The sequence below is a fragment of the Halorubrum sp. Ea1 genome, assembly GCF_002252965.1.
Taxonomy (GTDB): domain Archaea; phylum Halobacteriota; class Halobacteria; order Halobacteriales; family Haloferacaceae; genus Halorubrum.
Genome location: NZ_NHPG01000056.1, coordinates 1 through 55200, shown reverse-complemented (window position 1 = coordinate 55200; position 55200 = coordinate 1). Strand labels below are relative to the sequence as shown.

Here is a 55200-nt window from a genome sequence, read left to right as displayed (position 1 = left end):
CCCGAGCGGTGCCCTCCCCCTCGAACGGCGGCGTCGCGAGCGGGAGCCCCTCGTCGGTCATCGCTCGACGACGGGGTACGGGACGACGTCGACCGCCTCGCCGGCCGACAGCGCCGACTCGGTGAGCACGAACCCGTCGGCGCGCGTCGCCCGCGTGCTCGACGAGAGCACGCTCGGGTCGAACGTCTCGTCGTAGACGGCGAGCGGCGAGTCGACGTGGCCGAGCGGCGTCGCCTCGCCCCCGTCGAGCGTCACCGGGACGGCGTAGGTGAACCCCGGGACGGAGATGCCGACGTCGCTCGTCACCGCGGCGTCGACGGTCGGGAGCGCGGTGTTCCCGGTGAAGAAGGGGCGCGCGACCAGCGAGGTCACGGCGTGCGCGCCGACCGGCTTGCCGGGGATCGCGAAGACGACGGCGTCGCGGTCGTCGAGCGTCGCGACCGCGATCGGCTTGCCCGGTCGCAGCGCGACCCGGTGGAAGCGCACGGTGCCGAGTTCGCGGAGCGCCCGGACGACGTAATCCTTGTCGCCGACGCTCGTGCCCCCGGTCGTCATCACGACGTCGTGGCCGGCGGCGAGCCCGGCGATCCGGTCCCTGACGCGCTCGTACTCGTCGGGGACGGTGCCCTCGTACGTCGCCTCCGCGCCCCACCCGCGGACGAGCCCCGCGAGCATCGGCGAGTCGAGGTCCGCGTGGCGCCCCTCGTGGATCTCCGTGCCTGTCGCCAGCAGGCCGACCGAGAGCCGCTCGACGACCGGGACCTCGTCGATCCCGAGGTCGCCGAGCAGGATCGCGTCCTTCGCGCCGAGCCGCTCGCCGGCCGCGAACAGCCGCTCGCCGGCCGCGACGTTGCTGCCGCGCTCGTAGACGTACGTGCCGGGCTCGGTCGGCGAGCCGTCGAGCCGGCCGTCCTCCACGGTCGCCTGCTCCTGCTTGAGGACGGCGTCGGCCCCGGCGGGAAGCGGCGCGCCCGTGAAGATACGGACGGCCTCGCCGTCGCCGAGCGCGGACGGGTCGGACTCCGGGAACACCTCCCGGTCGACCAGCTCGTACGGGTACCCCTCGGTCGCGTCGAAGGCGTAGCCGTCCATCGTGGCGTGGCTCCGGGCCGGCACGTCGTCGGGGGCGTCGACGGGCTCCGCGAGGGTGCGACCGGAGACCCGATCGAGCGAGACCGACTCGACGTCCCACCGGTCGAGCCACTCCTCGCGGAGGTCGCGGACGCGCTCCGCGGCGGCTCTCAGCGGGGTGATCTCGCCGTGACCGTGGCCGTCGTCCCCGTCGCCCCCGTCGTCGACACGCCCGTCTCCGTCGCCCTCGTCGTCGACACGCCCGTCGCCGTCAGGTTCGTCGTCGGTACCGTTCATCCGCTTCCTCCGCGTCGTTCGCGGTCGATATCGGCGCATCCGGGCGATCCTTCATGGTCAATAAGGTTTATTATGATGGTACAGAGTATCATTGCCGTGGTAATAGTATGCTCATAGTAGGGGGGTATAAAAGATGACGGTGACGGACGGTCGAACGACGGCGGAAGCGGCGACCGGGGGGTGTCGCTGATGGAGTTCGACGGCGAGTTCGAGCTCGACGGCGTCCCGCCGGAGAAGGCGTGGGTCGTCCTCTCGGACCCGGTCGCGGTGCGCGACTCGCTGAAGGGGTGTAAGTACATCACCCCGATGGACGACTCGTTCGAGTGGGACTCCTACGAGGCGGAGGCGGACGTCCCGACGCTGCCGGAGGCGGAGGCCGACGACGTCGCCGCCCGGGCGTTCCGGGCCGGGCAGGACTACGCGGCGCTGATGCAGGTCGGCGTCGGCAGCGTGAAGCCGAAGTTCGAGACGACGGTGACGATCGAGGACCGCGACGAGGAGACCTTCGAGATGACGGCCACCGGCTCCGGCTCCGCGAGCGGGAGCAGCTTCAGCATGAACTCCGGGATGCACATCCATCCGCAAGAGGACGGCGACGGCTCCCAAATCGAGTGGTGGACCGAGGCCGACATCTCCGGTCGGATCGCGCAGCTCGGCGGCCGCGTCATCAACCCGGTCGCCAACAAGATCGTGAACAACTTCTTCACCTCGATCGAGTCGCAGATGACCGACGTCGAGGAGACGGACTCGGGGGTCACGGACAAGATCCGGGGGATGTTCGGATGAAGTCCGCACCGTTCGAGCACCACGAACCCGAGACGGTCGACGAGGCGGTCAGCCTGTTGGAGAGCCTCGACGACCCGACGATCCTCGCCGGCGGACAGAGCCTCGTACCGATGCTGCGGTTCCGGCTCGCGAACCCCGACGTGGTCGTCGACATCAACGGCATCGACTCGCTCGACTACCTCCGCGAGGAGGACGGCTCCCTCCGGCTCGGCGCGCTCGCGCGCCACGCCGACGTCGAGGACTCGGACCTGATCGACGAGAAGTACGGCAGCTTCGCCGACGCCGCGCCGCTGGTCGCCGACCCGCAGATCCGGAACCGCGGCACGGTCGTCGGCTCCGTCGCGCAGGCCGACCCGAAGGGCGACTGGGGGAGCATCCTCCTCGCCCACGAGGGCGAGGTGATCGCCACCGGTCCGGACGGAGACCGGGCGATCCCGGCGGACGAGTTCTTCCTGCTCCCGTACGACACGACGCTCGGCGAGCAGGAGCTGATCACCGAGATCCGCGTCCCCGAGCCCGGGCCGAACGAGGGGAGCGCGTACCACAAGCTGAAGCGAAAGACCGGCGACTACGCGATGGCGGGCGTCGGCGTCCGGCTCGTCTTCGACGACGACGGCGTCATCGAGTCGGCCGGGATCGGAATGACCGCCGTCGACATCACGAACGCGCGGGCGACGGACGCCGAGGAGCACCTCGAAGGCGAGCGGCCCAGCCCCGACCTGTTCGCGACGGCGGGAGAACTGGCCGCCGAGCAGTCGAATCCGGAGTCTGACGAACACGGCGGCGCCGACTACAAGGAGCGGATGGTCGACGTCCTCACCCAGCGCGCGCTGGGCGACGCCGCCGAGCGCGCTGGCACGGTGACGGTCGAACGGAGGGTCACACAGTGACTGACGAACGCGAGATCACGCTGACGGTCAACGGCACCGAGCACACGGTCGAGGTCGAGCCGCGGCGCCTGCTCGTCCACGCGATCCGAGAGGACCTGGACATGACGGGCACGCACATCGGCTGTGACACGGGCAACTGCGGCGCCTGCACCGTGCTGAAGGACGGCGAGCCGATCAAGTCCTGTCTGATGTTCGCCGCGCAGGCCGACGGGGCGGAGATCCTCACCGTCGAGGGGATGGAGGACCTCCCCGAGGCCGACGACATCCACCCGCTCCAGGAGGGGTTCCGGGAGGAGCACGGCCTGCAGTGCGGCTACTGCACCCCGGGGATGCTGATGGCGGGCAAGGCGCTGCTCGACGAGCATCCGGACCCGGACGAGGAGACGATCCGCGACGCGATCAGCGGCAACCTCTGTCGCTGTACCGGCTACCAGAACATCGTCCGCTCGATAGAGTACGCGGCCGCGGAGCTGGAGAACCGGGCCGCCGCCGACGGCGGCGCGGTCGCGGTCGACGGCGCGACGGACGGGGGGCCCGCGGCGTCGCCCGAGGGCGGCCACGCGGCCCCCGAGTTCGGCGGCGACGCGGACACGTTCTGCGGCCGCGAGGACTGCTGCGGCGGCCCCGACGAGGCGGACCCGTTCGACCGCGACGCGCTCCTCGATGACGCGGACGACGCGGACGGCACTGGCGACGCGGACGTCACGGGCGACGCCGACGCGGGCGCCGATGCGACCGACCGAGGTGACACCAAATGAGTAGCGAACCAGACACGCCGGACGCGGAAACGGAGTATCAGCACGACGAGGACGGCGGACCCGACCCGGAGAAACACTGCGGCCACGGCCGCGGCGGCATGGGCGAGGAGGTGACGCGCAAGGAGGACAAGCGCTTCATCACCGGCCGCGGCAACTACGTCGACGACATCAAGAAGCCGGGCATGCTCCACTGCGAGATCGTCCGGAGCCCACACGCCCACGCCCGGATCGAGGAGATCGACGGCTCCCGCGCCGAGGCGATGGACGACGTCGTCGCCGTGCTGACGGCCGAGGACTTACTGGAGCACGACCTCGCGACGATGCCGACGCTGATGGACGACACGCAGGACGTGCTCGTCAACGACAAGGTGAAGTTCCAGTCGCAGGAGGTCGCGGCCGTCATCGCGAAGGACCGCTACGCGGCGAAGGACGGGGCCGAGAAGGTCGAGGTCGACTACGACGTGCTCGACCCCGTCGTCGACGCCGAGGAGGCGCTCGAAGCGGACGCGCCGCTGGTCCGCGACGAGCTCGACGACCAGGAGGACAACCACATCTTCGACTGGGACACGGGCGACGAGGAGGCCACCGACGAGGTGTTCGACCAGGCCGACGTCACCGTCGAGGAGGACATGCTGTACCAGCGGCTTCACCCCGCGCCGATCGAGACGTGCGGCGCGGTCGCCGACTGGGACCCCGGGATGGACAAGATGACCGTCCACATGACGTCGCAGGCGCCCCACGCCCACCGCACCCTGTTCTCGCAGGTGTCGGGGATCCCGGAGCATAAGGTCCGGATCGTGAGCCCCGACGTCGGCGGCGGGTTCGGCAACAAGGTACCGATCTACCCGGGGTACGTCGTCGCCGCGGCGGCGTCGTACGTCCTCGAACAGCCGGTGAAGTGGATCGAAGAGCGCTCCGAGAACATCCAGACGACCGGGTTCGCCCGCGACTACGACATGACCGGCGAGCTCGCCGCCACCGAGGACGGCGTCATCGAGGGCGTCAAGGTCGACGTGCTCGCCAACCACGGCGCGTACAACGCGGCGGCCCAGCCGTCGAAGTTCCCGGCCGGCTTCTTCAACATCTTCACCGGCTCGTACGATATCGAGGCCGCGTACGGGTCGCTGACGGCCGCGTTCACCAACACCGCGCCCGGCGGCGTCGCCTACCGGTGCTCGTTCCGCGTCACGGAGGCGGTGTACCTCATCGAGCGCATGGTGAAGGTGCTCGCCGACGAGCTCGACCTGGACCCGGCGGAGATACGCCGGCGGAACTTCATCCCCTCGGACGCGTTCCCGTACGAGTCGGCGACGGGCTGGAACTACGACTCCGGGAACTACGAGAAGGCGCTCGACAAGGCCCTGGAGATGGCCGACTACGAGCACTACCGCGAGGAGCAGCAGCGACGGATCGACGAGGACGCGGACAAGCTCATCGGCATCGGCATCTCCTCGTTCACGGAGGTCGTCGGCGCCGGGCCCGGCAAGCAGTGCGACATCGCCGGCATCGAGATGTTCGACTCCGCGGACCTGCGCGTGAACCCGACCGGCAACGCCGTGTTGCGGGTCGGCGTCCAAACGCAGGGTCAGGGCCACGAGACCACCTTCGCGCAGATCGTCGCCGAGGAGCTCGGGATGGACGTGGACTCGATTACGGTCGAGCACGGCGACACCGACACCGAGCCGTACGGGCTCGGGACGTACGGCTCGCGGTCGACGCCCGTCGCGGGCGCGGCCGCCGCCGTCGCCGCGCGCAAGGTGCGCGACAAGGCGAAGTCGATCGCCGCCAACGAGCTGGAGGCCGCCGAGGAGGACATCGAGTGGGACCGCGAGTCCGGCGAGTTCCACGTCGCCGGCGCGCCCGACCGCTCGATCACCATCACGGAGATCGCGGCCGGCGCCTACATGAACCACCCCGGCGACGAGGAGCCCGGGCTGGAGGCCGTGAACTACTACGACCCGCCGGAGATGACGTACCCGTTCGGCTCGTACATCGTCGTCGTCGAGGTCGACCGCGAGACCGGCGAGGTCGACTTCGAGAAGTTCGTCGCGGTCGACGACTGCGGGAACCGCATCAACCCGATGATCATCGAGGGGCAGATCCACGGCGGACTCGCGCAGGGGATCGGCACCGCGATGTTAGAGAAGGTCACCTACGACGACAACGGCAACGTCACCGGCGGCGACTTCATGAACTACCTGCTGCCGACGGCCAACGAGATCCCGAACTTCGAGACGGGACACACCGTCACGCCGTCGCCGCACCACCCGATCGGCGCGAAGGGCGTCGGCGAGTCGCCCACGGTCGGGTCGCCGCCGGCGATCGTCAACGCCGTCGTCGACGCGATGAGCCACGCCGGCGTCTCCCACGTGGAGATGCCGATGACGCCGGACGTCGTCTGGGAGACGCTCGACGGGGCGGGACTGGCCCACCAGCCCGCCCACAACGTCGAGTTCGACCTCGGCGACGGCGCCGAACCGGCCGACGACTGAGCCGCACGCAGCCAGCCGCGCGTCGCCCTCGGTCGCGCCGGCCCACCGACCGGCCGCGACGGCCGCCCGTTCGGCCGACTCGCCCGGGGGCGGCGGGACCGCTTCCACCAACTGATGACACACGACGAGACCGAACACGACGAGACCGAGCACGGCGAGGCCGACGAGCCCGCGATCGACGGGGGCGAGCGGCCCGAACGCGACGAACCGAGCGGGACCGCGACGGGGACCGACGACGGCGACGTCTCCGACCTGGAGGCGGCGCTCGCCGAGCGCGGCGAGCCGTACGCGCGGGCGACGATCGTCCGGCGCGAGCCGCCGGTGTCGGCCAACGTCGGCGACCGCGCGGTCGTCACCGCCGACGGCGAGATCCACGGGTGGGTCGGCGGCGCGGCCTGCGCGCAGTCGATCGTGGCGACGCAGGGCGCGGCGGCGATCGAGGAGGGGAGCCCCCGGCTCGTCGGGATCGCGCCCGACCCCGACACCGTCGACCGACCCGGGCTCGACGCCTTCCCGATGACGTGTCACAGCGAGGGCGTGCTGGAGCTGTTCATCGAGCCCGTGACGCCGACGACCGAACTCGTCGCAGTCGGCGACTCGCCGGTGACCCGGTCGCTCGCGCGGCTGGCCGACGAGCTCGCCGTCGACGTGACGCTCGTCGTCGCCGACGCCGACGCCGACCGCGACGTGCCGGCGTCGACGCGGGTGCTCGACACGGTCGACCACGAGGCGATCGCCGACGCCGTCGGCCCCGGGCCGCTCGTCGTCGTCGCCTCGATGGGCGAGTACGACGCGCGCGGCGTCGCCGCCGGGATCCTCGCGGACGCGCCCTACGTCGGTCTCGTCGCCAGCGACGAGCGGGCGGCCGAGGTGACCGAGCGCGCCGCGGGGCTGCTCGACAGCGACGTGGGCGACGTCGTCGCGGCGGTGACGAACCCCGCCGGCGTCGACGTGGCGGCCTACACCCCGGCGGCGATCGCGGCGAGCCTGCTCGCCGAGGTCGTCGGCGAGCGGTCGAAGGCGAGCTCGGTGCGGGCAGGCGGGGCGCGCGGCACGGGCGGCGCTGTCGGCACGGGCGATACCGCTGCAGTCGATTCGGCTGACGACGACGGAAGTGACGACGCGACCGCCGAGGCGGATGACGGAAGCGACGACAGGACCGCCGCGGCCGACGACGCGACCGCGATCGACCCGGTCTGCGGCATGACCGTCGACCCGGCGACGGCGGACGCCTCGGTCGAGCACGACGGCGAGACGTACCACTTCTGCTGTCACGGCTGCGCCGACTCGTTCGCGAACGACCCGGCGTCGTACCTCGAGGGGGCAGAGGCGTGAGCGGGGAGCTCGACGCGGGCCCCTTCGACTCGCTCACCGAGGAGGAACTGCGCGAGCGCTTCGAGGCGACCGACTACGTCGCCGACGACCGCACTGTGACGACGGTCGATCTGGCGCTCCGCTTGGGGCGCCCGCTCCTCGTCGAGGGGCCGCCCGGAAGCGGGAAGACGGAGCTCGGCAAGACGCTCGCGGAGGGGTTCGACACGGAGCTGATCCGCCTCCAGTGTTACGAGGGGCTCACCGCCGAGAACGCCCTCTACGAGTGGAACTACACCAAACAGCTGCTCGCCGTGCAGGCCGACGAGGGCACGGTCGCCGGCGGCGCCGCGACGAACGGCGACGCCGGAGCGGTGTCCGCCCCCGACCGGGAGTCCGATTCCGGCTCGGTGTTCGGCGAGGAGTACCTCCTCGAACGCCCCCTGTTGCGCGCGCTCCGCAGTTCGGAGGGGCGCCCGCCGGTGCTGCTGATCGACGAGATCGACCGCGCGGACGAGGAGTTCGAGGCGTTCCTCCTGGAGCTGCTCTCGGACTTCCAGGTGTCGATCCCGGAGTACGGAACCGTGAGCGCGTCGACGCCGCCGATCGTGATCCTCACGTCGAACCGGACGCGGGGGCTGAGCGACGCGCTGAAGCGGCGGTGCCTCTACCTGCACGTCGAGCCGCCGTCGTTCGAGACGGAGTACGAGATCGTCCGCCGGAAGGTGCCCGCGCTCGACGCCGCGGTCGCCGCCGAGGTGTGCTCGGTGGTCGAGCGCCTGCGCGAGGAGTCGTTCCTCAAGCGCCCGGGCGTCGCCGAGACGCTGGACTGGGCGCGCGCGGTCGCCGCGCTGCGCCACGACGACGCCGACGAGCCGCTCGCGCCGGACGAGATCGAGCGGACGATCGGCTGCCTGCTGAAGGAGGCGGAGGACGTCGGTCGCGTCGACGCGGAACTGCTCGAACGGCTCCACGACGCCGCGAGCGCGGCGGCCGAGCGGACCGAGTGACCATGGCGCGCTCCGACGGCACCGCGACGGAGACGCCCGACTTCCCGGCGGCGAGGGAGCACCTGCTCACGGAGCTGATCCGGTTCGTCGCCGTGCTTCGGCGCGACGGCGTCGCCGTGCCGGCCTCCGGCGCCCTCGACGCCGCCCGCGCGATCGCGGCGGTCGGCCTGACAGACGAGCGTCGGGTCGAGGCGGCGCTGCGAGCGAGCCTGCTCTCCGAGACCGCCGACGGCGACCCCTTCGCCGAGGCGTTCCCGACGTTCTGGCACCGCCTCCGGAGCGGCCTCGACCGGATCGCCACCGCCCACGACGGCCCGTCGCCGGAGTCCGAGGAGGGGGACGACGGCGAGGACCGAACGGGGGACGAGGCGGGGCCGACCGCCGGCTCCGACGCCGACGACGCGGAGGAGCCCGGCCTGCTCGACGGCGCGGAGCCGCCGGAGATGGACGCCGACGGCGACGGCGACCCCACCGTCCGGATCCCGACCGACCGCCGCCACGCCGCCGGCGATCGGCCGACCGGGGAGCCGCGCGAGGAGACGGACGGGCGCCGGTACAGCGCGGTCGGCGAGAGCGCGCTCGTCGAGGCGGACGTGCCGGCGCCGTCGAGCGCGGACCGCGCGGCCGCGGAGCGGTTCGTCGACGCGCTCTCGTCGCTGCCCGGGCGGCGCCGCCGGCGCTCCCCGACCGGACCGAACGTCGACGCGCGCGGCGCGCTGCGGGCGAGCCTGCAGACCGGCGGCGCGCCGATCGACCTCCCGCGCGACGCGCCGACGCCGAGCGAACTGCGGTGCTGTCTGCTGGTCGACGTCAGCGGGTCGGTGCTCGACACGATCGACCGGAGCGCGCTGCTCGGGCTCGGTGAGCGGGTCGCGGCGAGCGCCCGCGACGCCCGCGTCTTCCTCTTCGACACCGACCTCGCGGAGGCGACGGCGGCGTTCGCGGACCCGGGCGGCGAGCCGGCCGAGGCGCTCCGCGCCGCGCAGATCGAGTGGGGCGGCGGCACCAAGATCGGGGGCGCGTTCGACGCGCTGCGGCGGACCGCGCCGCACGCCGTCGACCGGCGGACGGTCGTCGTCGTCGTGAGCGACGGGCTCGACGTCGGCGACCCCGACCTGCTCACGGACGGGATCACGTGGCTCGCGGACCGCGCCGAGGGCGTCGTCTGGCTCAACCCGCTCGCCGTCTCCCCGTCGTTCGAGCCGGCGTCCCGCGGGATGAGCGACGCGGCCCCGTACGTCGACGGACTGTTCGGCTTCGCCGAGGGCGCGGACCTCGCGGAGGCCGCCCGCCAGATCGAGCGGCGCGGGCTCGGCGGCCCGGTCGGCTACGAGCACGACCCGCGTCGGACCGGCGGCGCGCCCGGAGGCGGACGCGGTCGCACCGACGACGAGGCCCGGACCGGCGACGCCGGCGAGGAGGGCGTCGTATGACGCGCCGAAGCCAGGGAGCCGACGGGACCGCCGGCGTCGGCGCCGACGGCACCGACGCCGACGAGGAGTGGCCCGGTCCGGTCCTCCGGGCGACGCGCGACGCGCTCCGCGACCGCGGCGCGCTCTCGGGGGGTCGCCTCGACCGCGTCACGGTCGGCGACTCGGCCGTGCTGGTGGAGCTCACGGAGCGAGACGGGGGATACCGGCGGCCCCCGGCCGGACTCGCGCACCTCCCAGAGGGATCCGCGCCGACGGTCCCGGACGACGTCGAGGGACTGCTGGCGCCGGTCCGAGCGGGGGAGACGGCGACCGGCGCCGCGACCGTGGCCCTCGGCGACCGCGCGCTCGCGGTGGCGACGCTGAACGCCTGCGCGGCGCCGCTGCTCGACTGGCGGGACGGCGACCCGATGGCGCTGCTTGACCCCTCGGTCGAGACGGTCGTCACGGTCGGTCTGTTCCGGCCGGCGTTCCGGAAGTTCGACGGCGTGGAGGTCCGCGCGATCGAGCGCGAGCCCGTCGACTCGGATGCGGTGTCGACCCCCGCGGGCGTGTCGCTGCGGTCGTTCGCCCCGGCGGAGACGGCGGGCGCGATGGAGGGGGCGGACGTGGTGTTCGTCACCGGCTCGACGCTCGTGTACGGCGGGACCGAGCGGTACCTGGAGGCGGCCCCGGGCTCGGCGACCGTCGTCGTGGTCGGCGCGACCGCCTCGTCGCTTCCGAGTCCGCTGTTCGAGCGCGGCGTCGACGTCGTCGCCGGCGCGGCGGTGGACGACCCCGCTCGGACGCGGGGCGCGGTGGCGGGCGGCGCCTGCGGCACGGACCTGCACGACCGCGGCGTTCGGAAGGTGTACGCGGCGCGCGACGCGCCGGCGACCATCGACCTGTGACCTGACATGACAGCAAGCAACTGGAGCGTACCGGAGACCGAAGTGGTACAGCGCGTTCGCGACCGACTCGACGCCGACGGCACCGACGTGCTCGCGACGATCGTCGACGTCGAGGGGAACGCCTACCGTCGCCCGGGGGCGAAGATGCTCCTCGACGACGACGGCTCGGGCGTCGGCTCGATCACGGCGGGCTGTATCGAGGACGACCTGCTCGCCGCCGCCGAGGCGGTCCGAGAGACCGGTCGCCCCGACCGGGTCACGTACGACCTGATGGAGGACGAGGACGACGTCTGGGGGCTCGGCGTCGGCTGTAACGGCGTGATCGACGTCCTCTTGGAACCGTTGACGGAGACGTACCGGCCGGCCGTCGAGGCGTTCGGCGCCGGCCGCGACGTCGCGGTGCTCACGGTGCTCTCCGCCGGCGGCGAGGGGGGCGAGGGGGGCGACGGCGGCGCGGGAGCCGGCGGCGACGGTGCGCACGCCGACCGAGACCGCCTCGGCGAGCGCGCCTACTACCGGCCCGACGAGGACCGGCTGACGCTCCCCGACGGGTCGCCCGCCGACGGGTGGCCGGTCGAGGCGCTCGCGGGGCCGGCGGCGGACCTCGCCGCGCGCGGCGCCGCCGACGTCGTCGCGGTCGAGGACGAGACGGGCGCGACGGTGGAGGTGTTCGTCGACGGGCTCGCGGCCCCGGACGACCTCGTGGTCTTCGGGACCGGCCACGACGTGGGGCCGGTGGTCGAACTCGGCGAGCGGAACGACTTCCGCGTCACCGTCGTCGGCTTCCGCGGCGGGGTCGACCTCGACGCGCGGTTCCCCGACGCCCACCGGACCGTGACGACGTCGCCGGCGGGGCTCGGCGACGCGCTCGACCTCGACGACCGGACGCACGCGGTCGTGATGACGCACAACTTCGTCGACGACCGGATCGCGGTGGAGGAGCTGCTCCGGTCGCAGGCGCCGTACGTCGGCCTGATGGGCCCGCGGGAGCGGTTCGAGGAGATGCTGGAGGCGTACGACGACGAGGGGACGACGTTCGGCGAGTCGGAGCTCGCGTCGCTGTACACGCCCGTCGGGCTCGACCTCGGCGGCGGAACGCCGTACCAGATCGCCCACAGCATCGTCGGAGAGGTCCTCGCGGTCAGCAACGACCGGACCCCGCGGCACCTGCGCGAGCGCGAGGGGCACATCCACGACCGCGTCGACGTCGAGACGCGCTCGGAGCCGGAGCCGCCGAGTCGGTAGATTCGCCCGGCGAGAGACCGACTCTCAGAGCGAGAGGTGCGAGGTCGACCCGGGATCGTCGTCGTCGGTCCCGCCCTCGTGCCGGAACGAGTAGTCGCCGTCGGTCAGGTAGACGGCGCCGTCCTCGACGGCGACCTCGACGCCGCGGAGCGCCGTGCCGGCCGCCGGGCCGTTGTCGCACTCGCCGGAGCAGGCGTCGAACAGCGAGCCGTGGCGCGGGCAGATCACCTCGCCGTCTCGAATCGGCACGCCGTCGCCCGTGTCGAACCGCTGGCTCTCGTGCGGGCAGGTGTTGATCCACGCCCGGACGCCGGGATCCTCGTCGCACGGGACGAGCACGATCTCCCGGTCGTTCGTGAACGGATCCGCAGCCGTGAATCGGTATGACCCCCGCTCGGTGACGGCCTCGACGTCGGTGAGCTTCGTCCCGTCCGGCATCGGCCGAGTCCACGATTTCCCGGGTGAAAAGCGTCGCGGCGAACTCGCGGTCGCGCTCCACCAAGACTTAGCCCCCGGTCGTCACACGTTCGGCCATGCACGCCGACGAGATCGACCCGCAAGCGAAGGCGGCCGTCGAGCGTCAGGAGCGGTTGCCGCTGCCGCACAGCAGGTGGGGGCTGAAGCTCGCCCGGCTCCTCACCCGGCCGGTGATGCGGATCCGGAACCGGAACCCCCCGCCGGTCGGGCGGACGGTCGACGGGACGGTCCCCGGCCCCGACGGCGCGCTCGACGCGCGGCTCTACCTCCCGGACGCCGAGGGGCCGTTCCCGACGGTCGTCTTCTTCCACGGCGGCGGGTTCGTGCTCGGGAGCGTCGCCACCCACGACTGGCTCTGTCGGGGGCTCACGCGGGAGAGCCGCTGCGCCGTCCTCTCGGTCGGCTACCGGCTCGCTCCCGAACACCCGTTCCCCGCGGCGGTCGCGGACGCGTACGCCGCCGTCGAGTGGGCCGCGGACAACCCGGACTCGCTCGCCGGGACCGGGGAGGTGGCGGTCGCCGGCGACTCGGCCGGTGGGGCGCTCGCCGCGGTCGCCGCGCTCATGGCGGCCGAGCGCGACGGCCCCGAGATCACGTACCAGGCGCCGTTGTACCCGAGCGTCGGCGTCCGGCCCGGACAGCCGTCGCTCCGGGAGCACGCCGGGACCGTCCTCGACGAGGCCGACATCGAGTGGTTTTCCGACTGCTACTACGACGACGAGATTCACCGGCGGAACCCGTACGCCGACCCGACGAACGCCGGTGACCTCGGCGACGTCGCGCCCGCGACGGTGGTCACGGCGGGGTTCGACCCCCTCCGCGACGGCGGCCGGGCGTACGCCGAGCAACTGGTCCGGGACGGCGTCCCGACGCGGTACGAGAACTACGAGGCGATGGTCCACGGCTTCATGACGCTCCGCGAGGTCGACCGCGCCGAGGAGGCGATCGCGACCGTCGCCGACGACCTCGCCGGCGCGTTCGAGCGCGGCGCCAATCGATAGCGACCCGCGGGCGTCCGGCCGGTCGTCCGAGCGACGCTCGCCCGTCGAGAAGACGAAACGCGGCTGACCGATCGGGACGGCTCCGGACCGTTCAGGGTCGGTCGCGCTTTGTCGGCGAACGGTCGGCGGGCGCGTCGAAGCGCACGACGATCCGCTCGACGGTGGGCGCGTAGACGGTCATCTCTTTTCCCTTCTCGGAGTACCACGTGTTGACCGGCGCGATCAGGTCGGCGTCGCAGAGCCGATTGAGGTGGTAGGTGACGTTCTGGAGCGACGCGTCGACGTCGGCGGCGACGTCGGAGGCCGTGCCGGGACCGTCCGCGAGCGCGGCGAGGATCCGCTGAGCGGTGTCACACGAGAGGACGCGCAGCGCGTCGGTCGGCTCGTCGCGCCCGAGCACGACGTCCGTCTGTTCTCGGGGGGCGTGGTCGACTGTCGGTCGGTGTGGTAACGCGCTTGCCATGAGGTCTGGAGGGCGAACAACGGTTCTGTTTGTTCGGTTCGAGTCGAACAAGCGAATCAAACAGTTTAATACTTACGGAATGCCTACCTCTGGTATGGCTGTTCGACACGTTCATGCGTCGGAGCGACGAGGTCGCCCGTATGAGTGAGAACGCCGAGGCCGCCCGCGAGCGCGTCATCGAATCGCTCGAGCAGTCGGCCGAGGTGTACGGGCTGAGCCGCAGCGCCGGCCGGATATACGGCGTTCTCTACTTCGCGGACGCCCCGCTGTCGATCCCCGAGCTCGTCGACCGGACCGGGTACGCGAAGTCGACCGTCAGCAACGTCACTCGGACGCTCACGCGCGTGGGCCTGATCCACCGTCGGTCGTCCGACGGCGGCGGGCGGCGGGTTCGGTTCGCCGCCGAGCGCGAGATCTGGTACATCCTGCAGGACGTGTTCCAACAGTACGTGCAACGAGAGCTCCAGACCACCCACCGGACGATCAGACGCGCGGAACGCGGGCTGGACGACGGAGAGGGCGTCGAGGCCGAGCGGATCCGCGAGCTCCGAGAGACGTACGAGGACCTCCAAGAGATCGTCGAACTCGCGTCGGAGCTCTCTGCCGCGGAGCTGCGCGACGCCCTGGACTCGTACGAGGGGTAGCGCTCACCGAGCCGTCGGGGGCGCGAGCGAGCCCGTCCGCCGATCGAAGCCTCTTCTCCTCCCTACCGATCGAAGCCTCTTCCCCTCCTGCTTACCGACCGAAGCCTCCTACCAGTACACCGTGTACGTACACGCGTCGCCGCCCTCGCGTCGGCAGTCCGGCCCGGTCTCCTCGATGAACACGAACGCGTCGACCGGCGCGTGTTCCTTCGCCACGCCGCGGATCAGCCCGCGGTCGAACGGGCACGGATACGGCGTGTGACACGTCACTTCGCCGGCCCGGTCGTCCGTCCGCTCGAAGCGGTACTCGCCTATCTCTCCGCCGCGATGGTTCCGCCGGTACGCCTCGTCGATACCGCGAAGCCCGCCCGCGACGGTCGCGGACTCGCTCGGCCAGTCCGCGACGTCGGGAAGCTGCTCGCCGAGGCGGTCGAGGACGTGCGGCTGGAGGTCCGTCGCGATGGTCTCGAAGGCGTCTAGCCACGCCTGCTGCGGGTACCACTCGTCGGGAGAGGGGTCCCGGATCCCCTCCTCCGCGAGCGCCGCGAGCGCCCGTTCGCGGTACGCGTCGGAGAACCGTCCCATCCCCTCCTCGACGATAGAAAGGACAGTTCGACCGTTCACTTCCACGTCGCGGTCGAACGGCTCGTACGGTGTCATGATAACTGTCTAACGAATTCGGAGTGATAAACCCAGCACATCGGACGACCGGGCGGCCGACGCCGGGCCGCGGCACGGCGTTCGAGGTGACCCTCGCCCGCGGACATGTTTCAGATTATATGACAAAAACATAATACGGGTGGGGGCGCCTCGTGGACGCATGGTGAAGAGCACGGTCCGGTTTCCCGAGTCGGTGGTCGGCGAGATCGAGTCGCTGGTCGAGAGCGGCCAGTTCGAGAGCAAGTCCGAGTTCTACCGTTTTTCGACCGACAACGTGCTGAATCAGGTGCTCGACGACTACGAACCAGAGACCATCGACTACGAGCAGATCAGGGAGGAGGTGATGCCGCAGGCGGAGCGCGAGCTGGGCGCCGACGCCGACGCGGATCACCCGCCGTTCTTCGAGTCGGTCGCGTTCGTCAGGAAGTTGGCCCTCCGCGGGAACGTCAGCGACGCCGAGGACTTCATCGACCACCAGTACGTCCCGGGCGACCGGCACGCGGTCCTCCTCGAGGAACTGCTCCGGCTGTACCGAGACGAGACGGCCCCCGCTCCGCGACAGGCCCCCCCGGACCGCGAGCCGCGCGCCGCGCCGGAGGAGCGACAGCACTGACCGGGAATCGCCGCCGCCTCACCGGTTCAACCGCCATCGGATCGCCGCGGCCGCGACCAGCACCGTCGCGAACGTGACGCCCCCGGATATCAGCGCCCCGCGGGCCCCCGTCGTTCCCGTGGTGATGACGCTCACCGACGCCCCGCCGCCCGCGACGGCGGCGCCGCCGGCCACCCCGCCGAATCCGATACAACAGAGGCTCAACAGCCCAACGAGCGACAGCGACCCCAAGAGGCCGTCGTCGCTCACGGCTCGCTCACCCGCCGTCCGACCGCGTCGAACGCGGCCGAGGGCGACGCGTCGGTCGCAGTCGATGCGAACGCGATCACGGTCGCTCTCGTCGGCCCGCGTGTGAATAGCTGACGGGATCGGGCGCGGGGCGCGCCGGACCGCTACCTCGACGCGGGGACGGAGACGACCGTCGTCGACGCGTCGCGGAGGACGCGCTCGGTAGTGCTGCCGAGCAGGTCCCCCGCGGCGTCGCGGGCGCCGCGGGTCCCCATGACGATCGCGTCGGCGCCGATCTCGTCCGCGTACGCGACGATCTCCCGCGACGGGACGCCCTCCCCGATCGCGGTCTCGCAGTCCATCCCCGCCGCCGTCGCCTCGGACTCGATCCGCTCGACGGCCGCCTCGAGACGGACCCGCTGCTCCGGGTCGTCGTCGTCGAACGCGCCCGGCTTCCCGGACCGCTCGTAGGTCGGGAGGTCCTCCAGCACGCCGAGGACGTGGACCGTCCCGTCGGGCGCCGTGATCTCGACCGCGTCCTCTACGGCCGCGAACGCGGCGTCGCTACCACCGGTCGGGATCAGGGTCGTGCCGTACATGCGGTCGGTGGTACGGGCGCGTTTCTGAAGAGGATTACCGTCGGGCGGGATCCGCTCTCGACCGTCGCCGCGATCGCGGCCAGGATCTCTTCCGGCGAACTCGCCGCGAACGGGCCGTTGAACGCTCAGTAAGATACTTTAGCGTTCGGAGCTTAACCGTTACCAAGTGTCATGGAGGCCGTGGACGACGTGTCGGATCGGATCCGATCCGACGGCGACTCGGAGGGGCGTCACGCGTATCGGACGGACCGGGCCGCCCGCGAGGGCGGTCGGTTCCTCGGCGAGGTCGACGACGAGCGCTTCCGCGAGGTGCTCGCGCGCCACCCCGAGGCGTGCGAGGCGTTCAGGATGATATCCGGGGCCGGATACCGGGACCCGGCGGAGGCGATGGGCACCTACTCCGCGGCGGAACACGCCGGGCGGGTCAGGACCGACGTCGAGTCGATCGCGGCGGTCCTGAGCGACGCGGACCACACCTGCGTCGTCAGGCTCGACACCGCCGACCCGCAGCTCGCGACGGTTCGGAACGGGGTCGAGCGGGCGCAGATCGAGTTCGACACCGCGCGGGTCCGCTGGGTCCCGCCGGACGCGGGAGAGCCCGGCGGCTGACTCGACGGTCGGATCGCGCGTCCGACCACCGTGACTACAGTCGCTGTTTGGGTAACGGACAGCCCTTTGCGAGCGGTGGCCCGTCTCTCCGTATGGACGACACTCCGATCTCTCGGCGTCGGTTCGCCGCGAGCGGGATCGCCGCCGCGGCGGTCGCCGCCGCGGGCTGTCTCGGCGGGACGTCCGGTGACGGCGAACCGGGATCGAACGGCGCGGACGGCGACCGCGTGCTCAGGCTGTCGCTCTCGGGACTCGGCGACGCCCTCCGTGACAGGTACGTCACCGATCCCGAGGAGGCCGATCCGAACTGGGCGGACGGGGCCTTCGAGGCCGTCAGGAACGGAACGACGCTGACGACGCAGTACCGGAAACCGTTCTTCTCGGACGCGGACGATCCGACGTACGCCCGACACGACGGGACGTACTACTGGCTCGACTCGGTCGTCGTCGACGAGGTCGCCGTCTCGCGTCCCGTGCTCAGACTGTTCGAGCCCGCGGAGACGAGCGACGGAGCCGCCGAGCCGAAGAGCGCTGATGCGCTTCCGGCGATCGACCGGCGGGCCGTCGAGATCGCGCACCACGCGGCGCGGGCGCGGGGGAACGAGAGCGGGATGCCGGTGGGGCTGGTCCGGCGCGGCGGTTACGTGTACCGCCGGGACGACGCCGCGGCGGAGAGCGACCTGCTCGCGGCGGACGGCCCCGACCGCGTCACCGTTCGCGACACGGAGTATGTCGTCGAGATCACCGAGGAGGAGTTCCACGAGCCGGTGTACCGAGCGACCGGTGAACGGGTGGCCGACACGCCGGAGCGGATGGAGGCGATACTCCGCGCCGAGTTCGTCGGCGCCCGGATCTCCCGCGACGGCCTCTCCGCCGACGCGAGAGACCTCCTGCTGGAGGCCGAGGCCGACGAGTACCGCGAGTCGCACCCGTACTCGGAGGCGTACCGGGAGGTGCTCCGAGCGCTCCACGAGCGACCGTACATCGACGGGAACGTCCGGAAGGACGCCGGGGTGGACTCGAACCGGGCCGACCTGTGCCGGTACGACGACGTGTACTACGACTACCAACTCCGGTTCGTCTCCCTCTGACCGTCGATCGGCCGGTTCGATTCGTCGTTCTGATCGTATCGGCCGTTATTTCGGAGTTATCCGATCTTTCTTTTGCCGTTCTGCGCCAGACTTATGATATCGTGGGCGATGTCGTATCATAACTGACGATGACACAACAGGATCCGTCGGACGGGATCGAACACCTCTTCGCCGATACCGTTCGCGACACGATGGGAAGCGCCGTGTACGGCGACTGGCGATCGATCCATAACGCGGACGCGGTGCCGCTCGCCTTCGGGTTCCCGTACCCGGAGTCGTTCCCGAACGAGGAGCTGGCCGCCGCCACCGATTCGCTGCTGTCGAGCGAGCCGGAGCGCGCGCTCCAGTACGGCGGCGGCGACCACGCCGACGGACTCCGCGACCTCGTCGTCGACCGGGCGCGGGACCGCGGCATCGACTGCGCCGCGGAGACGGTCCACGTCACGAACGGTGCGACGCGGGCGATCGACACGGTCTGTCGGACGTTCCTCGAACCGGGCGACGAGGTCGTCGTCGAGGCGCCGACGTTCATGGGCGCGCTGGGCATCTTCCGGAACCACGGCGCGGCGGTGACCGGCGTGACCGTGGACGAGGAGGGGCTCGACGTCGACGCGCTCGCGGACGACCTCGTCTCGCGCGCGCAGTGCGGCGCGGCCCAGCCGAAGCTCGTCTACACGATCCCCGACTTCCAGAACCCCACCGGGGTCACGATGGCGACGGACCGACGCGAGCGGCTCCTCGACCTCGCCGAGCGGTACGACTTCGTCGTGCTCGAGGACGACCCGTACGGCCGGCTGCGGTACGAGGGCTCCGAGCGACCGCCCCTCAAGGCCCTCGACGTCGACGACCGCGTGGTCCGTGTAAACACCGTCTCGAAGACGATCGCGCCCGGGGTCCGAACGGGATGGATCGTGGCCGACGAGACGACGACGGCGCAGTTCGATCGGATCGACGCTGGCGGCGAGCCGAGCTTCACCCGCGGGCTGATCGATCGCTACTGCACGGACGGGCGGCTCGACCGAGCCGTCGCTCGGCTGTGCGAGGGGTACGAGCGGCGACGGGACCGGATGCTCGCGAGCCTCGAAACGCACATGCCGCCGAGCGCGACGTGGAGCGAGCCGAGCGGCGGGTTCTTCGTCTGGGTCGAGTTCCCGGAGGGGACCGACGCCGAGGCGATGCTGCCCGACGCCATCGACGCCGGTGTCACATATCTCCCCGGGACGTTCTTCTACCCCGACGACGGCGGCCGGCGATTCGCTCGCCTCTCCTTCAGTTACGCGTCGCCGTCAGCAATCGACGACGGTATCGAGTCGCTGGCCCGGACCGTCCGCGACCGCGTCCCGGTGACCGGCGGGAAGAACGGGTAGACCGGCGGCGCCCAGCGAGTCGGACGCGGACCAGCGAACTGGTCGCTGTCTAGTGGGGATCGCCACCGAGCGACGAGCCGCATCACCGACCGCGAGACGCCGCTTAATATTGTATTAATAACTGGTAGTGTTGGTCACGCCCCCATGCAACAGCCTTATTATACACAAACAGCCAGTGCGGTCCGAGATGGTATCAGATTACTCCAACGATTCCGGAGTAAACTCGACGAGTATCGGGTTTCAATCCAGTATCGGTTCCGTTTGTGAGGTGAGTCATGACGGTTGAGACCTACGGGGCGATATCGCTGTTCCCGCCCCTGTTCGCGATCGTGCTCGCGATGGTCACCCGGAAGCCGGTCCTCTCGCTGTTCCTCGGCATCTGGTCGGGCGCGGTGATTTTCACCGCGAACGTCGGCGTGGTGCAGTCGCTCGACTGGGTGGTCTCCTCGATCGGGGAGAGCACGTTCAACGCGAAGATCATGCTGATCGTGCTGTTCCTCGGCGCCGGCGTCGCGCTCATCTGGCGGCTCGGCGGGGCCTCCGCGATCGCGAACGCCGCGACCTCGCGGCTCGACTCACAGCGGAAGGTCGGGCTCGCGACGTGGGTCTTCGGCATGCTGTGGTTCTTCGGCGACTACTCGAACACGGCGATCGTCGGCACGACGATGCGGGAGATGGCCGACGAGCTGCGCATGTCCCGCGAGAAGCTCGCGTACATCATCGACTCGACGGCCGCGCCGGTCGCGACGTTCGGGATCTCCAGTTGGGTCGTCTACCAGCTGAGCATGATCCGGGAGGGGTACTCGGCGGCGGGCATCTCGCCCGAATCGGAAGCGGTGCCCGGCGCGTTCGCGCTGTTCATCCAGAGCGTCCCGTTCAACGTCTACTGCATCCTCGCGGTGGCGATGGTCGGGATCATCGTGCTCAGCCAGCGCGACTTCGGCGAGATGCTCACGGCCGAGACCCGCTCGTGGACGGAGGGGAAGCTGCTCCGCGACAACGCGGTTCCCATGCAGAGCGCGGAGGACAGCCTCGGCGACCTCCTGACCGACTCGCCGCAGCTTCGGTTCTTCCTGGTCCCGGTCGGGGCGCTCATCACGGTCGTCATCGGCGGGGCCTTCTTCACCGGACTCTCGGCGTCCGACCCCGGCGCCTCGACGCTCGACGTCGTCGGGAACGCGCAGTTCGTCGACGCGCTGCTCTGGGGGACGTTCACGATGGTCTCGGTCGCGATCGCGCTCGGCGTGGGCAGCGGCGTCGCCTCGCCCGACGAGGCGATGGAAACGGTCATCGACGGGTTCGGTATGATGCTGACCGCGCTGTCCATCCTCGTGATGGCGTGGACGATCGGGACGGTCACGACCGCGCTCGGGACCGGCGTGTACGTCACCAACGTCGCCGAGGCGTTCGTCACTCCGACCCTGCTCCCCCTCGTCGTGCTGTTCGCGGCCGCGGTCGTCGCGTTCTCCACCGGCACGTCGTGGGGCACGATGGCGATCGTGACGCCGATCGCGATCCCGCTGGCGTACAGCGTCGGCGGCGGCACCGCGGCGCTGTTGCCGGTGGCCGTCGGAACGATCTTCAGCGGGGCGATCTTCGGCGACCACTGCTCGCCCATCTCCGACACCACAATCCTGGCGTCGACGTTCACGGGATCGGACCACATCGACCACGTCCGGACGCAGATGTACTACGCGGTGACCGTCCTCGGCGTCTCAGCGCTGCTCCTGCTGACGTGGGGCGTCACCGGGATCACGCCGGTGATCCTGCTGCCGGTCGGCGCGGCCCTGCTGTACGGGATCGTCTACGTCCTCTCCGAGCTGGACGCCGGCCGGAAGGACGTCCTCGCGAAGCCGGTCGAGTCCGCACAGCAGACGCCGGCGTCGGCCCCGTCCGACGACTGACTCGTCCGGACGGCGTTCGCGGCGTCGCGACGCGTGACGGCTCGTCGACGCCGCGGCCCGTTCCTGTCGTCTCAGGGGTACTTTCATATTCGGCTCCGAACTATGCGTGTGTATGACTGGCAAAGGTAGCGATCCGGTCGAACGACTGAAACGCGTCGCCGATATCGACGTCGATGCGTTCGACTCCCGGGTCCGCGAGGAGGCCGACGCGATCCGGGCCCACGTCGAGGCGGGGACGTTCGACAACGAGCAGGTGACGACGGGGCTCGAGTACGAGTTCTACGCCGTCGACCGCGAGACGGACAACCTCCGTCGGATCCCGCGGTCGCTTCTGGGCTGCGTGGGGTTCGACCGGGAGCTCGGGCTCCACAACGCGGAGCTGAACTCGGCTGTCCACCCGTTCACCGGCCGCGGCATCGACGCCGTCCGGGCGGACGTGACCGGGAAGCTCGACGCGCTCCAGCGGCGCGCCGCCGCGGACGGGATCCGCGTGGTGAGCGACGGGATGTGGACGATCGGCCCGGCGGAGAGCGCGACGGACGACTACCTGACCGAGGCCACGCACGAGGAGGGGTTGACGCTGGGGATCAACGTCAGCAACGGGGTCCGATATCACGGGTTCGCCAGCGTCGGCGCGGACCGGTTGATCGGGAGCGAGATCGACGTCCCCGGCGCGAGGATCGACGCGGACAGCGCGGGACCGGTCAGTCTCACCACGTCGATCCAGCCCCACTACCAGCCCCGCCGCGCCGCGGACCTCCCGAGGTATCACCGGATCGCGACGCGGCTCGCCGGGCCGCTGCTCGCGCTCGCCGTCAACTCGCCGTTCCTGCCGCCCGCGCTCTACGACGACCCCGGCCCCGACCGCGAACTGCTCGTGGCGGACGGGTACGCCGAACACCGGATCCCGGTGTACGAGCAGATGATGAATCCGCCGGGACGCGATCGAAAGGTGAAGTTCCCCCGCGACATCGACAGCGTGGGGGCGGCCATCGACCGTATCGCGGCCGACCCGGTGCTCGTCCCGGCGGAGATCGAGGCGGAGGGCCGGTTCGACGACGAGTTCGTCCACTTCCGACACAAACACGGGAGCTACTGGCGGTGGGTCCGGCCGGTGTTCGACGGCGCGACCGAGGGGAGCGCGAGCGCCCGGATCGAGTTCCGCCCGCTCCCCGGCCAGCCGACGATCCCCGACGCGGTGGCGATCCTCGCCGCGTTCGGCGGGGCGATGCGGGGGATCGCGGAGCGCGGCCACCCGGTCGTCGACCTCCCCTGGGAGCGGGCCGAATCGAACTTCTACGCGGCCGCCCGCAACGGGCTCGACGCCGAAATGGAGTGGATCACGGCCGACGGTGCGACGACGACGGAGACCGCGGGACTGTACCGCGACCTGTTCGCCGCCGCGAAGGACGGACTTGAGGAGCACGGCTGTACGACCGACCAGATCGCCGCGGCGCTCTCCCCGCTCCGGAGCCGAGTCGAGACCGGCCGGACGCCCGCGGACTGGAAGCGGTCGGCCGTCGCCGTCGCCCTCGACGACGGGGCGACCCCCGCCGAGGCGATCCGGTCGACGCAGCGCGCCTATATCCGGCTCCAAGCGCGAACGCTCTACGACGAGTCGCTCGCCGACTGGCCGGGGCCCGAGTCCGTTCTCCTCGGGTGACTCGGGGGCGGCGCGTCGGCCGAGAGCGAGTCCGTCACGGCGGGGCGGTCCGGCCCGCGAAACGGGTCACTCGCGCCGCATCGATATCCCGGAGTAGCCGCAGGCGTCGCAGGAGAGCGTCTCGCGGGCGCCGAACCGGTACGCCACCAGCGGATCGCCACAGCGGGGGCAGGGGTCGCCGGCGGCCGGCGGCGGGGCGTGGCGGACCCCGGCGACGACGAGTCGGACGGCGAGCTCGTGGGCGGCGTCCTCGTCGACCGCGCCGCCCCAGATCACGTTGGCGTCGGCGCCGATCCGCTCTCTGACCGCCGCGATGACGTCGGTCGCGGCGGCGATGCTGGTCTCGGGGTCGACGACGACGTCCACGAGCACCGCGCTCGCGTCGGTCGCGTCGACCCCCTCGGGGAGCCCGTCGAACGCCGCCGCGACCGCGGCCCCCGGGGCGTCGCGGTCGGCGGTCCCGGTTCCCAGCGCGGCGACGCCGGCCGAGAGCACCGTCTCGGCGTCGGTGAGGTCGAGGTTGACGAAGCCGGGCTCCTGGACCGTCGCGAGGAACGCGCGGATCGCCGCCTCGACGGCGTCGCCCTCCGCGAGCAGCACCGCGTCGACGGCGTCGCGGACCGCGGACAGCGCGTCGTCGTCGGCCGCGTTCGCGGGGACGACCGCGACCGCGAACGCGTCGAGCCCGCCGAGCGCCCGAAGCGACTCGACCGCCTCGTGGCCCTCGCCGACCTCGTCGGGATCGAGCGCGACGACGACCGCCGCGGGGGGCGACGCGTCTGCCGGCGCCGGCGCGGCGCCACGCTCGGTCGCGGAGGCCGCCTCCGCGAGGAGGGCCGCGACCGACGCGTACCGGGCGTTGCGGAACGCCGAGCCCGCGAGCCGGTCGCCGTGGGCGCCGAGGCCGCAGACGACGACGGAACCGCCGAGGGCGTCGGCCGCCTCGCGCAGGTCGTCCCGGTGAGACATCTGGAAGGGCCGTTTCGGCTCCGTCGACAAACCCCTTCCCACTCGCGGGCCGGACGGGCGACCGATCGCGGCCGGCGATCGATCGCTTCGGACGATCCCTCCCGAGGCGCCGCGGGTCGGATCCCAACCGCTAACCGAGCCCGATCACAACCGCTTCGCATGGACCGCTTCCGGAACACGGGACAGCCGGACTGGGACTGGTGGGGACGGATCTGGCCGACGCCGGGCGAGACGCTCCGGCGGCTCGGCGTGGCGCCGGGCGACCGCGTCGCCGAGATCGGCTGCGGCAACGGCTACTTCGCCCTCCCGGCCGCGCGGGTCGCCGACCCGGCGTCGGTGTACGCCGTCGACCTCGACGGGTCGCTGCTCGCGGAGCTCGAAGGGCTCGCGGCGGAGCAGGGGATCGAGAACGTCGTGCCGGTCCGCGGCGACGCGCGCGACCTCGCCGCGCTCCTCCCCGAGCCGGTCGACGTCGCGCTGCTGGCGAACGCCTTCCACGGGATCGACGACCGGGCCGGCTTCGTCTCGGGCGTCGCCGGCGCGCTCGCCGTCGACGGGCGGTTCGTCGTCGTCAACTGGCGCGACCGGCCGCGGGAGGAGACGACGCTCGCCGGCGAGCCGCGCGGCCCGCCGACCGAACTGCGAGTGGGTCCGGCGGAGACGCGGCGCGCGGTCGAGGACGCCAGCGACCTGCGGCTCGCCCGCGAGGTCGACCTCCCGCCGTTCCACTACGGGCTCGTCTTCGAGCGGTGAGGCGGGTCGCGGCGCGGCTCCCCGCGCGAGCCCTCCCGTCGCCTGCCCCCGGCGGCTTCCCCGGCGCGTATGCGGTCGATTTTTGACGAGGCGGCCCCGAACCGGGGTATGACCATCGAACCGGCCGAGATCGAGGAGCTCATCCAGGCGGGGATCCCGGACGCCGTCGCCCGCGTGACGAACCCCCGGATCCACGACGACGAGGACGAGGACGCGCACTTCGCGGCCGTCGTCGTCTCCCCCGCCTTCGAGGGCGAGTCGCTCGTCGACCAGCACCAGCGCGTGTACGACGCCGTCGGCGACCACATGACCCGGTCGGTCCACGCGCTGGAGATCAAGACGTACACGCCCGCCGACTACGCCGAGCACGGGAGCGGCAGCCTCGCGCCGGAGCTCCGCGACGCGGGGCTGTTCCCGGTCGACGAGGCGTAGACCCCGGCCGCGACGCGTAGACACCGACCCCGGTCCCGACCCCGGCCGCGACGCGCACCGCGCCGGTTCGGCTCCCCGCGTCCGCGTTCGACTGAGCGCTTTCAGTAGCTTTTACCCGGTCTCGCGGGAAGCGTCGCGCATGGGTGACGACTACCGCACGGAGGAGGACAGCCTCGGCGAGATGCAGGTGCCGGCCGACGCCTACTGGGGCGCGCAGACCCAGCGCGCGGTCGAGAACTTCCCGATATCCGGGATCCCGATGAGCCGGCGGTTCATCCGCGCGCTCGGCGTCGTGAAGAAGGCGGCCGCGCAGGCGAACCGCGACCTCGACCTGATCGACGAGGACACCGCGGAGGCGATCGTCGCCGCCGCCGACGAGGTGATCGCCGGCGAGCACGACGACCAGTTCCCGGTCGACGTGTTCCAGACCGGCTCGGGGACCTCCTCGAACATGAACGCCAACGAGGTGATCGCCAACCGCGCCGCCGAGATCGCCGGCGCGGAGATCGGCGACCGCGTCGTCCACCCGAACGACCACGTCAACTACGGGCAGTCGTCCAACGACGTGATCCCCACGGCGATGCACGTCGCGTCCCTGGAGGCCGTCGAGAAGGACCTCGTGCCCGCCCTGGAGACGCTCCACGCCGAGCTGGAGGCGAAGGAGACCGCGTTCGACGGCGTCGTCAAGACCGGCCGCACGCACCTCCAGGACGCGACGCCGATCCGCCTCGGCCAGGAGTTCGGCGGCTACCGGACCCAAGTCGCGAAGGGGATCGAGCGGGCCGAGACCGTCCAGTCGAACCTGCGCGAGCTCGCCCTCGGCGGCACCGCGGTCGGCACCGGGCTCAACACCCATCCCGACTTCCCGGAGCTCGCCGCGGAGTACATCTCCGACGAGACGAACACGACGTTCCGCGAGGCCGACAACCACTTCGAGGCGCAGGCGGCCCACGACGCGATGGCGGAGGCGCACGGCTCGCTCCGGACCATCGCCGGGAGCATGAACAAGATGGCGAACGACCTGCGGCTGCTCGCCTCCGGCCCGCGCAACGGGCTCGGCGAGGTCGAGCAGCCGGAGAACCAGCCCGGCTCCTCGATCATGCCCGGGAAGATCAATCCCGTCGTCGCCGAGTCGGTCAATCAGGTCCACAAGCAGGTCGTCGGCAACGACGCCGCGATCTCGGCCGGCGCCGCCCGCGGCGAGATCGACCTGAACCTTTATAAGCCGGTCATCGCGCACAACTTCCTCGAATCGGCCGAGCTGCTCTCGAACGCCGCCGAGACGTTCGGCGAGCGTTTCGTCGCGAAGCTGGAGGCCAACGAGGAGCACTGCGAGACCCGCGTCGAGCAGTCGATGGCTCTGGCGACCGCACTGAACCCCGCGATCGGCTACGACAAGGCGTCGAAGGTCGCGAAGACGGCTTTAAAAGAGGGGAAAAGCGTCCGTGAGGCCGCGGTCGAGGCCGGCTACCTCACCGAGGCGGAGGCGGACGAGGTGCTCGACCCCGAGGCGATGACCCACCGCGTCATCCTCGGCGACGAGGACTGAGACCCGGGATCGTCGGGGGCGTCAGTCGACGACCTCACAGCCCAGTTCTTCGAGCCGCCGGACCGCGGCGGGGCGGTCGGTCTCTTTGATCAACACGTGGTCCGTCGCGTACGACGAGAGGACGAACACCGAGACTTCGACCTCGGCGAGCGCCGTGGCCACCGCCGCCAGGAACCCGACGAGCTCGAACGGGAGTTCCATCTCGAAGGTGAGGCGCTTCCATCCGGGCTCGACCGCGTCGGCGTCGACCGCGTCGACCTCGTCCTCCTCGACGACCACCGTCGTCTCGCCCGCCTCTCTGATCGTCGCGAACGCGGCGGAATGATCGCGGTCGGTCCGGCAAACCGCGTACGTCTCGTCCGACACGCTGACCGTTCCGCCGTCGAGGAACTCGGTCGGGTCCATGCCGACCGCAGTCGTTCGGCGGATAAAAATGCCCGTCGCCGTCTCCCACCGTCCCCGCCGCTCGCGCGGAATCGGCACCATTTAAGCCGCTCTCGGTCCCCCTTCGAGACGGATGAAACTACACGAATATCAGGCGAAGACTATCTTCGCGGACGCCGGGATCCCGGTCCCGGATTCCCGGCTCGCGACGACCGTCGACGAGGCGCTCGACGCCGTCGACGAGATCGGCTACCCGGCCGCGATCAAGGCGCAGGTCCACGTGGGCGGCCGCGGCAAGGCCGGCGGCATCAAGATCGCGACCGACCGCGACGAGGCCGAGGCGTACGCCGAGGAGATCCTCGGGATGGACCTGAAGGGGTACACCGTCGACTCGGTGCTCGTCGAGGCCGGCGTCGACTTCGTGGACGAGCTGTACGTCGGCGTCACGATGGACCGCGGCGAGGGGAAGCCCGTCCTGATGGTGTCGACCGAGGGCGGCGTGAACATCGAGGAAGTCGCCGAGGAGAACCCCGACGCGATCGCGCGCGAGCACGTCGACCCCGCGTTCGGGCTCCACCCGTACCAGGCCCGCAAGGTCGTGTACGAGGCGGGCGTCGACGCCGACGTCGCGCTCGACGTGGCGTCGATCCTCTCGACGCTGTACGACCTCTACGAGGGGAACGACGCCTCCGAGATCGAGGTCAACCCCGTCATGATCACGGGCGACCGCGAGGTCGTCGCGGCCGACGCCGTGATGAACATCGACGAGGACGCGCTGTTCCGCCAGCCGGAGCTGGCCGAGATGGCCGAGGCGTCCTACGAGGACGACCTCGAACGGAAGGCCGGCGAGTACGGCTTCGACTACGTCCGCCTCTCGGGCAACGTCGGCATCATCGGCAACGGCGCCGGGCTCGTGATGACGACGCTCGACCTGGTCGACTACTACGGCGGCAAGCCCGCCAACTTCCTCGACATCGGCGGCGGCGCGAAGGCCGAGCGCGTCACGAAGGCGCTCGACATGGTGTTCTCCGACCCCAACGTCGACAGCGTCGTGTTCAACATCTTCGGCGGGATCACCCGGGGCGACGAGGTCGCGAAGGGGATCAACGAGGCGCTCGCGGAGTTCGACGAGATCCCGAAGCCGGTCGTCGTCCGGCTCGCCGGGACCAACGCCGAGGAGGGGATGGAGATCCTGAACACCGACCTGATCGAGGTCGAGGAGACGCTGGAGGAAGCGGTCCAGCGCGCGGTGAAGAACGCGGAGGAGGTGACCCAATGAGCATTTTCGTCGACGACGACACCAGAGTGGTAGTCCAGGGGATCACCGGCGGGGAGGGGAAGTTCCACGCCGGCCAGATGATCGAGTACGGCACGAACGTCGTCGCCGGCGCGGTGCCCGGCAAGGGCGGCCAGGAGGTCGCCGGCGTCCCCGTCTACGACACCGTGGACGAGGCCGTCGAGGCGGAGGACGCCGACGCGTCCGTCGTCTTCGTCCCGCCGGCGTTCGCGGGCGACGCCATCTTCGAGGCGCTCGACACGGACCTCGACCTCGCGGTCGCGATCACCGAGGGGATCCCGACCCAGGACATGGCGAAGGTGAACAAGCGGCTGGGCGAGACCGACACGCGCCTGCTCGGCCCGAACTGCCCCGGGATCATCACGCCGGGCGAGGCGAAACTCGGCATCCTGCCCGGAAACATCTTCGCCGAGGGCAACGTCGGGCTCGTCTCCCGCTCCGGCACCCTGACGTACCAGGTGGTCGATAACCTCACCGAGCGCGGGATCGGTCAGACGACCGCGATCGGCATCGGCGGGGACCCGATCATCGGCACCTCATTCATCGACGCCCTGGAGGCGTTCGAGGCCGACACCGAGACCGACGCGGTCGTGATGTGCGGCGAGATCGGCGGGGAGGACGAGGAGCAGGCCGCGCGGTTCATCGGCGAACACATGGACACGCCGGTCGCCGGCTTCATCGCCGGACGGACGGCGCCGCCGGGCAAGCGGATGGGCCACGCGGGCGCCATCGTCTCCGGCTCCGGGACCGGCACCGCGCAGTCGAAGATCGACGCGCTCAACAACGCGGGCGTTCCCGTCGGCGACACCCCCGAAGAGGTCGCCGACCACGTCGAGGACTTCCTGTAAGCGACGACGGGGTGGGCCCCCGACTCGATTTCAGCCGTTCCGGTTCTCAGTCCTGACCATCGGAGCGAAAGCTAAACTTACCGGTAGTGTGACGGCCACCTATGGATACCGCTCCCGGGAACGACGGCGACGATCCCACCGCCGACGCCTTCCGCGGAGGGGAGCCCGCCGGCGGCGGGCCGCGACGGGTGCTCATCGTCGACGACGAGCCCGGCGCCGCGGACCTCGCGGCGACCCACGTCGAGCGACTGGTCGACGGGATCGAGACGGTGACGTACACCGCCCCGGACGACGCGCTCGCGGCGGTCGAGTCGGAGCGTATCGACTGCGTCGTCAGCGACTTCGACATGCCCGGCAGCGACGGGCTCGAACTGCTCACCGCGGTCCGCGAGGTCGATCCCGGGATCCCGTTCGTGCTGTTCACGGGGAAGGGGTCCGAAGAGATCGCCAGCGAGGCGATCTCCGCCGGGGTGACGGACTACCTCCAGAAGGGCGGCGGGAGAGACCGGTACGAGATGCTCGCGAACAGCGTCGCGAACGCGCTGGAACGGCGACAGGTCGAGCGGAACCTCCGGGAGGTGAACGCGAAGGTGACCGCGCTCCACCGGTTCGCGACGGAGGTCGCCGCCTGCGAGCGCGTCGACGAGGTGTTCGAACGGACCGTCGACGCCGCGGAGGGCATACTGGAATTCGACCGGTGCGTCACGGCCCGCCGCCGCGGCGACACCCTCGTCCCCGCGGCGCTCTCGGAGAGCGTCACCGACGAGGAGGTCCGCTCGTTCGAGGTCGGCGAGGGGGTCGTCGGGACCACCGCCGCCGAGGAGCGGACGATGGTCGTCGACAACGTCAGCGTCGACCCCGCCGACCCGGACCAGTTGGAGGACCCGGAGAACTGCGACCCGCCGAGCGCCGGGGAAGCCGCCGACTGCGGGCGAGCCGACGATCACGGCCGGGCCGACGGCGCCGCGGTCGCCGACCCGGTCGCCGACGACATCCGCTCGGCGATCAGCGTCCCGATCGGTCCGTACGGCGTGTTGCAGGCCGTCTCTGACGGATACGCCGCGTTCGACGAGGGCGACGTCGAGTTCGCGGAGCTGCTGGCCGCCCACACCGCCGACGCGATCGAGCAGATCGAGACGGAGAACGCGCTGCGGGCCGAACGCGACCGACTGACGGCGCTGTTCGACGATCTCCCGCTGCCGGGAGTCAGAACGGTCGCGCTCGGCGGCGGCGAACGCCGTCTCGACGCCACGAACGAGGCGTTCGAGCGGACGTTCGGCTACTCGGCGGCCGACCACGGCTACCGCGAGATACGCGACGCCATCATCCCGGAGGGCGCCGCCCGGTTCGACCCCGAGACGGTCCTCGATCGGGACGGGACGCCGCGGCTCGAAGTGCGCCGCCGGACGACCAACGGGCTCAGGGACTTCATCCTGCACGTGATTCCCGTGCGTCAGCACGACGAGACGGTCATCTACAGCGTCTACGCCGACATCGGCGAGCAGAAACGGGTCGAGCGGACCCTGCGGAACCTCCACGAGACGACCCGCGAGATGTTCCGCGGCGAGGACCGCGAGGAGATCGCGGCGCTCGCGGCGCGCGCGGCCATCGACATCCTGGAGTTCCCGAGCAGCGGGGTCCGCCTGTACGACCCCGAGAGCGGGACGCTGCTCCCCACGGCGATCAGCGAGGAGGCGACGGCGGCGCTCGGGGACCGCCCGGCGTTCGGCCCAGGCGACGGTCGCGTCTGGGAGGCGTTCGAGACGGGAGAACCGATCGTCGTCGGCGATCTCGACGCGGTCGACACCGCCGTCACCTACGGCGAGCACCGGAGCCTGCTCGTCGTCCCGCTCGGCGACCACGGCGTGATGCCGCTCGGCTCCTGCGAGCCGGACTTCTTCGACGACACGGCGATCCAGCTGGCGCGGGTGCTCGCGGCCAACGTCACCGTCGCGCTCGACGGGGCCGAGCGCACGGCGCAGCTGCGGAACCGCGACGCCGCGCTCCAGCGCGAGATCGACCGACTGGAGAAGTTCGCCGGGCTCGTCTCGCACGACCTCCGGAACCCGCTCAACGTCGCGGCCGGGCGGCTCGATCTCGCGCGGGGGCTCGTCGACGACGACGGCGCCCTCCACGAGCTCGACCGGATCGACGACGCTCACGAGCGGATGGAGGAGCTCATCGACGACCTCCTCACGCTGGCGCGACAGGGCCGGACGGTCGACGAGTCGGAGCCGGTCTCGCTCGCCGAGGCGGCGGCGGAGGCGTGGCGCACCGTGGACACCCCCGCTGCGACGCTGGACGCGCCCGACGATGGGGTCGCGGTGGAGGCCGACCCGGAGCGCCTCCGGACGCTCTTAGAGAACCTGTTTACGAACAGCGTGGTGCACGGCACCGGTGGCAGTCGGGCGGAGCCCGACGACGTCGTCGAGCACGGCTCGACCGAGGCGGACCCCGGCGTCACCGTCACATTCGGCGGGCTCTCGGACGGGTTCTACGTCGCCGACGACGGCGCGGGATTCGACGTCGACCCCGACGAGGCGATCGAGTACGGCGTCTCGAGCGACCCGCACGGGACCGGCTTCGGACTCGCGATCGTCCGCGAGATCGCGGCCGCGCACGGGTGGACGGTCTCTATCGACGACGACGACGGGGCGCGGTTCGAGTTCCGTACGCGCGAGTAGAGGCGGACGAATCGAAGAGCGCCCCGCCGGCGACCGGACACGCTCTCGTTCCGTCGCGCCCGCGCGCTCATAATATATAAATCAATGGGGAGCTGTGCGGCGGTGATACACACCCGAGCCACGGTTATGCACGGCTCGCCCGTATACGCTTTATATGGACGACAGTGCCCGCGAGCTGCTCGCGCCGCTCCCCCCGAGCGCCAAACTGGTCTACTACGTTCTCGACGAGGAGGGCCGGTTCGACCAGACCGGGCTCGCCGAGGAGACCCGCCTTTCGACCCGAACCGTCCGGTTCGCGGTCGAGAAGCTCACCGAGGTCGGACTCGTCGAGGAAGGCCTGTGTCCCCGCGACGCTCGTCGGTCGGTGTACGCGCCCGTCTCCGAGTCGGAGCGCTCGGGAGAGGCCGAGCCGGAGGCCGTCTCCGAGCCCGACGCCGAGACGCCCACGGCGACCGCGGTCGCCGAGGACTGAGACCGAGCGGCCGCACTCCCGCGTGCGTTCGTCGCTCCGCCGGAAAAACGGCGGCGGGTCGATGCGCTTCGAGCGGCCGACACACTTAGGCCCTCGGACGCGAGGGAGCAGACATGTCACTGGAGAACACACTGCGAGACGATCCGGGGCGGGTCGCGTCGATAATCGACCACACGAACGTCGACCCGACCGCGAGCGAGGCGGCGGTCCGGACCCTCTGTAACGAGGTCCTCGAATACGGATTCCGCTCGGCGGTCGTCGTTCCGTACCACGCGCCGCTCGCGAGCGAACTGCTCGGCGGGGAAGCCGACGTCGTCGCGGTGATCGGGTTCCCCTACGGGATACAGAACTCGGCGGCCAAACGGAGCGAGGTCGAAGCGCTCCGCGACCACGTCGACGAGTTCGACATGGTGATGAACAGGACCGCGTTCGCGAACGGCGATCACGACCTCGTCGTCGACGACGTCGAAGCGGTGAAGGACGCGGTCGGGGAGAAGACGCTGAAATGTATCATCGAGTCGCCGGCCTTGACGCCGCCCGAGATACGGCGGGCCGCCGAGCTCGTCGAGGCCGGCGGCGCCGACTTCGTCAAGACCGCCGTCGGATACGACGGGCCGACGGATCCAGCGGAGATCGCGGCGATCCGAGAGGCGGTCGCCCCGGAGACCGAAATAAAAGCGTCGGGCGGAATATCGACCTTCGACGAAGCCCTCGAAATGGTGGCCGCAGGTGCGACCCGGATCGGCGCCTCCTCGGGCGTGGCGATCTACGAGACGACGCAGTAGCGTCCGTCCGAATCGGCAGCGCGTCGGGGTCGGTTCGACCGTTCGCCGACGGCCCCGGTCGCGATCGCGAAGCCGTCGCACAGCGCGGAGCCGTCTCGGTTCGCGCAGCGCGGGGCCGTCCCGATCACTCCGCGTCTTCGAGTATCCACCCGAAGCGCTTCTCCCAGAACGCCTCGTTCCGCGGCTTCTTGTTCCGCCCGTACGTCTTCTTATCACGTATCTGGCGTTCGAGAACGTCTCGGACCTCGTTGAGCGCGTGGCTCGCACCGTACCCCTCGGCCGAAGCGATGTACAGACCTTGGTCCGTGTGGAGCCGGATCCGGGCGAGCAACAGCGGCGTCCCCCGAAGCTTCTCGTCGTGTTCGTGGAGGTGGACTTTCGCGTCGAGGATGTCCATGCCGTGGTCCCTGTCGTCGAACTTCTCGATCATCTCCACGATCTCGTCGTACTCCACGTCGTCGAGGAGGGCCGAGTTGTACACTTGGACGGCGCGGGTCTCGTCGGCCTCCCACGTCAGCGAGTCGAGGATATCCGTTTTCGTGACGATCCCCGCCAGCTCACCGTCCTGCTCGACGACCAGTGACGATCCGCCGATCTCGAACAGCTCTTCCACGGCGGTTTCAAGCGTCCGGGCGGGCGCGATCGTCCGCACCGGTGAAACCATCACGTCTCGAACCGGCAGATCGATGACTCGCGCCAGTTCGCCCTCCCGGGCGCCGAAACCACCCCGCCGCGTGCGCCCGTCGCTGACCCCCGTGCCGTCGGCGTCCGCTTGCGTGTCGCCCGCGTCTCCGCCCTGGCTCCGAACCGCACTCCGAACCGTCAGGTCCATGAGATCGTAGAGACTGAGGATCCCGACCGCCGCGTCGTCCTCCACGACCGGGATATGCGTGATCCGGTTTTCGCGAAAGAGGTTGAGCGCTTCGCCGACGCTCGTTCGCGGTCCGACAGTGATGACGTCCGGCGAATACGCGTCGGCGACCGTGGCGGCGTCGAGGAACTGCTTGACGTTCTCCAGCAGGTCGTCCGCGGTAACGACGCCGATCAGATCGTCCCCGTCGAACACGGGGAGCAGCCGTGAGCCCCCGTCGATCATGAGCTGTGCGACCCGCCGGACGTCCTCGTCAGGCGTGACCCGGGGAACGTTCCAAGCCACCGACTCGATCTTCTGGTCCGGCTGATGGTGTGAGCTCGCGAGCTGCCGCCTCGTGACGACTCCCTCGAACGCCCCTCCGTCCACGACGACTCCCGCAACTGACGGGTCGTCGAACGTCCCAACGAGCTTCGAGACCGGTGTGTCGGGAGGAAGGTTCACGTACTCCGTCGAAACGATGTCTGTTATGTCCATGAGTGTGGGTGCGTTTCCGCGTTGGTCGGCCCGGCCTGTTCCGCTGCCGCCGCCTCGTTAACAGTTGTATATTTGCCAATCGTTCACAAGTACCTACTGACTGTTCTCGGCACCCGGAAACACGTACTTCGCTGGCTCGTCGCTGAACGCCCGCGGTTCGGTTTCCAGACGGTGAGAATTATCATCATAGTTGACATGCTTCCGCGGGCTCCATTTACACATGAACTTCGACGAATTCACCGGCGACGTACAGCACCGACTCGAACTGCCCGGGACGGGCGAGACGGTACGGGCCATCCGGGCGACGCTCATGACCCTCGGCGAGCGCCTCCCCGAGGGGAACGCGGCGGACCTCGCCGCGTCGCTTCCGATCGAGATCAAGTGGTACCTGACCGGCGCGGTCCACGAACACGGCCAGCGCTTCGACTGGCAGGAGTTCGTCGAGCGGGTGAGCGAGATCGAGCGAACGGACCCGGCCGACGCGGCTTATCACGCCCGGGTCATCGTGGACGTCGTTCGGTCGCAGGTCCCCGAATCGGACTTCCAACAGCTCCGGGACATGCTTCCCGAAAGCGGCGACTCCGAGGACTGGAGGAGCCTCTTCGAGCTCGTCGACGCCGAGAACTGAGGCGAGCCGGCCGGCGGGTCGACCGGTGACGCCCCCGTCCGCGCTCGCGGCCCGTTCTCCGATCGGAGCGGCCAACTGGTGGGATGACGGAGCGGACAAACGTGCCTGCTTGGAACGCAGGTGGCCGGAAGGCCTCGTGGGTTCGAATCCCACTCCCACCGTACGCACGGTGCGCACGCCGCGCCGCGCACCCCCCGTTCGGGCTTCGAATTCCACTCCCGCCGCCTCCCGTTCGGGCTTCGAATTTCACTCCCACAGCCTCCGGCGCGCTCGGCTCCGATCCGTCGCGTTTTTGGCCGCGGGACCGGTAGTGTGCACACTCGATGGCGACGTATCACATCGAAACCTACGGCTGCAGTTCCAACCGGGGTGAGAGCCGGGAGATCGAGCGCGCGCTCCGCGACGGCGGTCACCGCCCGGCCGACGGGCCCGAGGACGCCGACGTCGCCATCCTCAACACCTGTACGGTCGTCGAGAAGACGGAACGGAACATGCTCCGCCGCGCCGAGGAGCTCCAAGAGACGACCGCCGACCTCGTCGTCACCGGCTGCATGGCGCTCGCGCAGGGCGAGACGTTCGAGGAGGCCGGCATCGACGCCGAGATCCTCCACTGGGACGAGGTGCCGACGTACGCGCTCAACGGCGAGTGCCCGACGACCACGCCGGACGCCGATCCGGTCCTGGACGGCGTCGTCGGCCTCCTCCCCATCGCGCGCGGTTGTATGAGCAACTGCTCGTACTGCATCACGAAGTTCGCGACCGGCCGGGTCGACTCCCCGTCGGTCGAGGAGAACGTCGAGAAGGCCCGAGCGCTGGTCCACGCCGGCGCGAAGGAGATTCGCGTCACGGGACAGGACACCGGCGTCTACGGTTGGGATAACGGCGAGCGCAAGCTCCCGGAGCTGCTCGACCGCATCTGCGACATCGACGGCGAGTTCCGCGTCCGGCTCGGGATGGCGAACCCCGGCGGCATCCACGGGATTCACGAGGAGCTCGCGGAGGTGTTCGCCGAGAACGAGGAGCTGTACGACTTCATCCACGCGCCGGTCCAGTCCGGCTCCGACGAGGTGCTCGAAGAGATGCGCCGGCAGCACCGGGTCGACAAGTTCCGCGAGGTCGTCGAGACGTTCGACGACCGGCTCGACCACTGGACGCTCTCGACCGACTTCATCGTCGGCTTCCCCACGGAGACGGAGGCCGACCACGAGCTGTCGATGGACCTCCTCGCCGAGGTCCGCCCCGAGAAGATCAACGTCACCCGCTTCTCGAAGCGCCCCGGCACGGACGCCGCCGAGATGAAGGGGCTCGGCGGGACCCTCAAGAAGGAGCGCTCGAAGGCGATGTCGGCGCTGAAGATGGACGTCGTCGGCGAGGCGTACGAGTCGATGGTGGGCGAAGCGTTCGAGGTGCTCGTCGTCGAGGAGGGGACCGGCGACTCGGTGAAGTGCCGCGACTCCGCGTACCGCCAGATCATCGTGCAGAGCGCGACCGAGCGCGGCGTCGAAGTCGGGGACTTCCTGACGGTCGAGGTGACCGGCCACAACACCGTCTACGCGTTCGGCGAGCCGACCGACGAGGGTCACCGCATCGACGGTTCCAGGTCGCCGGCTGTGGGAAGCTCTCAGCCGTAGGCGACGGCCGCGAGCCGCGTGATGACGGTGACGGCCGCACAGAGCGCCGCGGCGGTGCTTCCGACGAACCCGACGGTTCCGGCGACGACGTAAGCCAGCCCGCCCAACACGGCACAGCTGGCGTAGAAGTCCTCGAAGAGGATGAACGGCGCGCGGTCGAGCAGCAGGTCGGCGAACGCGCCGCCGCCGACCGCGTTTATCATCGCGACCGCGACGACGCCGAACGCGGAGACGCCCGCGTCGGTGGCGACGATCGCCCCCGTCGTGGCGAACGCGGCGAGCCCGATCGCGTCCGAAACGAGCGTGATCGGGTGGGTGTCCGGCGCGGCGAGCACGATCCGCACCCCGATCGCCAGAGCGACGCCGAACAGTCCGAGCGCGATCTCGACCGGCGACTGGAGCGCCAGCGGCGTTCGCAACACGAGGAGGTCCCGCGTCGCCCCGCCGGCGAACGCCATCGCCAGCCCGACGATGGTGATCCCGAACAGGTCGAACTCCTCGCGGATCGCCTTCGTCGACCCGACGAGCGCGAACGCGACGAGCCCGATCGTGTTCATCACCGCGAAGGGGTCGCTGAACAGCGCTACGAGGAGTCCCCGCCTCACTGGCGGGTGCCCCGCGAGCCGAACGCTTGAATCTGCCGTCGACGGATCCGACGGCCGGGGGGACGCGCCGGCGTCGGCGTCGTCTCCGCTCGCGCCGTCGGATCCCGCCCTCGCGGGGGCGTCAGCTCTCGACCACGTTCACGTCGATCCGCGTCGGCACCAGGTCGGCGTCGAGCGACCGGGCGACGTACCACAGGACGGCCCCGATTGCGGGGAGGACGAAGACGGTCGTCGTGAACGCCGCGGAGACGAGATCGCCCTGGGCGTAGTGCATCCGACCGACCCGCGACCAGAACAGCGACCAACCGGCGAGGACGAGGCCCGCAAACAGCGTGGTCGCCACCCCGACGACGCGGGTCGTCACTGTCGACACGGTGCGCCGGATCGAATCGACGGTTTTTCGGATCGCAGGCATCATCGGCGCGGTAGCGGCTTGAGCCTTTTGAAAGTGTGATAAATTTAGGTATGTATACTAAGAATAAACTATAGAATTGATGCGAAAAACTTGCTCGCTGACGGGACGAACGGCTCGGAACCGCGGGCGTTCACGCCCGAGGCGGTCGGATACCTACTCGTCGGCGTAGATCAGCTCGACCTCGTCGGCGAAGCGGTCCAAGATGTTGCGCCGCTTCTTCTTCATCGTCGGCGTGAGCAGGTCGTTCTCCTCGGAGAACTCCTCCTCGACGAGCCGGAACTGCTTGATCCGCTCGTACGGCTCGAACTCCTCGTTCACGCGGTCGACCTCCGCTTGGATCCGCTCGCGGACCCGGTCGTCCCGGCAGACCGCACTGCGCGCGTGGGGGAGATCGATCCCGCGCGTGTCCGCCCACGACTCCACTTTCTCGAAGTTCGGGACGATGAGCGCCGAGACGAACTTCCGCCCGTCGCCGAGCACGACGCACTGCTCGACGAACTCGTTCGCGGCGAACCGGTCCTCGATCGGACCCGGCGCGACGTTCTTTCCGGTCGAGAGCACGAGCAGCTGTTTCGCGCGTTCGCGGAAGGCGACGTACCCGTCCGGCCGGAACTGGACGATGTCTCCGGTGCGGAACCACGGCTCGTCCGGGTCGCCGTCGCGCTCCTCGGGAGGCGTCCCGGCCACGACGACGTCCTCGGGGAGCCGGTCCGGTTCGGTGAACGCCTCAGCGGTCGCGTCCGGGCGGTTCCAGTAGCCGTCGGTCACCTGCGGGCCGCGAACGAGCAGTTCGCCCACGTCGCCCGCCAGACCGGCGACCTCTTCGCCGACGACCGTGCCGTCGATCGCGATCTCGGTGTCGACGACCGGCGGACCGATGGTGCCGACCTTCGGCTCCTCCGGCGGGTTCACGCTGATCACCGGCGACGTCTCCGTGAGCCCGTACCCCTCCAGGATCGGGAGGTCCATCGCGTGGTACAGCGCGCACAGCTCGGCCGACAGCGACCCGCCGCCGGAGATGAAGAAGTCGATGTTACCGCCGATCGCCTCTCGGACCGACGAGAAGACGAGCCGGTCGGCGACCGCGCGCTTCGCGTCGAGCAGGGCGCCGGGATTGTCGGCCTCGTGGTGGGACCGACCCACGTCGACCGCCCACTCGAAGATCCGCTCTTTCACCGGCGACTCACCGGCCTGATCGCGGATCGCGTCGTACAGCTTCTCGTAGACGCGCGGGACGCTCGTGGTCGTCGTCGGCCGCACGAGCCCGAAGTCGTCGCGGAGCGTGTCCGGGCTCTCGGCGTACGCGACCGTCGCGCCCGCCGCGAACATCATGTAGTGGCCCGCCATGCGCTCGAAGACGTGCGCGAGCGGGAGGAAAGATAGCGTCGTCGACTCGGCCGATATCCCCGGCGCGTCGGGGTCGCGGTCCGGTCGGTCCGCGAAGCGGCGGTAACACTGCGAGACGTTGTCCCGGAAGTTCGCGTGGGTGAGCCGGACCCCCTTCGGTTTTCCCGTCGTCCCGGAGGTGTAGATGAGGCTGGCGAGGTCGCCGACGCCGGTCGCGTCGAGCCACCCTTCGTAGGCGTCGGGGTCGAACGCGTCGGCGCCCAGCGCGTGGAGCTCGCCGAGGGTGTACACGTCGTCGGCGGAGAGGGCGGGACCGTCGCCGTCGCCCCCGGTGTCGCCGCCGAAGTCGAGCTCGGCCGCGTCCACGTCGTCGAACGAGACGATCGCGTCGAGGTCCCGCGAGAGGTCGTCGGCGACGGCGAGCACCTCGTCCAAGAGGTCGCGGTTCTCGACGACGGCGACCGTCGCGCCGGGGTCCTCCAGCAGGTACCGCACTTGGTCCGGCGAGGAGGAGGCGTAGACGGTCGTCACCACTCCGCCCGCGGCCAGCGCGGCGAAGTCCGTCTGCGCCCACTCCATCCGCGTCTCCGCGTAGAGGGCGACGCGGGTGTCGTCGTCGACCCCGAGTTCGCGGAACCCCGCGGCGAGGCGCCGAACGACGTCGCGCATCTCGGCGTAGGTGACGCCGGCGTACTCGCCGTCGGGCGCGGGCGGGAGGACGCCCTCCGTCACCAGCGACCGGTCGTATATCCCGCCCTTGTACCGCTGGGCGGTCCGGTCGGCGTTGCGCTCGGCGGACCGCTCGAAGGTTCGCGGGAGCGTCTCCCGAGCCACGACGTCGTCCGCGAACTCCCGTTCCGCCTCCTGCCAGTGCATACCCCCTTCGACCCGCCCGAACGATATAAACGATCGGGTAGTTTTGAGTTCACTCGACCGGTCGGAACGCGAGGTTTAATCCCGGGAGGGAGCGAGGGACCCCTGTGGACCCCGACCGGATCCCCGCCGAGTTCCCCGCCCCGAGCTTCCGCGGCGCGCAGGAGCGGGCCCTCTCCGACATCCGCGACGCGTTCGCCGCCGGCAACGAGGTCGTCCTCGTGCGCGCGCCGACGGGCAGCGGGAAGTCGCTGCTCGCGCGGGCGGTGATGGGCGCGGCGGCGACGGTGGACGAGACGGCGCCGAGCGAGGCGACGGGCGCCTACTACACCACCCCGCAGGTGTCGCAGATCGACGACGTCGAGGCGGACGACTTACTCGACGACCTAGCGGTGATCCGCGGGAAATCGAACTACGACTGCATCCTCCCCGGCGAGCACGACACGCCTGTCAACCGCGCTCCCTGCGTCCGGCAGCAGGGGTTCGACTGCTCCGTGAAACACCGGTGCCCGTACTTCTCGGACCGCGCGATCGCTTCGGGTAACCGGTACGCCGCGATGACGTTAGCGTACTTCATGCGCACCGCGGGCTCCGAGGTGTTCCGCAAGCGCGACGTCGTCGTGATCGACGAGGCGCACGGGCTCGCCGAGTGGGCTGAGATGTACGCGACGATCGAGCTCTCGCCCGAGCGCGTCCCCGTCTGGGACGACGTGCGCGTCCCGGACGTGGAGGCCGACGCCGGCCCCGAGGAGGACGCGCTCGACCGCACCGCCCGCTTCGTCGCCTCCCTTCGCGACGTCGCGAAGCGCGCGAAAGACGAGCTGACGGGCCGGGCCGAACTCGACCGCGAGGAGGTCGCGCGCCGCGACCGCCTCCAGGAGCTGAGTAGCGAGCTGGGTTGGTTCCTCGAGGACTACCGCGACCTCGACTCGCCGACGACGTGGGTCGTCGACCAGTCCGGCGGGGAGGGCTCGCCGCTCGCGATCAAGCCGCTGGACCCCGCCCGCTACCTCCGGCACACCGTGTGGGACCGCGGGAACCGGTTCGCGCTCCTCTCCGCCACCATCCTCTCGAAGGAGGCGTTCTGCCGCGGTATCGGCCTCGACCCGTCGAACGTCGCGCTCGTCGACGTCGAACACACCTTCCCGCTGGAGCACCGCCCGCTGTACGACGTGACGCGCGGGTCGATGACCTACGAGCACCGCGACGAGACGGTCCCGGAGATCGCCCGCCTGATCGTCCGGCTCATGGCCGAACACCCGAACGAGAAGGGGCTGATCCACGCGCACTCGTACGACATCGCCGGGCGGATCACCGAGCTGCTGGGCGAGTTCGGCGTCGCCGCGCGGGTCCGACGCCACGGCCGCGAGAATCGGGACGCGGAGCTCTCGGCGTGGAAGGCGAGCGACGACCCCGAGGTGTTCGTCTCGGTGAAGATGGAGGAGGCGCTAGACCTGAAAGGCGACCTCTGCCGCTGGCAGGTGGTGTGTAAGGCGCCGTACCGCAACACGAACGACTCCCGCGTCGCCCGCCGGCTCGCGGACGACCAGTGGGCGTGGTACCACCGGACCGCGCTGCGGACCGTGATCCAGGCGTGCGGTCGCGTCGTCCGCGCGCCCGACGACTACGGCGCGACGTACCTCGCGGACGACTCCCTGCTGGACCTCTTCGAGCGCGCGCAGGCCGACACCCCGCCGTGGTTCGGAGACCAGATCGACGCGATGACGACGCCCGACCTCTCCGACTTCGATCCCGCGGCCGCGCTCGCCGGGATCGACGCCGACCCCTCCGGACCGTCCCGTGCGAGGCGGAACCGGACGGTCGGTTCCGGCGGCGCGTCGGACCGCGGCGGCTCCGGCGCGGGCGGCTCAGGGAACGCCGCGGACGACGCGGCCGACGCCGACGGGTCGGGCGGCGAGACCGGGAGCGCCGGCGACGCGGGCGCGACGCGAACCCGCTCTGAGACCGACGCCGAGCGGCGAAGCGACCACCCGCTCTCCGACGTCTGGGGCGACGGCTGAGGCGGGAGCCGACGCTGCGACGAACCGCGGTCCGGGGCCGTACCGCGGTGTCGTCGGACCGCGCGACCGCCGCTTACAGCAGCGAGACGCCCCAGGCGGCCATGGAGCTCACCATGAGGAACGCGAAAAACAGCGCGAAGATCTGTTGTCTGTTCATACCTCCCCTGTGCCGCAGAGCGGCATAATTCCTGCGGGCCGCCCTCGGTAGTGATTATACGCCGCCGGACTGATCGAACGTCAATATATATCGTATAAGGTGTATCATGGCCCTCAATCAATTAGTAACCTTCATAAACCTACACGGGTCTACAGTAGGTATGGCAACGAAGGGCCTCTCGAGTGCGCTGACGCTGTACGGTGCGCGAACGTTGACACTCTCTCAGGCGGCCGCACAGGCGGGCCTCAGCGAGGCCGAGTTCGTCGAACAGCTCGAGCGCCGCGGCATCGACGTGACCGAGTCCGAGCGCGCAGCCGCTCTCGGAAACGAGTCGACCGCCCGCGCCGACTGAAGAATTCGACCGTTCGCGCCGACTGAACGCGCCAGCGCCCCTCCTTCTCGGCGGCGGAGTCTGTCTGCCGCCGTCTCCCCGTTCACCTCTCACACGCAGTGTCGCGCTCTTCGACGCCCGGTGTCAGTACTCGCCGCGGCGACGCCCTACTCCTCCGGGACGAGGTGCACGTCGCCCTCGTGTTCGAACGCCAGCACGCTGTCGGCGTCGTCGTCGACGAACTCGGGGTTCGGGACCGTCTTCGCCTCGTAGGTGACCGGGTCGAGCACCTGGATCGCGTTCTCGTCTTCCACCGTCACCACCGTCGTCTCCGCGGCGTCGCCGCGTGTTCCGAGGCGGGCCGCGTCCGGCGCCTCCGCGTCCTCGAACTCCGAGACGTACTGCTCGCCGGTCGCGAGCCGGACGCCCTGTAGCCGGCCGGAGACGCCCGTGACGAGCACGGGGCCGTCGCCGTCCTCCGGATCGATGACCTCGCCCTCGGCGTACCGGGGGAGCCGGACCGCGAACGTCACCCGGTACACCTCGTTGCCGTCGCCGTCCTCCGTGACGAGCGTCGGGTACGACTCGAAGCTCCCGCCGAGCGCGTCGGTGATCCGAGTCGCGACGTTCTGCGCGAGGCGGTTCGAGGAGAGCTTGACGTCCGGTCCGTCGTCGGTCTCTTTCACCTCCGTGATGAACGCCTCGCGGTCGCCGTCGGCCTCCTGGGCCGCGACGTACGACTCGGCGATGTCGAGCGCCTCGGCGCGCTCCTCCGGCGTCAGGTCGCGCTCGTCCGCGCGCACCTGCACGGTGCCGGCGTAGTAGCCGCCGGCGATCCGGCCGCAGCGGTCGCAGGTGCCCCGCGAGATCTTGACCGGAACGGTGACCTCCGCGGAGCGGAGCGTTCCGCGGACGACGCCCGAGAAGCGGCAGTGCATCCGGACGTTGTTCTCGTCGACCTGCTCGGGCTCGACACCCCACTCGACGTCGGTCGCGTCGACGTGGACCCCGAGCGCCTCCGCGACCTCGTCGACGGCGACGTCGGTGTAGTCGCGCGCGCCGACGTCGCGCCACGACTCGCCGCGTCGGACCGCGCCGCAGCCGGAACAGACCAACACCTCGATCCGGTCGGGCGCGTCGACGAGATCGAAGTCCTCGAAGTAGCAGTCGTCACACAGCAGCGCGTCCCGCCCGCGCGGCTCGCCGGGGAGCGGCTCGCGCCGCTCCGGGACCGGATCGCCGCACCGCGGACAGAACTCCCGCGACTCGCTCATTGCAAGCCGCTACGCCGAGGAGGCGTTTAAGCGACGCGGACCGCCGGTGTCCCCCGACCGCCGCGGCCGTACGGGTCGTCCGGCGCCCGGCGATCGCCACCGCGGCCTCCGAAATCGTTTTTCGCGCGGACCGTGAAGGCCCTCGTATGAGCGAGAACCCCGACGACGAACGACTGGAGGAACTGCGAGAGAAGAAGATGGAGGAGCTCCGCGAGCGCCAGCAGGGCGGCGGCGGCGACGCCGAGGCCCAGCGCGAGGCACAGGAGCGCGCCGACGCCCAGCAGGAGGCCGTCCTCAAGCAGTACCTGACCGACGGCGCGCGCCAGCGGCTCAACGCGGTCGAGATGTCGAAACCGGAGTTCGGCGAGAAGGTGAAACAGCAGGTCGCGGCGCTCGCCCAGAGCGGCCGGATTCAGGGACGTATCGACGAGGACCAGATGCGCGACCTCCTGAAGGAACTCCAGCCCGACCAGCAGAGCTTCGACATCCGGCGGCGATAGATGGAGCTCGCGCTCCTGTACAGCGGGGGGAAAGACTCCTCGCTCGCCGCCCACCTGCTCGACCGGTTCTACGATGTCCGCTGCGTCACCGGGAGCTTCGGGCTCACCGACGACTGGGAGCACGCCGAGCGGGCGGCCGCGGAGCTCGGGTTCCCCTTCGAACGCGTCGAGCTGGACCGCGCGGTCGCCGAGGAGGCGGCCGCGACGATGCTCGACGACGGCTACCCCCGCAACGGGATCCAGCGCGTCCACGAGCACGCCTTGGAGGCGATCGCGAGCCGCGACGTCGACGCGATCGCCGACGGTACCCGGCGGGACGACCGGGTGCCGACGGTCTCTCGCGCGCAGGCGCAGAGCCTGGAGGACCGCCACGGCGTCGACTACATCTCCCCGCTGTCCGGGTTCGGTCGCCACGCGGTCGACCGGCTCGTCGAGGAGACGTTCGACGTCCAGCAGGGACCGAGCGAGGAGGTGCCGAAGGCCGACTACGAGGACGAGCTCCGGACCCTCATCGCCGAGGACCACGGCGAGGCGACCGTCGACGAGGTGTTTCCGGACCACGACCAGACGTACGTCCACGGTCGGACCGATTAGCTCGGCGGCGAGTCGTCGCCGCCCGTCTGCCGACGCCGATCGAGCCCCTACCGCCGCTCGTCGAGGAACGACTCCACGCCCTCCCTCGAGGGGAGCGCCGTCATCCCGCCCCGTTCCCGGACCGAGAGCGCGGCCGTCGCGTTGGCGAACGCGACCGCGTCGTCGAGGTCGGGCGCGGCGGCCGCGTCGTCCGCGGCGAGCCGAGCGATCAGCCCGGCGGTGAACGCGTCGCCGGCGCCGGTGGCGTCGACGGCCTCGACCGCGAAGCCGCCGTGGCGGGCGGTCCGCTCTCCCCACGGCGCCGCCGCCGAGCTCGCGACGACCGCGCCCGACTCCCCGAGCGTGACGACGGCGGTGTGGGGGCCGAGCTCCAGCAGATCGCGCCCGAGCGCCTCGCCCTCCTTCGACGAGAGCCCCGTCGCCGCCACGTCCTCGTCGCTGGCGAAGACGACGTCGCTGTCGGCGACGATCTCGCGGACTGCGTCGACGACGCTCTCCCGCTCCCCGTCCGGGACGAGGTCCTCGCGGTAGTTGATGTCGAACGATACCGCGCAGTTGCGCTCGGCGGCGGCCGCGGCCAGTTCGCGCATCGCCGCCCTCCCGTCCGGGTGGGTCAGGGCGACGCCGCCGAGGTGGACCCACGAGACGGCGGCCAGCTCGTCCGCCGGCACCGAACCGGGCTCGAAGCCGAACGCGACGTCCCGGGAGCCGTAGAAGCGGAACCGCCTCCCGTCGACGCCGGGCGGCGAGACGACCGCGAGCGTGGTGTTGCCGTCGGCCCGCTCGAACGCCGCCGTCGGCACCCCCTCGTCGACGAGCGTCTCGCGTAGGAGGTCACCGAACGGGTCGCCGCCGAGCCGCGTCCAGAACGCCGGCGCCGCGCCGAGCCGGGAGAGCCCGACCGCGACGTTGGCCGGCGCGCCGCCCGGTCGGTGAGAGAAGCCGTCGACGTCGCGGAGCGTCTCCCCCGGTCCGGGGAGGAAGTCGATCAGCGTTTCGCCGGCCACGAGGATCTCCGCCATGCGAGAGACGGGGCCGCCCGACGACATGAAAGTGGGCGGTTCTCCGACGCCCTACTCCCCGTTCTCCTCGCCCGTCTCCGCCGCCGCGACTTCCTCGGCGACCGCCTCGAACGCGGCGAGGATCACTCGCTTGCAGGCCTGCCCCTCGGTCGTCCAGTGCTGGGCGTAATCGAGCATGTCGTCGTAGATGTCCGGCTTGCAGCCGGCGGCCTGCGGGTGGCCGCCGCCGTTCACCCGCCCGGCGACCTCGTGAGCGTGTCGGAACCCGTCGGAGCCGCGGATCGACGCCGAGCCGGCGGGCTTGACGATCACCGCGGCGTCCGCGCCCGCCTCGCGGAGCGCCTCCGCGACCTCGTTCTGCGAGCAGCGGCCGTACGTCACCGCGACGGTCCACTCGCCGACCTCGTGGGTGACCGCGCGGTCGACGGCGGCGTCGATCCGGGCCTCCTTCTCGACCCGGCGGTCGGCGACGAACGCCTCGACGGTCTCGGGGAGGTCGGCGCCGTACGCGCCCACGACCGTGGCGTACTCCTCGCTGCCGGCCCAGTAGGAGTAGTCGGCGAGGTCGTCCGAGCGCGGGTCCTCCTTGATCCAGAGGTCGTGGTCGCGCGTCACCGTCGCCAGCTCGGCCCACCGGTCGCCGAACGCGTGGTCGAGCGAGCGCAGCGCCACGTCGGCGGTGCACTCCTCGTCGGACTCGCCGATCACGAGGTCGACGCCGAGGTCCCGGACCGCCGCGGCCGTCTCCTCGTCCCACTGGTGGTGGTCGAACCACCGGACCGAGGCGGCCTCCTCCGCGAGCGCCTCCAGCGGCTCCGCGATCCACTCGTAGTCGTCGGGACAGAGGTCACAGACGAACAGGTCGACGTCGTCGTCGGCGTACGCGAGCACGCGTTCGAGCGAGGTGTCGAGCGAGTACGGTCCCGCCGCGACCAGCCCGACCGGCGACCGCGTGTGAGCGTCGTCGGTGGGGTCGTCGCTCTCGTCCTCCTCGTGCGTATCCCCCGCGAGCGCGTCGTCATCGCCGCGGTCCGCCGCTTCCTCGTCCTCGTCGTGGTCCGTCGCTTCCTCGTCCTCGTCGTGGTCCGTCGCTTCCTCGTCCTCGTCGTCGTCGCCCTCCGCGAGTCGAGCCGCGATGGCCGCCTCGAAGTCGGCGACGTCGAGCGCGGCGTCGTACGCCTCGCGGACCATCGCCGCGCAGGCGAGCCCGTCGGCGTCGCCGTCGGCGATCACGACCGCATCGCTCCCCTCGATCGCCTCCTTCGCTCGGCGCTCGGAGCGCTCCTCGTCCAGCGAGTCCGGGTAGAAGAAGCCCTTGCCGGGCAGCCGCGTGTACCGCGAGCGGGGTATCCCCGCCTCGTCGATGAGCTCGTCGTCCATACCGTCGAGCCGGGCGGGAGCGGGAAAACTCCGCCGTTCTCGGGGTGACCGCGCCCCGCCGTCTCGACCGCGCCACCTCGTCGCCTCACCGCCTCGCCGCCCCGCCGCGATCGGCCCTCAGACCGTCGTCCGGCGCGGGTCCTCGTCGGTGAGCTGGCGGACGGTGAGCACGGGGATCGGACAGGTCCGCACGACGCGCTCCGCGACGGAGCCGATCAGGAACCGGTTCTCCCCGTGGCGGCCGCGGGTGCCCATCGCGACGACGTCGGCGTCGACGTCGCGCGCGTATCCCGATATCTCCGCGGCCGGCCGCCCCTCGCGCACCTCGACCGTCACGTCCAGTTCGGGGTCGCGCTCCGCCGCGGCGGCGGTGACCTGTTCGAGCGCCGACTCGCCGTGGTCGTCGAGCGCGTCGCGGAGGTCGTCGCGGACCTCGTCGGGCGTGGACTCGACCTCGCCGCTGTCGACGACGTAGACGGCGTGGACTTCGGCGTCGAAGCGGGCGGCGACGTCGACGGCGACGTCGACGGCCCGACGCACGCTGTCGGAGCCGTCGGTCGCGACCACGATCGTGTCGAACATACGCCCTCGTTCGCCGAGCCGGTAGTTAAAAACAGGCGGTCGACTCCGGCACCACATCGATCGACACCGTGAGCGCAGCGACGGTACATTTTATAAGCCACTGAACCGATGCGGCGGCGTGCCTCCGAACGGTCGCCATCGGCGACCGCGAGGAGCCCGCGAGGGAGTCAGTCGTCCGGAGCGAAGCGGAGGACGACTGACGAGGCTGGGGAGGTGTGAGGCGCGGTTGCGGTGCCGTGCGGGTGGGACTCAAAGGGGCAGCCGGGAGGCGGGCGCAGGCGACGCAAGCACTGCAAGGAGCGAGTGCAACGAGCGACTGAAGCGCGCAGCGAGCGTGCGCCCGCCTCCCGGCTGGGGCTTTGGAGGTGGTGACCGCAACGTAGTCGGACACGTACCGCCTCCCGGCTGGGGCTTTGGAGGTGGTGACCGTCGATCCGTCAGCAACGACTTATAAATAAACGACGGGGACTTCGGAGGTAATCGTTCCGTCTTCAGGAGTCATTTATAAGTAATCAAATAGAAATTAACCGACCGACAGCAACGAATTATAACCGGCCACCACTTGGGCGATCAATTATAAATCGCGATCCGCGCACCGCCTCGCTTACGCCAAGAAGACGTGCCGCGGCCGGTCGGCCAGCACCTCGCGGCCCCACTGGACCGTCTCGCGGAACTCGTCGGAGCCGAAGAACGTCATCGCGTCCTCCTTCGCCTCCCACTGGCTGGCGATGAACATGTCGTTCTCGTCCTCGACGTTGGTCATGAGGTCGGTCTCGACGTGGCCGTCCATCTCCGCGAGGATGTCGCCGACCTCGTCGAACGTGTCGCCGAACTCCTCGCGGTAGTCGGGCTTGACCGTGTAGAACATCCCCATCGTCCCGAATCCGGACTCCTCGCCGGCCCGGGCGACGACGTCCGGCAGCTCCGAGAGGAACCCGGCCGCGGTCTCGGCGGCGGAGGCCGTGTCCCAGATGGAGACGACCGCGGACCGGTCGGTGTGTCGGCCCTCGTACACCGCCGTCTTCACGTGCGTGCCGTAGTGGTCGAAGTTGCCGCGGAGCCCCTCGACCTCGTCGAACAGCGCCTCGACGTCGGCCTCGCTGTACAGCACGGTGGCGTACACGTCCTCGCCGTGCGGCTTCCCGGCGTAGATGTCGAGGTCGGCGAGCTCGCCGCGGATCTCCTCGTCGGAGACCTCGTCGCCCTCGCCGCTCGTCCCCTCCTCGCCGTGCGGATGGTCGCCCTCACCGCTCGCCTCCTCATCGCCGTGCGGGTGGTCCCCGTGCGCTGAGCCGCCGCCCGCGCTCGCGTGGTCGTGGCCCCCGCCGCGGCCCCCGTGGCCCTCGTCGCCGTGGTGGTCGCCCTCGCCGTGAGCGCCGCCGCTTCCCCCTTCGCCGTGGGCGTGCCCCCGCTCGCCGTCCCCGCCGGCGTCGCCGGTCGGCACCGTTTCGCCCGCGAGGTACGCGCCGAGGTCGCCCGGCGGGAACCGCCGCCCGATGTAGAAGTCGCCGAACTCGCCGTAGCGCGAGGAGGCCGGATCGAAGCGCATCTCGTACACGATGTCCTTGATGTCAGTCGGGTCCGCCCCGAACAGCGTGACGCCCCACTCGTGGTCGTCGAGGCCGACCGAGGAGGCGATCACCTGCTTGATCTTCCCGGCGTACTCCTTGCCGACCTCGCCGTGGCCGGCCATGAGATCGGCGCGGTCCGAAAAGGAGAGGTCGTACCAGTTGTACTCCTCGCCGCGGCGCTTGCTCATCGGGTAGAAGCAGACGTACTCGTCGTCCGGGATCTCCGGCGTCAGCTTCCCCTCGATGTATCCGCGGAGGCCGGCGTCGACTTCCTCCGGCCCCTCCTCGAAGTACTCGTCGGAGACGTAGCCGGAGACCTCGGTGACCGAGACGTACGAGGTGGTCCGTTCGGTAAACCGGGCGAGCGCGGTGTCCTCGAACCGGCGCTCGATCGACGAGAGGTCGTCGAGCGAGGGCCGGAAGTGGACGAACAGGAGGTCCGCCTTGTGCCCGAGCACGGAGAACAGGCCGGAGTCGCCCTCGTCGGCGTCGGCGACCAGCTCCCGGTGTTTCAGGAAGGCCTCGCCCTCCTCGATCGCCCGTCGTCGCTCCCGCTCGGGGGCGTCGCGCCACGCGTCCCAGTCGATGGACCGGAAGTCGTGCAGCGCGAACCACCCCTCCTCGGTCTGTGGTGCCTCGACCATACCCGTCGTTCGAGCGCCGGGACTTAGGAGTTTGCGAGTCGTCGTCGCCCCTCCCACGTCGGAGCCGTCTCAGCGAGTCGCTCGAGCGTAACTGTGAATCCCCCGACAAGATTAATCGTGATCAGCGCGTTGAGGGCGCATGGCCATCGCTCGGCACGATCGCGGGGTACGGGCGGACCTGCGGGCGTTGCTCTCGCAGGTCCATCCGGTGTTCATGTTGCCGCCGCTCGCGGCCTCGTGGTTCGGTGCGGCCGTCGCCGGCGAGTTCGGCCTCACGGTGGGCGCGGTCCACATGAGCGCGATCTTCTTCGCGGTGTACACGGCGCACGTGAAGGACGGCTACGTCGACTTCCACCGGCGCGGCGAGGACGACGACCACCCCATGACCGTCCGCGGCTGTCGGCTCTCACTCCTCGCGGCCGGCGTCGGCTTCGCCGCCTGTACGTTCGCGCTCGGCGCGCTCGTCGGGCCGGGCGCCGCGCTCGTCACCCTCCCGACCTGGTTCATCGGGTATCTCCACGCGCCGCAGCTCGACACGAATCCGCTCACCACCACGCTGGGGTACCCGACCGGCATCGCGCTCGCGCTGCTCGGTGGGTTCTACGTCCAGACGACCGTGGTGACCGCGACGATACTCGGATTCGCGCTCGTCTTCCTCGTGACGCTCGCCGGGGTGAAGATCATCGACGACGAGCAGGACTACGCGTACGACCGGTCGATCGACAAGCGGACGGTCTCGGTGCTGCTCGGCCGACCGCGGGCCCGGACGCTGGCGTTCTCCCTGTTGATGACCGGGCTCATCGGCGTCCTCTGGGGCACGGTCGACGGGCTGTTCCCCCCGTCGGCGCCGGCCGCGGCGCTCGCCTTCGGCTCGGTGGCGGTGGTGGCCAGACCGGCCCGCCCGACGATCGCGACGATGCTCCTGATCCGCGGCGCCTATGTCTTCCTGGCGCTCCTGATCGTGGCCGTCTGGTTCCGGCCGCTGTCCGGCACCCCGCTTCCCGACATCACCGTGTTCGGACCGTACACGTACCTCGCCACCGAGGTCGTCTTCGGCGGGGCCGCGTTCGCCCTGCTCCGCTACGCCGGCGCGCTCCGTCGGTCGGCCCGGACGATCGCCGCCCTGTACCCGATCGCGTACCTCTGGGACTGGTACACGCTGGAGGTCGGCGTCTTCGAGGTCACGATGCGCACCGGGTACGACCTGTTCGGGATCCCGATCGAAGAGCACCTCTTCATGATCGTCGTGCCGGCGCTCGTCCTCGGCATTCACGAGACCATCCGGACGCTCTCGGTCGACTCAGACGAGTCGCCCCGGAGCGAGTCGCAGGCGTGAGCGCACTCGCGGTTCGACGGCCGGCCCGGGTCCGACGGCCGATTCCGGCCCGACCGAAACGCTTTCCGAGCCTCCCGGAAAGGGACTGACGATGCGGAAGAGCGGACCGCCGAAGGGACTGATCTCGTATCTCGTGTTGGAGCTGCTCGACGAGCGGCCCCGGTACGGATACGAGCTGCTCGGCGAGATAACCGAGATCAGCGGCGGCCACTGGGAGCCGTCGTACGGCTCCGTCTATCCGATCCTCTACAAGTTCGAGGAGGAGGGCCTCGCCGAGCGCGTCGAGCGCGCCGACGAGCCGGACCGGAAGTACTTCGGGCTCACGGACGCGGGCCGCGACGAACTGGCCGAGAAGCGGAGCGAGATCGGCGGGGAGGCGAAGGAGTTCGGGGACGTCGTCCTCGGCTTCTACCACCTCTACTCGGCGCTCGCCACCGACGACCGGTTCGAGGTCGACGACGCCGACGGCGACTGGGAGTACTCCGAGCGCTACAGCGCGTGGATAGTCGAGCAGACGATCCGTCACCACGAGCGCGACTTCGGCGAGTTCGAGCGGATCGACGCCGCGCCGGAGGAGTTCCACGCGGCGAGCGCCACCGAGGGCGGCGACGAGGAGGAGAACGGCGAGAGCGACGCGGCACCCGACGGCGTCGACCGGGACGACTGACCGGATCGCGGGGCGCCTGCTACGTCGCCGCCGCGGTCGCGGCTACCGGTCGATGAGCCGTCCGAGGACGCCGCCGGGGAGCCCGGCGCGGACCAGGCGGTCGTACAGCCGGTCGGGGAGCAGCGCGGCCGCCCGCGGGAGCCAGCGCGCGCGGCGGCTCACCCGGTAGACGGTCCGCGGTCGGTCGGTCGTGGCCGCGACGACGACGCGCTCGACGGCGGTCTCGACGTCGGTCGCGACGGGCGAGTACCCTTCGAACGCCCGGTAGGCGTCGGCGTACGGGCCCTCGGGGTCAGCCTCCGCGCTCCGCTCTGCGAGCCCCGCGGCGGCGCGCTCGTTGAACCCGGTCGGGACCGGGCCGGGCTCGACGAACGCGACCGTCGCGCCGTGGGGCTCGATCTCCCGGCGGAGGGCGTCGGCGTACCCGCGGAGGCCGGCCTTCGCGGCGCTGTAGGCGCCGTGGTACGGCAGGGCCGTCGACCCGACCATCGACCCGACGACGACGATCCGACCGTCGCGGTCGCGGATCGACGGGAGCGTGGCCCGGACGACGGTGTGGACCGCGGTCAGGTTCGTGTCGAGCTGCCGGCGGAACGAGTCGACGGTGGTGTCCTCGACCGCCGCGATCTCGTACCCGCCGACGCAGGAGACGACCCGGTCGAGTTCGCGGCCGGCGAGGAGTTCCTCGACCGCGTCGCCGTCGCGTAGGTCGAGGGCGTGCGTCTCCGCGTCTTCGGGGAGGGAGGCCAGCCCGTCGGCGTCGCGGTCGATCCCGATCACGTCGTGGTCGGCGGCCGCGAGCGTTCCGACGACGCCGCCGCCGATCCCGCCGGCCGCCCCGGTCACGAGGACGCGCATGGAACCCGGTAGCGCCCGGGGGCTGGTGACGCTGGCGGTTCGGACCGCGGCCGGAGGCCGGAGCGAAGCGGCCGGGACCGCTCCCGAAGGCATATATCGTCGACCCGTGATTACCGGACGTATGTCCACCGACGAACCGTCCGTCCCGATCGTCTGCACCGAGTGCGAGACGGAGACGAGCGTCCCCCTCTCCGACGTGGCGGACGCGCTCGCAAAACACAACGACGGGAAACACGACGGCGACGAGGTGGCGGAGGTCGACCCGGCGCTGAAAGACCGGCTCGCGGACCTCGTCGCCGAGGACCTCGGACTCCTCGACGAGGCGTAACGGTGAGAAGGCGGTCGCGGACAGCCGACGGGCGGCCGTCGTCGACCGCGGTCGACCGACCGTTTCGATCCCGGTAATCGGAGTCGGTCGCCGGTGTCGGCGGTGCGCCGGACCCCGACCCGCTCAGTCGTTCCTCGCGAGCGCGCCCTTCGGGTGCCCCTTGTGCTGGAGGTTCCGGTTGTCGCGCTTCCGCGTCGCCGTCGCCGGGATGACCGTGTCGGCGTCGACCTCGCTCCGCGGTCGCCCGGTGTAGCCGTGGTCGGGGTGTTCGGCGCAGTGGGCCATCGCGTCGTGGGATCCCTCCCACGGCCCCTCGTCGCAGCCGTCCGCCGTGCAGACGAACACTATCTCATCAGACATGTTGACGAAGGCTTCCCCGCCGTCATATATAAAACTGGAGCTAGAGTTATCAGCGTAGATAACGGGCGCCGAAACAGATGCCTATCCGGGCCCCGCGACGGACGTCGGTCTGGGCATCGGGGCCTGAGACCGGGACTCAGTCGCCGGCGGCGGGGGCGCCGAACAGCTCGACGCTCGTCCCGTCGTGGCGGCAGTCCTCTAGCGCGTGTTTGGCGGCGAACCCCGCCTCGTGAGCGGTGGCGCCCCGACCGACGCCGACCTGCAGCTCCACTTCCACGTCGTCTTTGACGTGCGCGACCGCTTCGGCGAACGCGCGCTCGGGGAGATCAGGGCAGACGGAGATGATGTTGTCGCCCCCGACGAAGAAGGAGAGCGCCCCGTGTTGCTCCCGGAGATACCGCATGAGAGACGCGTACGCCCGTTCGATGTTGATGAACGTGTCGAACTCGTTGAGTCGATCGGTGTACTTCCCGGTCGCGTTAACGACGTCGAAATGCGCGACCTGAAGGTCCGATACCGTCGTCTCCGTGAGGTACTCGCCGGCGAGCACCTCGGTCCGGGCCTTGTCTTGGGCGCTCCCTTCGTGCTGGAGCTGCTGGTTCGCGGCCTCCAAGGCGTCGACCGGTCGTTCGTCGACCGCGGTGCCGAGGCTGATGCTAACCGGGTACCGGTTCCCGATCGACTCTTGGAGGGCCGCGTGGGCCGCGTCGTCCACGCCGTTCGTCACGGCGATCATGTTGTCGAAGCGCGTGAAGAAGACGTACGCGTCGCGGTGGCCGACGAACTGGGCGATGTCGGCGAACAACCGCGACTGGAGCGTCTGGAGGTCCATCTCCCGCCGCGGCTCCGGTGTCGTCGTCCACGGGCCGTAGTTGTCGATCTGGACGAGGGTCACCTGGGTCGTCGTCACAGTAAACACCTATTGGGAGTCCTGCCGCTTTACGCTTCCGTTATCCCGAAGCTGAAACCCGTATCGCATCTGGGAAGACGCGCGTTCTCGGTCGACCGCGGAACCGGTCACGGAACCGCCACGTCCTCACAGCCACCGCGCCCCCA

General features: G+C 70.6%; 55 protein-coding genes and 1 tRNA gene (1 of these 56 only partly in view). 35 read left to right on the top strand and 21 right to left on the bottom strand.

Features of this window, described 5'->3' with window-relative positions:
- A protein-coding gene (locus DJ73_RS07885) for an NTP transferase domain-containing protein (protein WP_094557721.1) crosses the window boundary here: on the bottom strand, positions 1-61 show its beginning. 617 nt of this gene lie to the left of the window's left edge; the window shows 61 of its 678 coding nt (coding positions 1-61); it begins with the start codon at positions 59-61; its stop codon lies beyond the left edge, outside the window.
- On the bottom strand, positions 58-1368 hold the full coding sequence (locus DJ73_RS07880; RefSeq protein WP_094557720.1) for a molybdopterin molybdotransferase MoeA: 1311 nt from the start codon (positions 1366-1368) through the stop codon (positions 58-60). Before DJ73_RS07880 ends, DJ73_RS07885 begins: the two co-directional genes overlap by 4 nt.
- Before the next feature lie 189 nt (positions 1369-1557).
- Between DJ73_RS07880 and DJ73_RS07875 the strand changes: the two genes are divergently transcribed.
- The 9 genes from DJ73_RS07875 to DJ73_RS07835 all read left to right on the top strand — a co-directional run bounded on the left by DJ73_RS07875 (position 1558) and on the right by DJ73_RS07835 (position 12180).
- Positions 1558-2154, top strand: a complete 597-nt coding sequence (locus DJ73_RS07875; protein WP_094524240.1) for a CoxG family protein — start codon at positions 1558-1560, stop codon at positions 2152-2154.
- Positions 2151-3044: a xanthine dehydrogenase family protein subunit M gene (locus tag DJ73_RS07870; RefSeq protein ID WP_094524193.1), complete on the top strand. Its 894-nt coding sequence runs from the start codon at positions 2151-2153 to the stop codon at positions 3042-3044. Before DJ73_RS07875 ends, DJ73_RS07870 begins: the two co-directional genes overlap by 4 nt.
- A complete protein-coding gene (locus tag DJ73_RS21200) occupies positions 3041-3802 on the top strand; it encodes a (2Fe-2S)-binding protein (protein ID WP_094524194.1) in 762 nt (253 codons plus the stop codon). The genes DJ73_RS07870 and DJ73_RS21200 overlap by 4 nt, the downstream gene beginning before the upstream one ends.
- The gene (locus DJ73_RS07860; protein ID WP_094557719.1) at positions 3799-6294 is read left to right on the top strand and encodes an aerobic carbon-monoxide dehydrogenase large subunit; all 2496 of its coding nucleotides are present in this window, start codon (positions 3799-3801) and stop codon (positions 6292-6294) included. The genes DJ73_RS21200 and DJ73_RS07860 overlap by 4 nt, the downstream gene beginning before the upstream one ends.
- Positions 6295-6408: 114 nt before the next feature.
- On the top strand, positions 6409-7629 hold the full coding sequence (locus tag DJ73_RS07855; RefSeq protein WP_094557718.1) for an XdhC family protein: 1221 nt from the start codon (positions 6409-6411) through the stop codon (positions 7627-7629).
- Positions 7626-8615 carry a MoxR family ATPase gene (locus DJ73_RS07850; protein WP_094557717.1) on the top strand — a complete coding sequence of 330 codons (990 nt, stop codon included), beginning with the start codon at positions 7626-7628 and terminating at the stop codon, positions 8613-8615. Before DJ73_RS07855 ends, DJ73_RS07850 begins: the two co-directional genes overlap by 4 nt.
- 2 nt (positions 8616-8617) lie before the next feature.
- Positions 8618-10048 (top strand): VWA domain-containing protein, encoded by a 1431-nt coding sequence (locus tag DJ73_RS07845; protein ID WP_094557716.1) that lies wholly within the window; start codon positions 8618-8620, stop codon positions 10046-10048.
- Positions 10045-10935: a Rossmann-like domain-containing protein gene (locus DJ73_RS07840; protein ID WP_094557715.1), complete on the top strand. Its 891-nt coding sequence runs from the start codon at positions 10045-10047 to the stop codon at positions 10933-10935. The genes DJ73_RS07845 and DJ73_RS07840 overlap by 4 nt, the downstream gene beginning before the upstream one ends.
- A gap of 6 nt (positions 10936-10941) precedes the next feature.
- Positions 10942-12180 (top strand): XdhC family protein, encoded by a 1239-nt coding sequence (locus tag DJ73_RS07835; RefSeq protein ID WP_094557714.1) that lies wholly within the window; start codon positions 10942-10944, stop codon positions 12178-12180.
- 24 nt (positions 12181-12204) lie between these two features.
- On the opposite strand, the gene DJ73_RS07830 is transcribed toward DJ73_RS07835, so the two are convergent.
- Positions 12205-12618: a Rieske (2Fe-2S) protein gene (locus DJ73_RS07830; RefSeq protein ID WP_094557713.1), complete on the bottom strand. Its 414-nt coding sequence runs from the start codon at positions 12616-12618 to the stop codon at positions 12205-12207.
- Between the two features lie 95 nt (positions 12619-12713).
- On the opposite strand from DJ73_RS07830, the gene DJ73_RS07825 reads away from it, so the two are divergent.
- The gene (locus tag DJ73_RS07825) at positions 12714-13658 is read left to right on the top strand and encodes an alpha/beta hydrolase (protein ID WP_094557712.1); all 945 of its coding nucleotides are present in this window, start codon (positions 12714-12716) and stop codon (positions 13656-13658) included.
- Between the two features lie 91 nt (positions 13659-13749).
- Here DJ73_RS07825 and DJ73_RS07820 read toward each other — a convergent pair whose 3' ends face one another.
- Positions 13750-14121, bottom strand: coding sequence for a winged helix-turn-helix domain-containing protein (locus tag DJ73_RS07820; RefSeq protein WP_094524204.1), 372 nt, complete (start codon positions 14119-14121; stop codon positions 13750-13752).
- A gap of 140 nt (positions 14122-14261) precedes the next feature.
- Between DJ73_RS07820 and DJ73_RS07815 the strand changes: the two genes are divergently transcribed.
- Positions 14262-14765, top strand: a complete 504-nt coding sequence (locus DJ73_RS07815; RefSeq protein WP_094557711.1) for a GbsR/MarR family transcriptional regulator — start codon at positions 14262-14264, stop codon at positions 14763-14765.
- A gap of 108 nt (positions 14766-14873) precedes the next feature.
- On the opposite strand, the gene DJ73_RS07810 is transcribed toward DJ73_RS07815, so the two are convergent.
- Positions 14874-15425 carry a hypothetical protein gene (locus DJ73_RS07810; protein ID WP_094524206.1) on the bottom strand — a complete coding sequence of 184 codons (552 nt, stop codon included), beginning with the start codon at positions 15423-15425 and terminating at the stop codon, positions 14874-14876.
- 160 nt (positions 15426-15585) lie between these two features.
- On the opposite strand from DJ73_RS07810, the gene DJ73_RS07805 reads away from it, so the two are divergent.
- The gene (locus tag DJ73_RS07805; RefSeq protein WP_094524207.1) at positions 15586-16038 is read left to right on the top strand and encodes a hypothetical protein; all 453 of its coding nucleotides are present in this window, start codon (positions 15586-15588) and stop codon (positions 16036-16038) included.
- 18 nt (positions 16039-16056) lie between these two features.
- On the opposite strand, the gene DJ73_RS07800 is transcribed toward DJ73_RS07805, so the two are convergent.
- Positions 16057-16287: a hypothetical protein gene (locus DJ73_RS07800; protein ID WP_094524208.1), complete on the bottom strand. Its 231-nt coding sequence runs from the start codon at positions 16285-16287 to the stop codon at positions 16057-16059.
- Between the two features lie 143 nt (positions 16288-16430).
- Positions 16431-16865, bottom strand: coding sequence for a universal stress protein (locus DJ73_RS07795; RefSeq protein WP_094524209.1), 435 nt, complete (start codon positions 16863-16865; stop codon positions 16431-16433).
- 171 nt (positions 16866-17036) lie between these two features.
- Between DJ73_RS07795 and DJ73_RS07790 the strand changes: the two genes are divergently transcribed.
- The 5 genes from DJ73_RS07790 to DJ73_RS07770 all read left to right on the top strand — a co-directional run bounded on the left by DJ73_RS07790 (position 17037) and on the right by DJ73_RS07770 (position 23499).
- Entirely contained in the window at positions 17037-17474 is a 438-nt protein-coding gene (locus tag DJ73_RS07790; protein ID WP_094524210.1) for a hypothetical protein, read from the top strand.
- A 92-nt stretch (positions 17475-17566) separates the two neighbouring features.
- On the top strand, positions 17567-18565 hold the full coding sequence (locus tag DJ73_RS07785) for a hypothetical protein (RefSeq protein ID WP_094557710.1): 999 nt from the start codon (positions 17567-17569) through the stop codon (positions 18563-18565).
- A gap of 128 nt (positions 18566-18693) precedes the next feature.
- On the top strand, positions 18694-19932 hold the full coding sequence (locus DJ73_RS07780; protein WP_094557709.1) for a PLP-dependent aminotransferase family protein: 1239 nt from the start codon (positions 18694-18696) through the stop codon (positions 19930-19932).
- A gap of 275 nt (positions 19933-20207) precedes the next feature.
- The gene (locus tag DJ73_RS07775) at positions 20208-21836 is read left to right on the top strand and encodes a Na+/H+ antiporter NhaC family protein (RefSeq protein WP_094557708.1); all 1629 of its coding nucleotides are present in this window, start codon (positions 20208-20210) and stop codon (positions 21834-21836) included.
- Between the two features lie 112 nt (positions 21837-21948).
- Entirely contained in the window at positions 21949-23499 is a 1551-nt protein-coding gene (locus DJ73_RS07770; RefSeq protein WP_094557707.1) for a hypothetical protein, read from the top strand.
- A 66-nt stretch (positions 23500-23565) separates the two neighbouring features.
- On the opposite strand, the gene DJ73_RS07765 is transcribed toward DJ73_RS07770, so the two are convergent.
- A complete protein-coding gene (locus DJ73_RS07765) occupies positions 23566-24468 on the bottom strand; it encodes a zinc finger domain-containing protein (RefSeq protein WP_094524215.1) in 903 nt (300 codons plus the stop codon).
- A 159-nt stretch (positions 24469-24627) separates the two neighbouring features.
- On the opposite strand from DJ73_RS07765, the gene DJ73_RS07760 reads away from it, so the two are divergent.
- The 3 genes from DJ73_RS07760 to DJ73_RS07750 all read left to right on the top strand — a co-directional run bounded on the left by DJ73_RS07760 (position 24628) and on the right by DJ73_RS07750 (position 27202).
- Positions 24628-25221: a class I SAM-dependent methyltransferase gene (locus DJ73_RS07760; RefSeq protein ID WP_094524216.1), complete on the top strand. Its 594-nt coding sequence runs from the start codon at positions 24628-24630 to the stop codon at positions 25219-25221.
- Positions 25222-25329: 108 nt separating this feature from the next.
- The gene (locus tag DJ73_RS07755) at positions 25330-25653 is read left to right on the top strand and encodes a BolA family protein (protein ID WP_094524217.1); all 324 of its coding nucleotides are present in this window, start codon (positions 25330-25332) and stop codon (positions 25651-25653) included.
- A 139-nt stretch (positions 25654-25792) separates the two neighbouring features.
- Complete coding sequence (locus DJ73_RS07750; protein WP_094524218.1) at positions 25793-27202, top strand: aspartate ammonia-lyase; 1410 nt, start codon at positions 25793-25795, stop codon at positions 27200-27202.
- Between the two features lie 21 nt (positions 27203-27223).
- Here the strand turns inward: DJ73_RS07750 and DJ73_RS07745 are convergent, their stop codons facing one another.
- Positions 27224-27607, bottom strand: coding sequence for an ACT domain-containing protein (locus tag DJ73_RS07745; protein ID WP_094524219.1), 384 nt, complete (start codon positions 27605-27607; stop codon positions 27224-27226).
- 112 nt (positions 27608-27719) lie between these two features.
- Here DJ73_RS07745 and sucC point away from each other — a divergent pair, with 112 nt between their 5' ends.
- The 5 genes from sucC (at position 27720) to deoC (ending at position 33672) form a co-directional block, all read left to right on the top strand.
- A complete protein-coding gene (gene sucC, locus DJ73_RS07740; protein ID WP_094524220.1) occupies positions 27720-28865 on the top strand; it encodes an ADP-forming succinate--CoA ligase subunit beta in 1146 nt (381 codons plus the stop codon).
- Positions 28862-29731, top strand: coding sequence for a succinate--CoA ligase subunit alpha (gene sucD / locus DJ73_RS07735; RefSeq protein ID WP_094524221.1), 870 nt, complete (start codon positions 28862-28864; stop codon positions 29729-29731). Before sucC ends, sucD begins: the two co-directional genes overlap by 4 nt.
- Positions 29732-29832: 101 nt before the next feature.
- Positions 29833-32415: a GAF domain-containing protein gene (locus DJ73_RS07730; RefSeq protein ID WP_094557706.1), complete on the top strand. Its 2583-nt coding sequence runs from the start codon at positions 29833-29835 to the stop codon at positions 32413-32415.
- A gap of 154 nt (positions 32416-32569) precedes the next feature.
- Complete coding sequence (locus DJ73_RS07725) at positions 32570-32887, top strand: ArsR family transcriptional regulator (protein WP_094557705.1); 318 nt, start codon at positions 32570-32572, stop codon at positions 32885-32887.
- A gap of 113 nt (positions 32888-33000) precedes the next feature.
- Complete coding sequence (deoC, locus tag DJ73_RS07720) at positions 33001-33672, top strand: deoxyribose-phosphate aldolase (RefSeq protein ID WP_094526037.1); 672 nt, start codon at positions 33001-33003, stop codon at positions 33670-33672.
- 124 nt (positions 33673-33796) lie between these two features.
- On the opposite strand, the gene DJ73_RS07715 is transcribed toward deoC, so the two are convergent.
- Positions 33797-35020: a CBS domain-containing protein gene (locus DJ73_RS07715; protein WP_094524225.1), complete on the bottom strand. Its 1224-nt coding sequence runs from the start codon at positions 35018-35020 to the stop codon at positions 33797-33799.
- A gap of 220 nt (positions 35021-35240) precedes the next feature.
- On the opposite strand from DJ73_RS07715, the gene DJ73_RS07710 reads away from it, so the two are divergent.
- The 3 genes from DJ73_RS07710 to DJ73_RS07700 all read left to right on the top strand — a co-directional run bounded on the left by DJ73_RS07710 (position 35241) and on the right by DJ73_RS07700 (position 37279).
- A complete protein-coding gene (locus tag DJ73_RS07710; RefSeq protein WP_094557704.1) occupies positions 35241-35648 on the top strand; it encodes a DUF2267 domain-containing protein in 408 nt (135 codons plus the stop codon).
- Between the two features lie 77 nt (positions 35649-35725).
- Positions 35726-35809, top strand: a tRNA-Ser gene (locus tag DJ73_RS07705).
- Positions 35810-35971: 162 nt separating this feature from the next.
- Complete coding sequence (locus DJ73_RS07700; RefSeq protein WP_094557703.1) at positions 35972-37279, top strand: tRNA (N(6)-L-threonylcarbamoyladenosine(37)-C(2))-methylthiotransferase; 1308 nt, start codon at positions 35972-35974, stop codon at positions 37277-37279.
- On the opposite strand, the gene DJ73_RS07695 is transcribed toward DJ73_RS07700, so the two are convergent.
- From DJ73_RS07695 to DJ73_RS07685, 3 genes are all read right to left on the bottom strand, one after another.
- Positions 37270-37836: a trimeric intracellular cation channel family protein gene (locus DJ73_RS07695; RefSeq protein ID WP_094557728.1), complete on the bottom strand. Its 567-nt coding sequence runs from the start codon at positions 37834-37836 to the stop codon at positions 37270-37272. The two genes, DJ73_RS07700 and DJ73_RS07695, sit on opposite strands and share 10 nt — an antisense overlap.
- A gap of 169 nt (positions 37837-38005) precedes the next feature.
- Positions 38006-38248: a hypothetical protein gene (locus DJ73_RS07690; protein ID WP_141212550.1), complete on the bottom strand. Its 243-nt coding sequence runs from the start codon at positions 38246-38248 to the stop codon at positions 38006-38008.
- Positions 38249-38452: 204 nt separating this feature from the next.
- Complete coding sequence (locus DJ73_RS07685) at positions 38453-40522, bottom strand: long-chain fatty acid--CoA ligase (RefSeq protein ID WP_094557701.1); 2070 nt, start codon at positions 40520-40522, stop codon at positions 38453-38455.
- A gap of 104 nt (positions 40523-40626) precedes the next feature.
- On the opposite strand from DJ73_RS07685, the gene DJ73_RS07680 reads away from it, so the two are divergent.
- On the top strand, positions 40627-42540 hold the full coding sequence (locus DJ73_RS07680; RefSeq protein WP_094524230.1) for a helicase C-terminal domain-containing protein: 1914 nt from the start codon (positions 40627-40629) through the stop codon (positions 42538-42540).
- Between the two features lie 317 nt (positions 42541-42857).
- A complete protein-coding gene (locus tag DJ73_RS07675) occupies positions 42858-43049 on the top strand; it encodes a UPF0175 family protein (protein WP_094524231.1) in 192 nt (63 codons plus the stop codon).
- Positions 43050-43195: 146 nt separating this feature from the next.
- On the opposite strand, the gene DJ73_RS07670 is transcribed toward DJ73_RS07675, so the two are convergent.
- Positions 43196-44302 (bottom strand): 60S ribosomal export protein NMD3, encoded by a 1107-nt coding sequence (locus DJ73_RS07670; protein ID WP_094526033.1) that lies wholly within the window; start codon positions 44300-44302, stop codon positions 43196-43198.
- A gap of 146 nt (positions 44303-44448) precedes the next feature.
- On the opposite strand from DJ73_RS07670, the gene DJ73_RS07665 reads away from it, so the two are divergent.
- Positions 44449-44802: a DNA-binding protein gene (locus DJ73_RS07665; RefSeq protein WP_094524233.1), complete on the top strand. Its 354-nt coding sequence runs from the start codon at positions 44449-44451 to the stop codon at positions 44800-44802.
- Positions 44803-45396: an asparagine synthase-related protein gene (locus tag DJ73_RS07660; RefSeq protein WP_094526031.1), complete on the top strand. Its 594-nt coding sequence runs from the start codon at positions 44803-44805 to the stop codon at positions 45394-45396.
- Positions 45397-45443: 47 nt separating this feature from the next.
- Here the strand turns inward: DJ73_RS07660 and DJ73_RS07655 are convergent, their stop codons facing one another.
- The 4 genes from DJ73_RS07655 to DJ73_RS07640 all read right to left on the bottom strand — a co-directional run bounded on the left by DJ73_RS07655 (position 45444) and on the right by DJ73_RS07640 (position 50595).
- Entirely contained in the window at positions 45444-46418 is a 975-nt protein-coding gene (locus DJ73_RS07655) for a carbohydrate kinase family protein (protein ID WP_094524235.1), read from the bottom strand.
- A 51-nt stretch (positions 46419-46469) separates the two neighbouring features.
- Entirely contained in the window at positions 46470-47798 is a 1329-nt protein-coding gene (locus DJ73_RS07650; protein ID WP_094557700.1) for a DHH family phosphoesterase, read from the bottom strand.
- Positions 47799-47915: 117 nt separating this feature from the next.
- Complete coding sequence (locus tag DJ73_RS07645) at positions 47916-48380, bottom strand: universal stress protein (RefSeq protein ID WP_094524237.1); 465 nt, start codon at positions 48378-48380, stop codon at positions 47916-47918.
- A gap of 604 nt (positions 48381-48984) precedes the next feature.
- Entirely contained in the window at positions 48985-50595 is a 1611-nt protein-coding gene (locus DJ73_RS07640; RefSeq protein WP_094557699.1) for a heme-binding protein, read from the bottom strand.
- Positions 50596-50734: 139 nt separating this feature from the next.
- Between DJ73_RS07640 and DJ73_RS07635 the strand changes: the two genes are divergently transcribed.
- Positions 50735-51931, top strand: coding sequence for a UbiA family prenyltransferase (locus tag DJ73_RS07635; RefSeq protein ID WP_094557698.1), 1197 nt, complete (start codon positions 50735-50737; stop codon positions 51929-51931).
- A 91-nt stretch (positions 51932-52022) separates the two neighbouring features.
- Complete coding sequence (locus tag DJ73_RS07630) at positions 52023-52598, top strand: PadR family transcriptional regulator (protein WP_094526026.1); 576 nt, start codon at positions 52023-52025, stop codon at positions 52596-52598.
- A 42-nt stretch (positions 52599-52640) separates the two neighbouring features.
- Here DJ73_RS07630 and DJ73_RS07625 read toward each other — a convergent pair whose 3' ends face one another.
- Positions 52641-53456 (bottom strand): SDR family oxidoreductase, encoded by an 816-nt coding sequence (locus tag DJ73_RS07625; protein WP_176451100.1) that lies wholly within the window; start codon positions 53454-53456, stop codon positions 52641-52643.
- A 121-nt stretch (positions 53457-53577) separates the two neighbouring features.
- Between DJ73_RS07625 and DJ73_RS07620 the strand changes: the two genes are divergently transcribed.
- Complete coding sequence (locus DJ73_RS07620) at positions 53578-53784, top strand: hypothetical protein (RefSeq protein WP_094526025.1); 207 nt, start codon at positions 53578-53580, stop codon at positions 53782-53784.
- A gap of 123 nt (positions 53785-53907) precedes the next feature.
- On the opposite strand, the gene DJ73_RS07615 is transcribed toward DJ73_RS07620, so the two are convergent.
- Both DJ73_RS07615 and DJ73_RS07610 read right to left on the bottom strand, forming a co-directional pair.
- A complete protein-coding gene (locus tag DJ73_RS07615; RefSeq protein WP_094526024.1) occupies positions 53908-54144 on the bottom strand; it encodes a hypothetical protein in 237 nt (78 codons plus the stop codon).
- Positions 54145-54280: 136 nt separating this feature from the next.
- Entirely contained in the window at positions 54281-55054 is a 774-nt protein-coding gene (locus tag DJ73_RS07610) for a GTP cyclohydrolase III (protein ID WP_094526023.1), read from the bottom strand.
- Positions 55055-55200: the final 146 nt, after the last annotated feature.

Coding starts and splice junctions, on each gene's coding strand:
- DJ73_RS07880 (WP_094557720.1), bottom strand. CDS start 1,368: ATGAACGGTACCGACGACGAACCTGACGGCGACGGGCGTGTCGACGAC.
- DJ73_RS07875 (WP_094524240.1), top strand. CDS start 1,558: ATGGAGTTCGACGGCGAGTTCGAGCTCGACGGCGTCCCGCCGGAGAAG.
- DJ73_RS07870 (WP_094524193.1), top strand. CDS start 2,151: ATGAAGTCCGCACCGTTCGAGCACCACGAACCCGAGACGGTCGACGAG.
- DJ73_RS07860 (WP_094557719.1), top strand. CDS start 3,799: ATGAGTAGCGAACCAGACACGCCGGACGCGGAAACGGAGTATCAGCAC.
- DJ73_RS07855 (WP_094557718.1), top strand. CDS start 6,409: ATGACACACGACGAGACCGAACACGACGAGACCGAGCACGGCGAGGCC.
- DJ73_RS07845 (WP_094557716.1), top strand. CDS start 8,618: ATGGCGCGCTCCGACGGCACCGCGACGGAGACGCCCGACTTCCCGGCG.
- DJ73_RS07840 (WP_094557715.1), top strand. CDS start 10,045: ATGACGCGCCGAAGCCAGGGAGCCGACGGGACCGCCGGCGTCGGCGCC.
- DJ73_RS07835 (WP_094557714.1), top strand. CDS start 10,942: ATGACAGCAAGCAACTGGAGCGTACCGGAGACCGAAGTGGTACAGCGC.
- DJ73_RS07830 (WP_094557713.1), bottom strand. CDS start 12,618: ATGCCGGACGGGACGAAGCTCACCGACGTCGAGGCCGTCACCGAGCGG.
- DJ73_RS07825 (WP_094557712.1), top strand. CDS start 12,714: ATGCACGCCGACGAGATCGACCCGCAAGCGAAGGCGGCCGTCGAGCGT.
- DJ73_RS07820 (WP_094524204.1), bottom strand. CDS start 14,121: ATGGCAAGCGCGTTACCACACCGACCGACAGTCGACCACGCCCCCCGA.
- DJ73_RS07815 (WP_094557711.1), top strand. CDS start 14,262: ATGAGTGAGAACGCCGAGGCCGCCCGCGAGCGCGTCATCGAATCGCTC.
- DJ73_RS07810 (WP_094524206.1), bottom strand. CDS start 15,425: ATGACACCGTACGAGCCGTTCGACCGCGACGTGGAAGTGAACGGTCGA.
- DJ73_RS07805 (WP_094524207.1), top strand. CDS start 15,586: ATGGTGAAGAGCACGGTCCGGTTTCCCGAGTCGGTGGTCGGCGAGATC.
- DJ73_RS07795 (WP_094524209.1), bottom strand. CDS start 16,865: ATGTACGGCACGACCCTGATCCCGACCGGTGGTAGCGACGCCGCGTTC.
- DJ73_RS07790 (WP_094524210.1), top strand. CDS start 17,037: ATGGAGGCCGTGGACGACGTGTCGGATCGGATCCGATCCGACGGCGAC.
- DJ73_RS07785 (WP_094557710.1), top strand. CDS start 17,567: ATGGACGACACTCCGATCTCTCGGCGTCGGTTCGCCGCGAGCGGGATC.
- DJ73_RS07780 (WP_094557709.1), top strand. CDS start 18,694: ATGACACAACAGGATCCGTCGGACGGGATCGAACACCTCTTCGCCGAT.
- DJ73_RS07775 (WP_094557708.1), top strand. CDS start 20,208: ATGACGGTTGAGACCTACGGGGCGATATCGCTGTTCCCGCCCCTGTTC.
- DJ73_RS07770 (WP_094557707.1), top strand. CDS start 21,949: ATGACTGGCAAAGGTAGCGATCCGGTCGAACGACTGAAACGCGTCGCC.
- DJ73_RS07765 (WP_094524215.1), bottom strand. CDS start 24,468: ATGTCTCACCGGGACGACCTGCGCGAGGCGGCCGACGCCCTCGGCGGT.
- DJ73_RS07760 (WP_094524216.1), top strand. CDS start 24,628: ATGGACCGCTTCCGGAACACGGGACAGCCGGACTGGGACTGGTGGGGA.
- DJ73_RS07755 (WP_094524217.1), top strand. CDS start 25,330: ATGACCATCGAACCGGCCGAGATCGAGGAGCTCATCCAGGCGGGGATC.
- DJ73_RS07750 (WP_094524218.1), top strand. CDS start 25,793: ATGGGTGACGACTACCGCACGGAGGAGGACAGCCTCGGCGAGATGCAG.
- DJ73_RS07745 (WP_094524219.1), bottom strand. CDS start 27,607: ATGGACCCGACCGAGTTCCTCGACGGCGGAACGGTCAGCGTGTCGGAC.
- sucC (WP_094524220.1), top strand. CDS start 27,720: ATGAAACTACACGAATATCAGGCGAAGACTATCTTCGCGGACGCCGGG.
- sucD (WP_094524221.1), top strand. CDS start 28,862: ATGAGCATTTTCGTCGACGACGACACCAGAGTGGTAGTCCAGGGGATC.
- DJ73_RS07730 (WP_094557706.1), top strand. CDS start 29,833: ATGGATACCGCTCCCGGGAACGACGGCGACGATCCCACCGCCGACGCC.
- DJ73_RS07725 (WP_094557705.1), top strand. CDS start 32,570: ATGGACGACAGTGCCCGCGAGCTGCTCGCGCCGCTCCCCCCGAGCGCC.
- deoC (WP_094526037.1), top strand. CDS start 33,001: ATGTCACTGGAGAACACACTGCGAGACGATCCGGGGCGGGTCGCGTCG.
- DJ73_RS07715 (WP_094524225.1), bottom strand. CDS start 35,020: ATGGACATAACAGACATCGTTTCGACGGAGTACGTGAACCTTCCTCCC.
- DJ73_RS07710 (WP_094557704.1), top strand. CDS start 35,241: ATGAACTTCGACGAATTCACCGGCGACGTACAGCACCGACTCGAACTG.
- DJ73_RS07700 (WP_094557703.1), top strand. CDS start 35,972: ATGGCGACGTATCACATCGAAACCTACGGCTGCAGTTCCAACCGGGGT.
- DJ73_RS07695 (WP_094557728.1), bottom strand. CDS start 37,836: ATGAACACGATCGGGCTCGTCGCGTTCGCGCTCGTCGGGTCGACGAAG.
- DJ73_RS07685 (WP_094557701.1), bottom strand. CDS start 40,522: ATGCACTGGCAGGAGGCGGAACGGGAGTTCGCGGACGACGTCGTGGCT.
- DJ73_RS07675 (WP_094524231.1), top strand. CDS start 42,858: ATGGCAACGAAGGGCCTCTCGAGTGCGCTGACGCTGTACGGTGCGCGA.
- DJ73_RS07670 (WP_094526033.1), bottom strand. CDS start 44,302: ATGAGCGAGTCGCGGGAGTTCTGTCCGCGGTGCGGCGATCCGGTCCCG.
- DJ73_RS07665 (WP_094524233.1), top strand. CDS start 44,449: ATGAGCGAGAACCCCGACGACGAACGACTGGAGGAACTGCGAGAGAAG.
- DJ73_RS07660 (WP_094526031.1), top strand. CDS start 44,803: ATGGAGCTCGCGCTCCTGTACAGCGGGGGGAAAGACTCCTCGCTCGCC.
- DJ73_RS07655 (WP_094524235.1), bottom strand. CDS start 46,418: ATGGCGGAGATCCTCGTGGCCGGCGAAACGCTGATCGACTTCCTCCCC.
- DJ73_RS07650 (WP_094557700.1), bottom strand. CDS start 47,798: ATGGACGACGAGCTCATCGACGAGGCGGGGATACCCCGCTCGCGGTAC.
- DJ73_RS07645 (WP_094524237.1), bottom strand. CDS start 48,380: ATGTTCGACACGATCGTGGTCGCGACCGACGGCTCCGACAGCGTGCGT.
- DJ73_RS07640 (WP_094557699.1), bottom strand. CDS start 50,595: ATGGTCGAGGCACCACAGACCGAGGAGGGGTGGTTCGCGCTGCACGAC.
- DJ73_RS07635 (WP_094557698.1), top strand. CDS start 50,735: ATGGCCATCGCTCGGCACGATCGCGGGGTACGGGCGGACCTGCGGGCG.
- DJ73_RS07630 (WP_094526026.1), top strand. CDS start 52,023: ATGCGGAAGAGCGGACCGCCGAAGGGACTGATCTCGTATCTCGTGTTG.
- DJ73_RS07625 (WP_176451100.1), bottom strand. CDS start 53,456: ATGCGCGTCCTCGTGACCGGGGCGGCCGGCGGGATCGGCGGCGGCGTC.
- DJ73_RS07620 (WP_094526025.1), top strand. CDS start 53,578: ATGTCCACCGACGAACCGTCCGTCCCGATCGTCTGCACCGAGTGCGAG.
- DJ73_RS07615 (WP_094526024.1), bottom strand. CDS start 54,144: ATGTCTGATGAGATAGTGTTCGTCTGCACGGCGGACGGCTGCGACGAG.